Genomic DNA, 57,671 nt, shown 5'->3' on the forward strand with positions numbered 1-57,671 from the left:
GACACCGCGATGGTCACTTCTGCGTTGAAGATGGCATTGTGGCGACGTGACCATGACGGTCACGCTGTGGCCGAAGGGTTGATTCATCACAGCGATGCCGGGTCGCAATATACCTCGATCAGGTTCGCGGAAACCCTTGTCGCCGAAGGGATCGCAGCGTCGATAGGCAGTGTCGGCGATGCGTATGACAACGCGTTGGCGGAGTCGACGATCGGGTTGTTCAAGACCGAAGCCGTCGCCGGTGGCAGTCCGTTTCTCACCGGGCCGTTGCGGTCACTCGACGACGTCGAGTACGCGACGATGGAATGGGTCGACTGGTACAACAACCGGCGGCTACACAGCCTGCTCGGACACATCCCACCCGCCGAGTACGAAGCCGCCTACTACGCTCAACAACAGCCATCCCAGCCGGTGATGACTCAACCATGAAGCCGGCCGGAAACTCGGGACGGTTCATTGTGGGTGGTGGATACTCGCTGCTGTGCGCATAGAGATCTGTGTTGAGTCGGTTGGTGGGGTGCGGGTTGCTGAGGAGGCGGGGGCGGATCGGGTTGAGTTGTGTAGTGGGTTGTCTGATGGGGGGTTGACGCCTAGTTTGGCGTTGATTGAGGATGCGGTGGGGCGGACTGTGAAAACGCAAGTGCACGTGCTGATTCGGCCGCGGTCGGGGGATTTTCGGTACTCGGCTGATGAGGTTTCGGTGATGGTCCGGGATATTCGGGCGGCTCGTGCGGCGGGTGCGGACGGGGTTGTGGTTGGTGCGATCGATGCGGCCGGTGCGCTGGACCCGGTTTGTGCGGCGTTTGTGGATGCGGCTGAAGACCTGGAGGTCACGTTTCATCGGGCGATCGATGTCAGTGCGTCTTCGGAGCGTGCCTTGGATCAGGCGATCGCCTTCGGCTTCACTCGCGTGTTGACATCGGGTAGGCAGCGTTCTGTTCTGGACGGTGCACCTGTAATCAAAGAGCTGGTGCGGCAGGCTGGTACGGCGATCGAGGTGATGGCGTGTGGCGGCGTGCGGCCGTCGAATGCTGTTCAGGCGATCGAAGCGACCGGGGTCTCGGCTCTGCATGCGGCTGTGCGAACCCCAGTGTCCGGGGACGCGGACAGTGCGGCGCTGTTCGCGGGAGTCGGTGTCCCCCAAGGGTTTGATCATTTCGACACCGACCCGGCCGAGGTGGCCGCGCTCTGCGAGCTTGTTCGAAGCCGTTGAGTGCGTTGCGGTCCGGCGGCAATCGCCGGACCGCTGTCGGCTCTAGCGGCTCGCCTCGATCAGGCGCTGCCGCAGCCAGGTGAGCGGTGTCGCGCCGCCGCCGATGGCGTAACCGGGGTAGCTCTGGTGGATGCCGGACTTCAGGAAGTCGTCGACCTGGCGCTTGCGCTCTTCGTAGGCCGAGTTGTTGAGCTGGTCGGCGAGCAGGCCGAGGCCGCCGGCGGCGAGGGCGTCGGCGATGAGCTGGTTCGCCTGCTGCTGGTAGTTGCCGAACAGGGCGGGGTTGGGGTTGGAGATCTGGGCGAAGAGGCCGGCGAAGCGGGCGGCGAAGTCGCCGTCGGGGGTCGCGCAGTAGAGATCGCCTGCGGCGCAGAAGGTGTAGGTCTGCGGGCTGAGCCAGCCGAAGCCACCGATGCGCGGGCCGCCCGCGCCCGCACCTGGGACGGGCGGGCCGATCAGGGTGTCGGTGGGCGAGCGACGCGGATCGGAGATGAGTCCGACGAGCGCGACGCGGTTGGGCGACACCACACCGAGTCCGGTGCCGATCTCGGCGGCCAGGTCACCGGCAGCGTCCGCACCCTGGCTGTAGCCGAGCAGCGCGAATCGGGTGTTGTCGCAGTGCTGCGCCATCGTGGAGATCAGGCCGCGCGCGTGGTCGATTGCTTCGCCCTTGGAACGACCGTAGACGTCGCCCTCCCACGGAAACGCGGTCGCGGGGTACACCACATAGTCGGTGCGGACGTTGCCCGGCAAGTTGTCGGCGACCGCGGCGAGCATCCCCTTGCCCGGCTCGGTGTTCGAGGTCTCCCAGGTACCGGGAACCGCTACGACATACATTTCGGGGCAGTCCTGCGGCGCGGCCTGCGCGGTCGCGGCGACGCCGAAGGGTAGGGCGGCCGTGACCAGCGCTGCCGCACAAGCGGCGGTGTTCTTCCATCGCGATAACATCGTGTACTCCGTGTTCACTGCCGGGCATTGCCCGGTCGGCGAAGGCGCTCGGTGTCCGTTTGAGCGCCGATGACTGTCTTTTCTTCAGGTGGATACTTCAAGTTGTCGTCGGGAACGTCCCCGCAGCTAGGGATCAGTGTCCCCAGAAAGTCCGTCCGGCGCCAGCCTGTTCGACAGTACGTGAGGAGTATTCGCGCTAACGCGCGGATTTCGAGTTGGTGACCGGTCGGCACAGATCGAGGAAAGTCTCACCGAGCCAGTCGACATACGCGTCGTGGGTCCAGCCTGCATCGACGACGAGCCGCGAGTGAACATCTGGCATCTGCGAGTTCCACACCAGGTCCGCGGTTTCCTGGACTGATCGTTTCGGCGCGATGAGTCCACGCTCGATCAGACCTTTGAGGATGTCCGCGGTCTGCCCGCGCATCCGTGCCAGGTGTTCGCGGTGGTAGTCGGCCACGTCGGCGTCGCCGGTCGCGGCTGCGGTGATGATGCGCCAGAGTCCGGCGACCCGAGCGTTGTTGTCGGCGATCCAGCGGGCGAGGCGGCGGATGGCTTCGGCGATGTCCGGGTCACCGAGGATCTGCGCGACGTCGTCGCGCTCGGCGAAGTGCCGCTCGCCGTCCTCGCCCGTATAGATCTGATCGAACGCGGCGATGAGCAGCGCACGTTTGGCGCCGGTCGATTGGACCGTCTCCACCGAGACGCCCGCGCGTTCGGCGATCACCCGCAGTGTCGTCGCCACATACCCGTTCGCGATGAAGCACTCGCCCGCCGCGGCGATCACCCGGGATCGGGTCGCCGCCGCCTGCTCGGACCGGAGCTTCGAACTGTAAGCCGCCATTGACTCCACCTCAATAGTATTCAATACTGCATCGTACAGATGAACTTTCGAAAGGTGGCCATGAGCACCGATTTTCTCTTCGTGACGGTGCCGCAGACCGGGCACACCCTGCCGCTGACGCCGTTCGCCGCAGAGCTCGTCCGCCGCGGCCACCGGGTCCGGTGGTACACCGGTTCGAGCATGGCCGCCGCGGTGCTGGCGACCGGCGCGGAATTCCTGCCGATCGCGGCGGAACTGGACTACGACCAGTCCGACCTCGAGACCGCCTTCCCCGGACGATCCGCGCTGAACGGCCTGCCGCAGGCGCGCTTCGATCTGGAGCACATCTTCCTGCGACCGGCCGGCGCGCACTTCGCGGCGCTGTCGGCGATGCCGCCCGCCGATGTCGTCGTCGGCGACACCTGGGCGGTCGCGGTGCCGTGGCTGCACGAATCGACCGGGGTGCCCACCGCGACGATCGGCGTCAATCCCCTGCTGTTCCCGAGCGTCGACGCACCGCCCGCCGGATTGGGCATGACACCGATCGGCGCTCCGTTCAATCGGGCGCGTAATCGATTCCTCAACACGATCGTCCGCAGAGTCGCGCTGGCACCGTCCGTACGGGTGGCCGACGACGTGCGCCAGCACATCGGCCTGCCCCGCGCGCAACGAAACCCGTTGGCCTACGCCGCGCGAACCCAGCTCTACTTGCAACTGTCGCCTCCCGGATTCGAATACCCGCGCCGCGACCTCCCCGAGCACGTCCACTTCCTCGGCTATCCCATCGCCGAATCGACCGCCTACGACAAGCCCGCGTGGTGGGACCGACTCGAGGGCCGCGTCGTGCTCGTCACCCAGGGCACCGTCGCAGTGGACCCCGCTGCGGTGCTGCGGCCGACCCTGGCGGCGCTCGCCGACCGCGACGTATTCGTGGTAGCTGCAACAGGCGGCGCGCCGATCGAGTCGCTGAATCCGTTGCCCGACAACGCGGTTGCCGAGCGCTTCATCCCCTTCGACGAATTGCTGCCGCACGTAGACGTTTTGGTCACCAACGGCGGATTCGGCGGCGTACAACGAGCCATCGCGCACGGCGTCCCCCTGGTCGTCGCAGGCACCACCGAGGACAAGAAGGACGTCAACGCCCGCGTCGCCCACTCGGGCATCGGTATCGACCTCAGGACCGAGACGCCGACTGCCGAGGCGATCGGCACTGCGGTCGCGACCGTGCTCGCCGACGACAGATACCGCAAAGCGGCAGTGCGCGTGCGCGATTCAGCGCCGAAGGAGAACCCCGTCGGTCGCGGCACCGACCTACTGGAGCAACTCGCGTCGCAACGCACCCACGAACCTGCCGGAGGCCGCTGACCTCAGCGCAACAGGCCCGCGATCAGCGCCATCAGTGCCCGCTGCGCCTCGACCTGCGCGGTGCGCGGATCGGGTTCATGCGCGACGATCAGCCCCGCCTCGGTGACCGCGCTGAGCAGCAACTGCGCCAGCATCGGAATCGGCGCGTCGACGATCAACCCTGCGGCACGGGCGCTTTCGAGTTGCGAGACGATCAGGCCGAGCCCGTGGCGGGTCTCGAATTCCCGCCACGCCTGCCACCCGAGCACCGCGGGCGCGTCCGAGAGCGCGATCTGGACCATCTCAGGCCGCTGGCAGATCTCCAGGAAGACGCCGAGCCCGATCGCCATGGTGGCCAACAGATCATCCGACGCGGGCGCCGCGGCGATCGCCGCCTCGATCTCCTCGGTGTTCTCCACCTCCAGCTGCTCGAGCACGGCCAGGAACAGGCCGCGCTTGTCGCCATAGTGGTAGTTCAACGCGCCCCGGGTGACGCCCGCGGCGATGACGATCTGTTCCGCCGAGACGGCGGTGAAACCGTCCTCGGCGAACAACTTTCGGCCTGCCTGCTCCAGCACAGTCCGGGTACTACGCGAACGTTCTTCTTGACTACGGTGTTGCATGGAGCCGAGTGAACTCCAAAATAAGCTCGGTAAGCAACTCCGGTTGGTCCTCAGGGCTCGCGGTATAGGAATCTTCTATGAAACGCAAGGTGGCGTTCGGCAGCTCCTTGACGAGCCGTTCGGCCAGCGGAATCGGGAACAGCTTGTCGTCCCTGGCCCAGGCGAGCAGCACCGGGATCTCGATCTCCGGATAGTGCTCGGCGGCCTCGAGGGTGTAGCGGCTGCTCACGGCCTTCAGGAAGCGGCGCAGGTCGTGCCGGATGGCGCCGGAGTTGCGGCTCGGCAGCAGGTAGGAGTCGATAACATCATGCGGCACAGGGTGTTTGGCCACCCAGCCGAGCGCGATCGGCAGCGGGTGCAGTGCCCGGATGCGCAGCAGTTCGGTCACCGGGCGAATCGAACCGGGGATCCGCGCGATCGGCGGCAGAATGTTGAACGGTGGCGGCAGGAATCGGTCGTAACAATCCACCGAATTCAGCACCACCCGGCCGATCCGATCGGTGCTCCGGCTCAGCAGCACCTGCACGATCGCACCGCCGGTGTCATTGGCCACCAGGGTGACGTCGGTGAGGTCGAGCGCGGTCAGGAAGTCCGCGATCCGATCGGCCAGCCCGGGCAGCGTGAGGTCGGCGTCGGGCACCGGGATCGAGTGCGCACCGAGCGGCCAGTCGGGGCTGAGGCAGCGATGCCCCGCGGCGGCGATGGCGGGCACCACCTTGCGCCAGAGATTCGCGTTGACGAGCAGTCCGTGCACGAAGACCACCGGCGCGCCGGATCCCGTGTCGTGGTATCGAATTCGGCCGCCGGGCAGATCCACCTCATGTGCCGGGCCGAGCGAAGTACTGTGTCCCATGTTCCCTCCGGTTTGGTAGGCACCCTAAGATTTACATACATACCGCATGTATGTCTACTGCCGATGGGCCGCTCGGCTATCGCGCCGATGCTGGTTTCGAGTGTGGCGCACCGACAGTCACCCCCGCACCGGAATCGTCGGCACCGCCCTTCGACCGCCGCCCGGAGAACCGGCGCATCAGTGGATCGTCCACCCAGTGATAGATCGCCGCGGCGGCAAGCGTCGACAGCACCAGGCTCAGCCCGGCCCAGCCGAGCCAGCCGAACAGCCCGAATTGCTTGCCGCCCACGAAGAATCGGGTCACCAGCACCATCACCGGAAACTGAATCAGGTAGAACGCATAGGAGATGTTGCCGAACCACACCATCCGCGGCGTCGAGTTCAGCCCGCGAATCCCGGCCAGATCGCGCGCCGCCAGGGTGGCGACCACCGCCGTCATCGGTCCGACCAGCAGCGCCGACATCTTGTAGTTCACCGGAACCACCCAGGTGGCGACGTAGGCGATGGCGAGCGCGCACAGCGGCCACCGCACATTGGTCAGCCGCCAGCGCCCCTCCAGCACCAGCCGCCCGGCCAGCACGCCGAGGAAGAACTCCGGCAGCCGCGACGGCGGGAAGTTGTAGCTGAGCCAATACGACGGCGACACCGGGATATCCGGCTGCCGGAACCACGCCTGCGACGCGTGCAACTCGAAGTACGGCGAGTCGTCCCCCGGAACCAGCCGTGGGGCAAAGGTATTCGCGATGCCCTTCGGCCCGTCCACCCAGAGGTAGTACCCCGTGTGGATGGCGAGGATCAGCACGAGCAGCCCGCCCAGCCACCACCACAGCTGACCGCTGGGGATCCGCCGCACCAGCGGCAGCAGCAGCGGAAAGCTGAAGTAGAACAGGATTTCCGAGCACAGCGACCAGGACGGCACGTTCAGCCCGCCCACCGTCGTCCACTTCGGCACCCAGGTGTGCACCAGCAACAGGTTCGGCACCCACAGCACCAGCCGATGCAGCGGCACGCTGGCCAGCACGATGAACGCCAGCGCCGCCACCAGGTGCGTCGGATAGATCTTCAACACCCGCCGCCAATAGAACCGCGGCACCGAACTTCCCGGCTTGAACGACCAGAAGATGATGAACCCGGACAGCACGAAGAAGAACGTCACGCCCGCGGCGCCGAGCTGCATCGGCATCACCTGGTGAATGTGCCGGAACAGCTCGGACTTCTGGAACGGATACACCGGCAGAAACACCAAGGCGTGCAACAGGAATACCGCGAACGCCGCCCACCACCTGGCGCCCGTCAGCGACGGCAGCGCGGGCCGCCGCCGCTCGACCTCCCGCGATACCGCCACCGGCGCGCTCACCATGATCAGCCCGCGATCAGCCGCTGTAGCGCCGCCGCGACGACCCCGTCACCGTGCGAGGACGGATGCACCGGGGTGCCCATCAGCTCGCTGCGCGGGTCGAGGATGCCCGCGAGCCATGGTTGCGGCGAGCACAGCCCGTGCCCGGCGGTGACCGCTTTGGCGTCGAAGAACTCCACCCCGAGGATCTGTGCCGCCTCGCGCTGCGCCACGTCCATCCGGTCCCACAGCTGGATCGCCGAGCCGGCCCTGGTCTGCACGATGGAGCCGACGCCGAGCACGTCGACGCACCAGGTCTGCTGGCCGGGCGCGTTCATCTCCGGGTAGCCGACGAACACGATCCGCGCGTTGGGCGCGTAGTACCGCACGTAATCCACCACCGGCTTGATGCGATTCACGTACTCCTGGGTGTTCACACCGCGAAAGTCGGTGGCACGGCCCTGTTCCGCGGCCTCGGGGCCGCAACCGCGGATCACGTCGAGTACGCAGTTCAGCAGGGTCTGCCGCAGCCGCACCGTGTTCTCGCCCCAGGCATCATTCAGGCCGGTCTGGATGAGCACCGTCTTGGTCCGTGGCCCGAACGAGCCCTGCGCGTCCGCGCCGCGCGCCTCGTGCGCGAGGGTGAATCCGGGGCCGCTCACCAAAGACGCGCCACGGCAGGACATGTCGGCGAAATCGCTGGTGCCCCAGATGCCGAGATCCTGGGCCAGCTGGGTCGGCCAGGAGGTCGGGCCGTGCGAGCAGTCCGGTGCCGCACCGGGCGTCACGTTTTCCAGTGCTGCGGCGATGTCGCCGTTCGCGGTGAACGAGTCGCCGAGCACCACAAGGGATTTCCCGCCGTCGGGCTCGGCGGAGGCGAACGGGGCCGAGGCGAGCAGCAGCGCGGACGCCATGCTCATGGTGGCGGCGGCCAGTGCGCGGTAACGGGTCGAGAGCTTCATGTGCTTCCTTGTCGGGTGCGCGGCAGAGTCAGTAGCCGGGTTTCGGTTCGAATCCGGGATCGGGCAACGTCGGCGGCTGCGGCTTGGGTGGCGCCGGTTGCTGCGGTTGCGGTTGCTGGGGTTGGGGTTTCGGCGCGGGTGCGGGCTGCGGAGCCGGGGCAGGCGCGGGTACCGGGGCAGGCGCGGGAGCCGGAGCGGGCGCAGGGGCCGGTTCCGGCGCGGGGGCGGGCGCGGGCGGCGGCGCGACTTCGGGTGCCGCACTGGATGGTGCGGGCGCGAGCGCCGGCGACGGTGCCACCGAACTGCTCGGCGTCGTCGACTTCGCATCGTCTCCGCAAGCCGAAGCCGCAAAGGTGATGCCGCACAGCGCGACCGCCGCAACGGCGCGCCGCGCTGACCTGCTCCGATTATTGGTCGGTTTCATTAGCAATCTCTCCCAACTCGTTCCAGGCGAATCGGGTGACCCCCTGGTGTGCAACCGTTTCCGACGCCGAACTCACGCGATGAGCTCGTCGAGCGTCGGCATCTTGCCCGAGATCGGATCGCCGGTGAAATCACCGATCCAGCCGTCCGCCTCCTCGAAGAAGCGGATGGCGCAGAATCGAGGCACCGCGCCCATGTCGAACCAGTGCGTGGTCCCGGCGGGCACCGAGATCAGGTCGCCCTCCTCGCAGACCACCGCGAACACCCGGTCGCCGATGTGCAGATAGAAGCAACCCCGGCCCTCGACGAAGAAGCGAACCTCGTTCTCCGCGTGCCGGTGTTCGTCGAGGAACCGTTCCCGCGCGCCTTTGGCCCGCAGCCGCCAGCCCTCGTTCTCCGGGTCGGGCACCATCCGCACCACGTCCACCAGTTGGTAGCCGCCGGAGGCGCACACGGCATCCACTTCTGCGCGGTAGGCGGCGATCACTTCCGCTTCCTCGGCACTGTCGTCGAGTTCCTTGGTCGGCCATTGGGCGATCTCAATGCCGAATGGCTGCAACAGTTTCGCTATCTCGTCGCGGTCGGTGGTGCGCACCAGCACGTCGTCGCGATCGTCTTCGGCCATCACCTGCACGATGGTCATGACTGACCTCCTTCGGTCGTTGTGCTGCGTAGATGTAGTCGGCACAGCATTTCCAGGCACTCCATCCGATTGAGTGCGGTTTCCAGATCGGGGCCCCAGGTGGTCGCGCCGTGCCGGTCGATCAGCAGCGCGGGCGGCGAGTCCGGGATGCACAGTGCGGCGAGCTCGGCCGCGATGCGCGGCACGTCCGCGTGATTGGCCAGCACCGGCACCGCGAAGGGTCCCGCACCGCGCGGCCCGAAGCCCTTGACGATCTCGAAGTCACCGAAGCGCACCGTCCCCGGCCCGGCCTGCGTCGCGACCAGGGTGGCGTGCGGCGGGTGCGCGTGCACGACCGCGCCGCAGTCCGGGAAGGCGCGATAGAGCGCGGCGTGGATGCTGACCTCGGCCGACGGCCGGCCCGACTCCCCCACCGGCGCACCGGTTTCCGCGTCCACCGCGACCAGGTCGGCCGCGCTGAGCTCGCCCTTGCTCCGGCCGCTCGCGGTGATCAGCGCGCGGCCGCCGGGCACCCGCACCGAGAGGTTGCCCGCCGTGCCGTCCAACCAGCCGCGCCGATACAGCCGTGCGGCGGCCGCCGGAATGCCGTGGCCGAGGGCCGGGCGCAGCGTGCGTCGTTCGGTGACCACCGCGGTGACCAGATCGCGGGGTGTCACGTCGAAGGCCGGGTTGTACGCGTCGGTGCCCGCGGGGGCGACCGGCTGACCGGCGAACGAGGTGACCTCCACGGCCGCGCGCTGCTCGATCACGATCGACGCACCGTCCGAAATCGTCTCGTCGACAGTGGATTCCGGCGCGACGACCACGAACGGGATACCGGCCCGCGCTGCGGCCAGGGCCAGCGGATAGCTGCCGATCTTGTTGGCGACGTCGCCCTCGGCGGTGATCCGGTCCGCGCCGATCAGCACGCAGTCGACCAGACCCGCCGCGATGGCCGCGGAGCTCGCCGAGTCCACGCAGATCCGGTGTGGGATACCGGCTTCGGCCAGTTCCCACGCGGTCAGCCTGGCGCCTTGCAGCAGTGGCCTGGTCTCCCCCGCGAGCACCGATTCCAGCCTGCCGCGCTGGGCGAGCTCGCGGATCGTGCCGAGCGCGGTGCCCCAGGCGACGGTCGCCAATCTGCCGGTGTTGCAATGGGTCAGCACCCGCAGCCGATCCCGGCCCGACAACGCCAGCACCTCGTCGGCGGCTCGCGCCGCCATCGTCCGATTGACCTGTTCGTCCTCGGCGAGCAGCGCGAGGGCGGTATCCAGCACCGCCGCAGGCCCATCCGCCACCGACCTGAGCACCCGGCGCACCGCCCAGCCGAGATTCACCGCCGTCGGCCTGGCAGCCGCGATCCGCTCGGCGTCGGCGCGCACCGCGGCATGGTCGTCGCCGTGCTTACGGGCTGCCAGCGCCACCGCGAGGGCCCCTGCCGCGCCGATCGCGGGCGCGCCGCGAATGGTCAGCGTCTTGATGGCCTCGATGACCTCATCGACCGTGCCCAGCGCGACGACCCGGTATTCGCCGGGCAGTGCGCGCTGATCCACGGCGTGGACGGTGCCGTCCACCCAGTCCAGTGAGCGTTCCATGATGCGCTCAGGCCGCGACAGTGAACACTTCGAACTGGTACACGAACGCGTAATCGTCGTGGTAGAGCGCCGCACACAGCTCGTCGTCGCGGTGCAGCAGGTCCAGCAGTTCGGGTGCGGGCGTGTGCCTTGACAGGAAATTGCGATAGACGATCCGCGCGCCCGGCCGCGCGACCCGCACCACCTCCTTCATCAGGGTGCCGAACTGCTCCCGGTCGATGCAGCTGGTCACGTCGGACAGGGAGAACTTGTCGACGGACCGGTCCGGCAGCGAGCGCAGGTGATCCATCAGGTCGGCCCTGACCACGTTCACGGCGGTGTCCGCGGCCCGGATCGCCGCCACGCTGTCGGGTAACAGGTAGTGCGGCAGCACCTCTCGGTTCAGGTACTTGCCGTTGAACATGAAGGTGACCCAGTCATTGTCCTTGGCAAGGTGATTGGTGAGCGTGTGATCCAGCCGCTCCAGCACGTAGTCGCCGCAGGACTGCACGTCGGTGACCACCCGGTAGGAGTCGTCGTTGAGCACCGTCTTGAGCGTGCGTTCGGTGAAACCGTTGCGCACCATGGCCCGCCACAGCTTGCCGTCGATGCGGTTGCGGTAGATCCGGCGCTGGGTCTCCAGATCGGGCGCGCTGAACAGCTCACGCATGCCCGCGCCATAGAGCAACCGCATCGCCGGGGCGACCACCCGCACATACAGCTGCTCGTGCCGGCCCGCCTGGAGCACACCCTTCTCGATCGCCTTGTGGTACTTGGTGAAATAGGAGACCGCGCCCCGCGAGAGCTTCGGCGAGAGCTCCTCGAACAGCTTCCAGCGATGCGCCGACTCGTCGACGCCGAGGAACTCCAGCAGCGTGTCGTACGAAAAGTGCCGGATGGCAGCCAGTTTCAGCTCCAGCAGATACGTCTGACCGGCCGAGCTGTCCACCGAGGTGACGGTGGCCGGATTACCGACCACCAGGCTCAGCGCCCGGCAGCCGCTGCCGGTCACCGCGAGCACGTTGTCGCCCTCGGCGATGTCCAGCGCGCGCAGCTCCGAGCGGGAGTCTTCGTCGCAGGTGCTGTACAGCAGCCAACGTTCGTTGGTTTCAGCACTTTTCATGATGTGTACCTCTCCGAGCAAAGCGTGTTGTCATGCGTTGGCCACGTCGGCCTTGTCGTCGGCGGGTGCGGGCTCCGGCTCCGGCACCGGCACCGGCGGATGGGCGGGCAGCAGCGTGCCCGCCACGACGGCGGCGACCGCGCAGATGCCGGTCACCACCAGGCAGGACACCTGGAAGCCGTGCAGGAAGGCCGATTGCGCGCCATCGGCCAGCGCCTCGGCCACCGCGTTCTGGCCGCGCGCGGCCAGACCCGCCGCGGCCTGCAGTGCGGCACCCACCGAATCCCGGCTGTGCTCCAGCAGTTCCGGTGGCACACCGGGCACGCTGCCGTCGGGCAGCTTGTTGTTGTAGAGCGAGTGGTGCACGCTGCCGACCACGGCGATGCCGAGGGTGCCGCCGAAAAGCCTTGTCGCGTCGTTCATTGCCGACCCGATGCCCGCCTTGGCGGCGGGCACCACGCCCATGATGGCCTCGGTGGCAGGCACCGCGACCGAGCCGATGCCGAGGCCGATCACCACCATCTGCGCCGCGATCAGCCAGTAGCTGGTCTCGATGCCGTCGATCGAGAACCAGGCGTACGCGCTGGCCATCAGCACCAGCCCCGCCGTCACCACGATCCGGGTGCCCAGCTTGATCACCAGCTTGCCGCCGACCACCGAGCCGATGATGATCGCGACCGCCACCGGAATGAGCCGGACACCGGCGCCGAGCGGAGTGTAGGACTTCAGGAACTGGAAGTACTGGGTCACCAGGAAGGTGAAGCCGTTCAGCGTGAAGAAGGTGATGGTGATCGTCGCGCAGGCGGCCGAGAACCGCAGGTTGCGGAACAGCCGCACGTCGATCATCGGATGGGCGGTGTTCAGTTCGCGCCAGACCAGACCGGCGAAAAGCGCTGCCGCGCCGACGAAGCCGAGCAGGCTCACCGCGCTCAGCCAGCCGCGGTTCGGCGCCTCGATGATGCTGTAGACGAGCAGCCCGATCGCCGTCGTCGACAACACCAGGCCCGGGAAGTCCAGGCCCGGCGTCTCCGGGTCCCGCGAATTCGGCACCAGCAGCGCGACAAGCAGGATGCACACGAGCCCGACCGGCACCACCACCACGAACACGCTGCCCCACCAGAAGTGCTCCAGCAGTACGCCGCCCAGGATCGGGCCGAGCACCACGCCGATGCCCGACACCGCGCCCCAGACGCCGATCGCCGCCGCGCGCTCTTTGCGCTCGACGAAGACGTTGGTCAGGATCGACAGCGTCGACGGATAGATCAGCGCCGCACCGAGACCCATCACGGTGCGCGCGGCGATCAGCTGACCGGTGGAGGTGCACAGCGCACCCGCACCGGTCGCCACGGTGAAGACCAGCAGACCCGCCAACAGCGTTGAGCGCCTGCCGAATCGGTCACCGAGGCTGCCGGCCGCGAGCACCAGCGCCGCGAAGGTCAGCGCGTAGGCGTCGATGATCCATTGCAGCCCACTGGTACTCGAACCCAGTTCGCGTACCAGGCTCGGCAGCGCCAGGTTCACGATCATCGCGTCCATGTAGATCGCGATGACGCACAGGCACAGCACTGCGAGCACGAGCGATTTCGTTCGCGAGGTCGTGCTGGTCACGGCCGATGTTGTCATGAAATATGCACCCCTGCTTCGTTCTTCGCGCGCATCGCCGTCGCGGCGAGTGCGGCCTGGAATGACAGTGCGATCACGTCGTTGGTGACGAGCACCGCACCGCGGGTCAGGTCACCGATCACGTGGATGCCGCGCACCGGTGCACCGGCACCGTCGAGCGGCTCGAACGTGCTGACGTCGATGCGCACCCCGCCGAGCGGATGCGCCGTCAGCAGGTTCGCGTCGAGCAGCGCGGCGAGCAACGGTTCGGTGCGCAGCGCGGGCTCGTCGGTGCCCGAGCCGGTCGCGTTGATCACCACGTCCACCTGCTGCACGTGGTCCTCGGTGAACACCTCGAACCCGTCGTCGTCGGCGACCACGTGGTACAGCCCGCCCAGCACCCGCCACCGCCCGGCGTCCATCGCGTCGAGCACCCGCCGCGCGGTCTCCGGCGGGATCGGCGCGCCGTGCACCAGCAGCGGCGTGAGCCACTCGGCGAAGAACTCCACCCGATCGGCCTCGGCGAGTAGTTGCCAGGCGGGCAGCAGCAGCGGGGAGGCGCCGTTGACCACCTGCTGCCAGCCGCGTTCGGTGCCCGCCTCGATCTCGGCCAGTTCGGCGGCGAGCATCTCCCGTGTGGTCGGACCGCAGTCGCGGACCTGCGACCAATCCGGCGGTTCGGCCGAGGCCGCCTCGATGTCGGCCATCAGCGCCCGCCCGAAGTCCACCAGCCGCAGCGTGCCTGCGTCCGCGGCGGCACGCATGCACTGGTCGACGTGCGGCACCGGCGCGGTGGTCTCCGGGCCGCGCAGCCGGGGCAGCCGCCCCGACCGGGAGGCGAACAGCACCGGGCCGGTGTGGCCACGAGCGGCGAGCGTCAATCCGGTGTCGATCGCGGTGAGCCGGGTGCCGAGCACAGCGACGCTGGCGTCGGCGGGCACCGAGGGCAGCCGCCATGGGTCGTCGAAATACCCTGGCTGCCAGGCCAATTCGGGGAAAGGATCGTTCTGCGCCAGCATCCCGACGCAGATCGCCACCCGATCGGCCCGGTAGCTCCCGCCACCGGCGCAGTGCACCAACCAGTTTCCCGGCTCGCCGGTGATCCCGACGGCGTTGTCCTGAATGAGATCGACCACCACACCGGCGGCCGCCGCCTGCTTCACGGCCTGATCGAAGACGTCCCGCAGGTACCGCCCGAACGCCGCACGGGACGGGAACTCCGCGACCGGCTCCCCCGTCACCGCCGCCTGTTCGGTCAGCCAGCGCTGAAGTTCCTCGGGGTCACCGAGATTCAGCGCCGACTTGGCCGCCCTGGTGTTCAACAGGTGCGTCGGCTCCGGTGTGCCGAACGCGAGATGCGGCGCGACCGGGTCACGGTCGATCACCACATAGCGCGAGCCCGCGGGCAGGCCGGGCAGCAGCTGCCTGGCCAGCGCCGTCCCGGTCGGCCCGCGCCCGATCTGCACGACGACCGCCGTGTCCGGGTCTTTCCCCATCAGTCCGACCTCGAATCCTGTTCTCGCGATACAGCTCTCACGTGACGATCAGCGCCTCGCCGGCCAGGAACCGGTCCAGCGGGTCGGCGATGCTCACCCGTGACGGCGGGTGGAAGGCCAGACCGCGACAGGCGGTGTAGAACAGCGCGCTCGAGCCGACCATGAAGCCGACGCCGCCGAGCAGCTCGGTGGCCAGCGCCGAGGTCCGCTCGACGGTGCGCTGCACCGCGAAGCGCACATGCAAAGCGCGCGCGACGGTTTCGGCGTCGGCACGACCGTTCATGATGTCGATGGCGACGGACTCGATCCCGGCCATCCCGGCGTCCAGCTCACTCACCAGCAGCATCCGATCCACGGCACTGCCGCGACGCTGATTCAGCACCTGCTCGGCCAGCCCACTCGCCATGCCGAGATAGCAGGCCGACACCAGCAATTCGAAGGTCAGCCAGCCCGCGGTCAACGCGGCGTTCAAGCTGTCGGTCTTGCCGAAGAACGACACCGACTCCTCGGGGATCTCGACGTCGGTCAGCACGACCTCTTCGGTTTCCGAGCCGGGGAAGACCAGCCCGTTGCCGAGCGGACGCACCTCGATGCCCGGCGAATCCGCCGGAATGATCACCAGGGCAAGCTGTTCCTCGTCCTCGCCGTCCGGCCGCAGCATGACGCTCGCGGTGAGAATGTCCATCGACCGCGACAGGCTGCACGGCTTCTTGCTGCCGGACAGCTTCCAGCCGCCGGGCACCCGCTCGCCGCGCAGCTTGGGCGCGATGACGCTCGCGCTCGGCACGCCTTCGGCGAACGCCGACGCCAGATACAGGCCGCCCTGGGCGACCATGCCGAGCATGGCCTCGGTGGTCGGCCCCGGCGGGATCGCGGCGACCGTGCACGAGTGCATGTTCACCGCGATAGCCAGTGAGGGGGAACGACTTCCGAGCACCCGGTGCACCTGCGCGGCCTCCAGCAGCGAGGCGCCGAGACCGCCCGCCTCCTTGCCGATCAGCAGGCCGGCGCCGCCGGCCGCCCGGAACAGGCTCAGTCCAGGACTATCGGTGGATTCGAGGACGTCAAGCGCAACCTCGCCCAGTTTGGCATCGAGTCCGGGCACGTACCGCTCGGCGGTCTCTCGTTCCCTCGACATGAATCGCATTGCTATCTCCCATGATTGACCCCCCAGTGTTTCGTTGGTGCGGGGTCAGACGACGAACAGTTGATCGGCGAGCATCTCGTCGAGGCTCTTCTCGAACGCATTCGCGATCTGGTCGAGGTCTTCGGTGGTGTGTGCGGCGCTGATCAGGAAGCTGTGCAGCTCAGGCAGATACACCTGGTGCTTGCGCATGTAGTAGGCCAGCGCGATGGTGGCCTTGAAGTTGCTGCCTGCCATCCGTTCTCGGTACAACCCCGCCTCGCGGTGGCTGAAGTTGAGCGAGAAAATCGAGTTACGGGCGTTGATCCGGCAGGCGATATCGCGCTGCTCGGTGGCCGCGCGCAGCATGGTGGCCAGGCGCTGGGTGTTCTCCTCCAGTTCGACGTAGATCTCTTGGTGCTCACGCAGATAGGTCAGGGCGGCCAGGCCGGCCGTGCAGGTCAGTGAGTTGCCGCTGAGCGTGCCACCGGCGAAGACCTTGTTCTCGTAGTCGTAGAACGGATCCTGCGAGCTCTTCGCCAGGTCGACGATCCGCGCGTCGCCGACCACCGCGCCACACGGCAGGCCGCCGCCGATCACCTTGCCGAGGCAGGTGATGTCCGGGTGCACATCGGCCAAGACCTGTACCCCGCCGTAGGCGACGCGGAAGCCGGAGACGACCTCGTCGAAGATCAGCGGGATGTCGAGTTCGGTGCAGAGCTTGCGCAATTCGCGCAGGAACTCCAGCTTCAGCGCCACCACCGAGGTCGGCATCGGCTCCAGGATCACGCAGGCCAGTTCGTCGGCGTGCTCGCGCAGCCGCGCCAGCCCGTTGATGTCGCCGTACTGCATGACCAGCGTGTTGTCCACGGTGCCGGGATCAGAGCCGAGCGAACCGGCCACCGGCTCGGGCCGCTTGCTGTCACCGGAGAACCGGAACCACGAGCTGACCATGCCCTGATCGGAGAAGCCGTGGTAGTGGCCCTCGAACTTGGCCACCATGGTCCGCCGCCGATAGCCGCGGCACATCCGGGTGGCGATCATGATCGCCTCGGTACCCGAGTTACACAGCACTGCCTTGTGCGCGGCGGGGAACGCGTCGACCAGCAGCTCGGCCAGCTCGATCTCGGCCGCGTTGCCGATGCCGTTCACCAGGCCGCGTTCGGTGCCCGCGGTGATCGCGGCATTGATCACCGGATGGGCGTAGCCGAGCAGGTGCGGGCCGTAACCGCCGGACAGGTCGAGGTATTCGTTGCCGTCGAAGTCGCGCACGCTGCCGCCGGAGGCCTCCTTGACGAACACCGGGAACCCGCTCGGAAAGAAGTAGCGGTCGATGTGGGTCGGCGCGACCAGCGTGTCGCGGGCCCGGTCGCGCATGGCCAGCGAGGTCGGCATCTGCGCGGCGAAGCCGGTCTCGAAGCGCTTCTCGATCTCGGCGTTCATGTAGGGCGAGTAGCGATCGGTGAACTTGCGTGCGTTGGCCCAGATGTCGATGTTCGGGTCGATCTGCGAGGCGAAGCCCTCACAAGACAGGAAGACCAGCTCGACCTTGGTGAAGTTGGTGGTGTACTGCGCGTCGTACTTGCGCAGCACGTTGCTCACGTCGTTGAAGTACGACACGGTCGACCACTGATTCGAGCTGATGTCGAAGTGGTAGCGCAGCACCTCGGCCATCTCGGCGTTGTAGGTCTCGCGATCGGCGTCGAGCTTCTTGTTCGTCAGCACGAAGTAGCGGGTGAAGCGGTCGATCGCCACGTCCCACTCCTTGCGGGTGCAGGCGTAGTAGAACGAGGACAGGCCCCACTTCTCGTCCTCGCTCAGCTCTACCGTGACGCCGTAGTCCAGCAGGATCAGCGATCCGTCGGCGGTGAACATGACATTGCCCGGATGCGGGTCGCCGTGGCAGATGCCGTGCATGTACAGCATCGTGTAGATCACGTCCTGCAGCCGCTGCGCCAGCCGCTCGCGCGGGAATCCCACTGTCTCGGAGAGCTTTCCGGGAATGCCGTCCATGAACTGCATCACCAGCATGCGCGAGGTGACCAGTTCGGGCAGCACGGTCGGCACCTGAACATAAGGGTGCGCCTTGAAGTTCGCGCCGATCCGCCGCTGCTGCTCGGCCTCGTGGTTCATGTCGGCCTGCGGCCGCAGCAACCGGGCCACCTCGTCGAATCGCTTGGGCAGGTTCAGTTCCCGCACCCGCGGCGTGGCGCGGTGCACCACCTTCAGTACCGAGCCGATGGCGCTGAGGCTCTCCTCGATCTGTTGCGGCACCGCGTCTTTGACCAGCTTCACCGCGACCTTGCGGCCGTCGAGCAGCTCGGCGATGTGCACCTGCGCGACCGACGCGCTGGCCACCGGATCCAAATCGAGGGAACGGAAGGTGTTTTCGATCGGCCCGCCGAGCTCGCGTTCGATCGCCCGGCGCGACGCCTCCTTCGACATGTGCGGCGTCTGATCCTGCAGCACGCGCAGGGTGTCCACCCAGGACGGCGGTAGCAGATCCGAACGGGTGGCGGCGATTTGGCCCATCTTGATGTAGATCGGGCCCATCCGGAGCAGGAACTCCAGGATGGCGTCCGCGCGCCGCTGTTCGGTGCCTTTGACGTCGCGCTGCCGGATCGTCGCGATCGAATACTCCGCGGCGCCGAGCGCCGAGAAGGTGGCCGCCTTGGCCAGATGCTTGAGCATGGTTAACCAGTTCCGATCAGGCTCAGAAGACGAAGGAGAACGCGCCGAAGGACATGCCTGCGCTGCCGACCCAGCCGACCGCCCGGTCGCCGGGGCGTAATCGCCCGGCCGCGACCGCGGAGGCGATGGCGGCGGGCACCGACGCGGACACCACGTTGCCGGTGGTGTCGTAGACGTGATGGATCACGTCGCCCAGGCCGACCTTGTCGGCCATGCTCTGCCAGTAGCGCTTGCTCGACGCGTGGGTGAACAGCGCGGCCACCTCGTCGGTCGGCACGTCGAGCCGCTCGAAGACCGCGTGCGCGTCGGCTGCGCCCGCCTCGTGCATCTCGAAGCCGTAGGAGGTGAAGAAGCCGACGCCGTTCGCGGCCAGCTTGTCCGACGGCTCGCAGTAGCCCTCGTAGCCGTCGAGCGTCACATTGCACAGCGGGGCCAGGTCCGGGCGCGAGGCGAAGTGGAATTCCCACGGCTCGTTGTCCTCGGCGGTGAGCACGGTCGCGGTGGCCGCCTCGCCGAGGGTGTAGGCCGGGAAGGTCGATTCCAGCGCCTCGAGTTGCCGCATCCGGAACAGGTGCGGGAACACCGCACCACCCCAGCGCAGGTTGAACTCCGCGTTGACGATCATCGCCCTGCGGAATTGCCCTGTCCGGAACAGGGATTCGGCGACCTGCACGGCCCTGGTCCAGCTCATGCAGGCATCGAGGATGTCGAAGCAGTGCGCGTTGGTCAGCCCGATCGCGGCGGCCGAGTGATACGCGCCGCCCGGCTCGATGAAGCCGCGGCCGATGCCGGTGTAGATCAGCAGGTCGATGTCGTCCGGCCGCAGGTCTGCCTGTGCCAGTGCGGAATTGGCCGCGTCGCGGAGCAGTTCGATGGGTCGTTCCCCGGCGTCGAGCCACTGCCGCGATTCCGAACCCGCGTAACGCAGGTAGTAGTCGACCTTGCGCAGCGCGGCGTCGAGGTCACCCTCGAAGTAGTCCGCGCTGTGCTCGGCGATCAGGTCGGTGATGTCGGTATTGGTCACGGTGCGGGCGGGTAAGCCCGCGGCCACCGAACGGATCTTCATCGCTACTGAGCTCCTACGCCGGTGGGATCGGTGACCGGCGTTTCGAGCGGCGCCGCAGTGGGATTGGGGACGAGATGGTCGGCGATGCGGCCGGTCATGTCGTCGATGGTTTCGGCGTCCCACATCAGCTCCGGCGGGAACCGCTTGCCCGACCAGGTCTCCAGGTGGTCGTGCAGGTTCATCTGATCGACCGAGCCGAGCCCGTGCTCGACCAGCGAGCGGCTGGTATCCACGTGCGCCACATCGGAACCCATGTGCTGGGCGATCCACTCGTGCACCTGGGTCAGCAGGCCCTGCTGCACCAGTTCGCGCATCGACGGCATGCCCGGCGAGCCCGAATTTTCGTGCGCGGTTGATGTTTCGGTGATGGTCACCAGACCCTCCCAGCGGTGGACCTCGCTCAGACGGCCCGCGAGGAAATCGGCCTTGCATTGCTGGCGGCGCATTTTGCCGCTGGTGGTGCGTGGAATGGTGCCCTGGCTGATGAACACGATCACCGACGGCGCGAGCGCGTGCTTGCGCGCGACCGCGTCGTGCACCACGGTGACCAGCTGCGCCGGACTGGTGTCGGCGCGATGTTCGGCGACCAGCACCAGGTTTTCCTGACCGTCCCGGTCCACCGCGAAGGCGATGACCGCGCCGGCGCGCAGCGAATCGTCGCTGACGACGACCGTGGCCTCGATGTCCTCGAGGTAGTAGTTCACCCCGTTGACGATCATCAGATTCTTGACCCGGCCGCAGATGAAAAGCTCTTCGTCGCGCAGGAATCCGAGGTCCCCGGTGCGCAGGTAGGTCTTGCCGTCGTCGGCGCCGGCGATCGTCGCGCGGAAGGTCTGTTCGCTCTCCTCCGGCCGTCCCCAATACCCCGGAGACACGATCGGCCCGCTCACCCAGATCTCGCCGACCGTGTCGGCGGGCAGGCGTTCGCCGGATTCCGGTGCGACGATGGCGATTTCGGTGTCCATCACGGCCCAGCCGCAGCCGACCAGCTTGGTGCTCGCCGGTCCGGTCGCCGGCTCGACCCGACGCAGGCCGAGCGCGGTCTCGTCGAAATGGGCGGAGGTGAACGCGACGCCGGACGAGCCGGACGTCACCTTGAGGGTGGCCTCGGCGAGTCCGTAGCCGGGGGTGAGTGCCGTGCGCGGCAGGCCGTGCGGGGTGAAGGTGGTCCGGAACCGGTCCAGGGTGGCCTTGCGGACCGGCTCGGCGCCGTTGGACACCAGCCGCCAGCTGCTCAGGTCGAGCCCCGCGCGCTGCTCGGGCGTGGTCTTGTCCACGCAGAGGTCGAACGCGAAGTTCGGCGAGCCACTATGTGTGCCTCGGTATTCCGAGACGGCGGCCAGCCAGCGGATCGGGCTCTTCACGAAGGTGGCGGGCGCCATCAGCACCGCTTTGGTGCCGGTGAACACCGGCATCAGCACGCTGCTCACCTGGCCGAAGTCGTGGAAGTGCGGCAACCAGGAGACCACGACGCTGGTGCTGTCGACTCCCCAGCCGTAGACCAGTTCCGCGCACTGATGCAGCGCCATCGTGTGGTCGATGATCACGCCTTTCGGCGTCGACGTCGATCCGGAGGTGTATTGCAGATAGGCGATATCGGTAACCGACAATTCCGGGTACGTGGTCTGTTTTGCGTCGTCGGTGACCTCATCGCCAGTTTCTACCGCGGCAGATTCGACAATTCGCGGCAAACCCTTGATGAACAGGTCGTCGGATAGCGAATCCATTCCGGCAGCCACATTCGCACTGGTCACGACCACACTTGCCGCACAGTCCCGCGCCACTACGTCCACGTGCTCGGCCCTATTTCGCTCCGGCGGGAACAAGGGAACTGCGATCACTCCGGCATACAGGCAGCCATAGAATGCGACCACATACTCGAGGCCGGGCGGATGGAGCAGCAGCGCCCGGTCGCCAGCGCTGACTTCGCTGGTCAGACGGTGCGCGAAGGCCCTGGCGCGCTGATGCAGAGCACGATAGGTGAGCGTATCCGACTGCTGTCCTTCTTCGTCGAGAAAGACAAACGCAGTGCAATCCGCAAGTTCATTGGCACGTAGGTCTAGCAGGTCCATCCAATTACTTAAAGGCGCATGCGGATAGTCCGATGAATTGCTCATGAAAACCCCAACATCGATCGCGGCTCCGCACGATGGTTATCGAATCATTCCCCCGCAAAGGATATTGCCTCGACTTTGAGGCCTGCGACCCCGGAGAACTGGGATCGAGTTGCGGAACCGCGAATCAGATTAACGGGGCTAACTGGATTCGGTCAACCAGTAGCCAATGAAATACACGTTTATGACATCCATGTAAATTAGCCGCTAATCTGCCTGCTTCTTTCCGAGTCTCTCGATCTGCAAGACTCAGTACGCATGCATCAGCGATACTCGCAGGTCAGCGCGAGACGGTCGGAGACGGCGACAGGCTCGACAGACCGTCCATCCCCCCAGTTGGGGGGAGCATATCCGGGTCTATGGACCGCCCGCTCCGATGACCAGATCACATGCAATCCTCGATTTGAAAGACTCACTCTGTAGGCGCCAACACATTTGGCGATCAACGCTTTCCGCGCTACATGAGACGTCTACGACATCTGCAAGCACGTTTTCATCCCGACCCCAGCTATCGAACCGGCCATTCGTCCTATCAATCCTCATCATTAAAAGATCATCGGATAGTCATCGCCCGGCACAGACAAGCCAGGCCCCGCACGTCGAAACGTGCGGGGCCTGGGATTATCGATCAGTTATGTCTGTTGTTATGCCTCAGTCGGATTCACAGAACCGACCGGCCGGGTCGCTTGGCCGACGGTATGTAGATGCCGCAGCGCCTGGGAATAGGAGTCGAACAGGCCGGTCTCGCAATAAGGCACCCCGATCTCGCCGCAGAACTGCGCCACTATCGGCTGCGCCCGGCGCAGATTGGCGCGTGGCATGGACGGGAAGAGGTGATGCTCGATCTGGTAGTTGAGGCCGCCCAGCGCGGTATCGACGACGAAGCTGCCGCGGACATTCCGGGAGGTGAGCACTTGGCGGCGCAGGAAGTCGGTCGCGTCGTCTTCGGCAAGCACCGCCATGCCCTTGTGGTTCGGCGCGAAGGTGCAGCCCATGTAGAACCCGAACAGGCCCTGCTGCACCACGATGAACGCCACCGCCTTGGCCGGCGAGAGAATAAGGAACACCGCGGCGAGGTAACCCGCGGCGTGTGCGGCGAGCAGGACGCCCTCCCAGACACGGTTCGGAATCGACCAGCGCAGCACCGCCCGCACGCTCGAGAAGTGCAGGCTGCCCGCCTCGAGCAACAGCATCGGGAAGAACAGCCAGCCTTGGTGACGGAAGATGAAGCGCCGGAAGCCTTTACCGGTCTTCGCCCGATCGCTGGAGTGGGCCAGGACGCCCATGATGTCGGGATCGGCGCCCTCGGTGTTCGGGTGCGCGTGATGCCGGTTGTGATTGCTGGTCCACCAGCCGATACTCAGCCCGATGCCGAGGTTGCCCGCGATCACCCCGTACAGATAGTTGGCCCGCCGGGTGCCGAAGATCTGCCGGTGCCCGGCGTCGTGGCCGAGGAACGCGATCTGGGCGAACACCGCCGCCAGGAACACCGCGGGGATCAGCGTCCACCACGAGTCACCGAGCAAGAAGAACGCGGCCCATCCGGCCACGAACGCGCCGCCGATGACCGCGGTCTTGCCGATGTAGTACCGCAGCTGCCGGTCGAGCAGTCCCGCGTCGCGCACTCGACGCAACAGCACCGCGTACTCACTGCCACGCTTGGGCGGACGGGTCTGCACCGTCGACGCGGCGTCGTCGCCGCCGGGATCCATGTAGTCCAACACGTCCGCGACCGTACTCGTGGTCGCGGCGGATCTCGGTGCCGCCGAGCCGGTAGTTCGTCCTGTTACCACGGGGCGCCTACGCATCCTGTTAGCAGTGGGTGTTCTCTTGGCTCTAACTGTCGCCTGCCGAGCCGCGGCCGACTACATCGGGTATCGGAAGTCGGCACCCTGCGGCTTGCCTGCCTCTATACAGGATGGAGCGACGAGACCACCATCAGATGAACGTATGTCCGGATCGGTGACACATCTGCGTGACAACTCCGCCCGGCCGATCGGCGTCCTGCGATCCGGCGCTTCGAGCGTCGCTTGAACAAGATGAGCGGCAGGGTCAGGCCACGAGGCTGCGACCACCGTCGACCAGGATGCGCTGACCGGTCACGAAACCTGAACTGTCGGAGGCGAAGAAGCTGACGGCGTTGGCCACGTCGTCGACAGCACCCAGTCGACCAACCGGCACGGACGCGAGATACGCGTCGGTGTCCATCGCCGCGACTTCTTCCTGTCGCTCATCATGTCGCTCGAACGGAATGTAGCCCGGCGCAACGGTATTGACGGTGATGCCGAAGGGAGCGAGCTCACGTGCCCAACTCTCGGCCACACCGATCTGGGCATTCTTCGCGACAGCGTAGGCGGAGCTTCCTGGCGGCGGGCGATGGGCAACCTCGGAATCGATCGTGATGATGCGGCCGTATCGCCGCTCCTGCATGCCGGGAATCACGGTGCGCCCGAACAGAACTGGGCTCTTCACGAAGAACTTCAACTGCGCCAGATGATCGTCCCACACGGTGTCGGTGATAGCGGCGGCCGGTTGCGGGCCGGTCGCGTTCAACACCAGCACATCGATCGGACCGAGCCGCGCACCGACAGACTCGACCAACCCCGCGACCTGATCCTCATCGGTTACATCCGCAGCAAACAGGTCGGCCTCGCCGCCCGCGTCCCGAATCGCCTGCACGACCTCCCGCGCCGCCGAACTCTCACGTAATCCGTTGACCGCCACAGACATTCCGTCCCGCGCCAGCCGCAGCGCGATCGCCCGCCCCAGCCCACGCGAACTTCCGGTCACCAACGCCACTCGCCGCACACCCGCATCCATCCGCCGATCATCCCATCAATCAGCAGCTGCGGCTCATATCGGCCTGCCGGGTCGAGGCATGCCGCGCGTGCGCCGCCGCCCGGACCGCGACGGACACGGCGAAGGCGGTCTGCCGGATCTGCCTGCTGGCCCGCTCCACGTCGAGACTCGACGTCGCGTCGCCGATGGCCACCGCCGCGATCGGCTGATGCCGCTGCCGGTCAAGCACCGGACTGGCGACACACCGGACGCCGCGCACGAATTCCCCGTCGTTGACGGCGATTCCGATGCTGCGGGCCGCATCCAACTGCGCGGTCAGCTCATCGATATCGGTGATCGACCGCGGCGTCACCGCGACGAGCGCGCCCGGTTGGGTCAGCTCGATGGCGCGGTCGTGGGTGTAGGCCAGCAGGATCTTGCCGATCGCGGTGCAGTGCGCCGGCGCGAAGGTGCGGCCGTAGGACGGCGTGCGCGCCGCCATATGCCCGTAAATCCGTTCCAGATAGCGCACTTCCGAACCGACCAGCACGCCGAGGGAAACCATCGCCCCGGTGCGCACGTGCAGATCGACGAGGAACGGCACGGCCGATGCCCGGAGCAGTTCGTGGTCTTCGGGCAGCGCCGCGATATGGACCAGCCGCGGCCCGACGACGTAGCCGTCGTCCTGCCGCTCGACCAGACCGTTGGCGCCGAGGATCTTGAGCAGCCGCCACACGGTGGTCTTCGGGATACCGGCCCCGCGGGCGATGTGCGAGAGCGCCACTGGCGTCGCCTGGTCCCCCAGCAGGTCCAGCACTCGGGCCGCCCGGCTCACCAGGTCGTCGGCGTCCGACGACTCACGCATGGCACTGCGGCTCGACCCGGCGAGCTGCGGCGCTCGACGACAGAACGGGACAATTACACGTGCCGACGAGCGGGCCTCGTAAACGCAAAGCAATCAACATTTCCACTCCCTTATGAAGCCCTCTTCCCGAGCCCGCGAATACGCACTTTACGACAGCGCCGACGGAAAGCGGCACTCCCGCTGCGACGTTTGCACGTACACCGTGCAAAGAACCTCCGCCGCAGCTACCGGCCCACATTCATGATCGAATAGCCGGTCTCGCACGACCACTGTGTGCCGTAAGTTCACCTATTCGGAATGAATACCGAACGTCGCCGTTTATCGGCCGGGCACAGACTATTCCACAGCAATAACCACACCGAGGAGTACGCAACGCCCTATTGGATCGATGTTCCACAGCACGGAACACTGGCTTCGTAGCGTCCGTGCGCGGGCCTAGCGTCCTGAAGTAGTCGGGATCCCCCGGCCTTCTCGGCAGACAGCAAGACAGGTGATCACGGTGTCACAGATGATCGATATCGTCCTGGTCGGTGGACCATCCGCGGAACCCCAGCTCTGGCACATCGATGCGGCCGAGGTGTCCGCGCCGGTCAAGGTGCCGAGGCTGAGCGGCTACGAACACTTCGATCCGACCGGCTTCGACGTCGAACTAGACGGCCGCCACCTTCCGGTCTACCTCTGGTCGTTCCGAACCAGAGCCGCCGAGTGAATCGGATACGAGCCCACTGCGTACAGGGAGCGCGCGATTCCCTGCGAATGTCGGTTAGCGTGTCGGTCATGCCAGTACTACCGGTACCCGATCCGCCACTCACCGATGACGTTGTCGCGCTACGCGTTTGGCAGGCAGGCGATATCGAGCAGCGGCTCGCGGGCTACGCCGATCCGGAGTTCCAGCGCTTTTCGTTGTCGACCAGCGAGCCGGTCACCGCGGCGCGCGTACGGGAGCAGGCCGATCAGGAGAAGCGGGAGTGGGAGCGCGGCGAGAAAGTCAGCCTCGCCATCGTCGACGCCGCCGATCCGAGCAAGGTGTGGGGCGGTTGCTCGGTGTACGACATCGATCTCGAACAGCAACGCGCGGGCGTCGGCTACTGGCTCGTACCGCAGGCCCGAGGACGCGGCGCGGCGAGCAGAACCGTTCGCCTGCTGGCACATTGGGCGTTCGACGTGCTCGACATCGCCCGCCTGGAGCTCACCTGCGCCCCCGACAACATCGCCTCGCAGCGCGTCGCGGTGCGTTCCGGGTTCTTCCTCGAGGGAATCATGCGCTCCTACATGCGCTTTCAAGGCGGACGGCGCGACACCATGTTGTTCAGCCTGCTGCCCGAGGATCTCCGCGAAGCCGACGAACCCCGAACAGACTGAAGGTTCCGCCTGCTGGGCAGGCGGAACCTTCCTGTCGACGAGGTCAGCGATAGAGCCAGACGCCACCGCCGCCGAGCGCGATGACCTGGTCCAGCTGATGAGCCACGCCGTTGTCGTCGTTCTGGGTGCAGTCGTACGGGAACAGCGAGTAGTGCCCGTCACCGCCGCTGCACATGATCGGCCGGCTGGTGCCGTAGGGGCTGATCACGATCCGCGACGACAAGCGCAGGTTGTCCTGCGACATGAACTCACCGGACCAGTCGTGCCGGTTGGCAAGCCTGGCGTCGGCGTCGGGGTCAGCGGAGGCGATCGGAGCAGCGAACATCAGAGCGGCGGCACCAATACCTACGCATGCGAGTATTCGTTTCATGCCCTGACTATCGGTCATACCGTCCGACTATTACAGCTTTTCGGTATCGGCCGCCCACATCCGGCCGTGCCGGTGCCGATCAAGCCGTCTTGGCGGCCGCGGTCTCGATGATGTCGACGACCGCCTGCGGCTGCGACAGGGCGATCGCATGGCTGCCCGCGTGCTCGACGACCGTGGCCTTGATCCGGGCCGCCATCTCGCGCTGTCCGGCCGGCGGGATCATCTTGTCGTCCTTGGCGACGAGGGTCCAGCTCGGCAGCGTCTTCCAGGCCGGTTCGGCGGATTGTTCGGTGAACGAGGCCACCGCGATGGGACGTTGTCCGGCCGCCAGCACCGCCTGGTCGGCGGCGGGCAGGTCCTGCGCGAAGAACTCGCCGAACTTGTCCGGCGCGATGGCCAGCTCGGGCGCGTTGCCCTTGCCGTCCGGCAGCGGGTACTCCCGCGGCACCGAGATCTTGCTGGCCGGGCCACCGAAACGCCCGTCGAGCTCGCCGAGGCTCTCGCCCTTGTCGGGTGCGAACGCGGCGATGTAGACCAGTCCGGCCGCCTTCGCCGATCCGGTCGCAGCATTGGTGATGACCGCGCCGCCGTAGGAGTGGCCGACGACGATGGTCTTGCCCGGCATCCCGTCCAGCACCCCGCGGATGTAGGCCGCGTCGTAGGTCAGCCCGCGCAGGGGGACGGCCGCCGTGGTAACCCGGTAGCCGTCACGCTGCAGCTTCTCGGCCACCTTGCTCCAGCTCGAGCCGTCCGCGAACGCGCCGTGCACGAGCAGTACCGACGGCTTGTCGAACGATGGCTCGGCCGCCGGGGCGTTGTCGGCCTTGGCTGAACACGCGGACGCGGCCATGCTCAATGCGACGGCCATCCCGATGAGCATGGTCCGTCCGAGCCGAGTGCGCTTGGTCTTCATTGTTGATCTGCCCTTCTTGGTGAATGTGGTGTTCAGATGATCTGGGCCGCGCCTCGAGGTCCACTGAACGGCTTCCGAACGCGCAGGTCAACGCCGGTGTCGACGGCTGCGTCGAGGTCAGAGCGCGGCGAGCGCCGCGGCCAGGTCGACGACGTTGCCGAAGGCGCCGAACTCGGGCAGGTCGCCGAAGACAGTTGACAGGTGTTGCGGCAGTTCAGATCTGGCGAGCGATGTGTTCGGCGGCGGCGATGACCGTCAGGTTGGTCGCCGCGGACGGGACGTCCGGGAAGATCGAGGCGTCGACGACGCGCAGGCCGGGCACGCCGCGCACCGCGCCGAGCCGGTCGGTCACGGCCGTCGGGTCGTCGTCCGCGCCCATCGGCGCGGTGGACGTCGGATGGTGGTAGGTGTCCAGGGTGGCGAGCATCGAGGCCTCGAGGTCGGCGGCACTCACCGCCTGCGGGCCCGGATTCAGCTCACGCACCACGAGTTCGGCCAGCGGCAGCGTGCCGCCGAGGCGGCGGGCCAGTTCGATGCCCTCGATCAGGCGGCGGCGATCGTCGGGCTCGGCCAGGAAGTTGAGCTCGATCCGGGGCGCGTCCGCCGGGTCCCGGCTGACCAGGGTCAACGTGCCCTGCGACTGCGGCCGCACCAACGCCACCGCGAGGACGAAACCGACGCCGGTGGGACTGGTGCTGTGGTCGAACAGGTGCGTGGCGGTGATGTGCAGATCCAGCTCACCCTCCTCCGCTTCCGAACTCCCGGTCCACACCTTCGCCCCGATCACCGGAGTCTGCGCACCGATACGTTCGGGGTCGGCGGCGTAGGCGTTGTAGTAGAAGGGGTGATCCTGCAGTCGCAACCCGACGGGCAGGTCCGCGAGCACCGGAATGCCAAGGGCGGCAAGGTCGGCGGCGGGGCCGATGCCCGAACGCAGCAGGATCGCGGCGCTGCCGTAGGTGCCCGCGCTGAGGATCACCTCGTCGGCCCGGGCCTCGCTGCCGTCGGCGAGCACGACGCCCGCCGCTCGCCCGTCCTCGACGAGCACGCGGTCGACGAGCAGACCGGCGCTGATGGTGAGATTGGGTCTGGCGCGCACTTCTTCGGTCAGATAGGCCATGCCGGTGTTGACGCGGATACCATCGCGCACGTTCATCGGGTACGGTCCGACGCCATCGGGATCGGCGCCGTTGAAGTCATCGACCGCGGAAATGCCCTGTGCGAGAGCCGCATCCACGAACGCCCGCTGCATCGGACTGAGGTCGTCCCTGGTCAGTTGCTCGATCGGCAGTGGGCCGGTACGGCCGTGCAGTGCGTCCGCACCCGCGCTGGTCGACTCCAGCGCCCGGTAAGCGGGCAGCAGGTCCTCGTACGACCAACCTTGCAGGCCGCCCTTCGACCAGCGGTCGAAATCAGCGGGCAGCGCGCGAACGGCAACGGACCCGTTGACGGCCGAGCTGCCGCCGAGCACCTTGCCGCGGTAGGCCGCGACCGGGTGGCCGAGGTAACCGGGCTCGGAGTGGTAACCCCAGTCGTGGCCCGTGTACCCGCCGAGCACGCTACTGTCGGCGACCTCATCGGGATATCCGTCCGGGGCGTAGGCCGGGCCCGCCTCCAGCAGGAGTACGTGGCGATCGGGATCCTCGCTGAGCCGGGCGGCGAGGACGGCCCCGGCCGAACCGCCACCGACGATGACGGTGAGCCGAGAAGGGTTGTCGTCGTTCATGACAACGACGCTATGAGGTTGCCGCCGGACGGAAATCGGTCATCGAATAGGTCGGTGACCGAGGTCACCTACCTAGGTCACCGGCGAACTGTCGGCGTTCAGGTCCACCAGCCGCAACCCGTTCTCGAAATCCACCCTGGCCAGTTCGCCTCGTGCGACGATCCCGAGCTTCGGGAAGACGCTGGACAGATGGTGGCCCACGGTGCGCGGGCTGATCAGGAGCTGAGCGGCGATCTCGCGGTTGGTGAGGCCGTCCGCGGCGAGTTTGGCCACGCGCAGTTCCTGCGGGGTGAGGGGCGCTTCGATGCTGCCTCTTGGCGATTCGGTGCGGCGCAGTTGCTGGCCGGTCAGTTCCTGCTCGTTCAGGCTGCGTTCGAGCATCGGCGCGGCACCGAGGCGCCGGAAGACCTCTGCGGCCTCGGCCAGTTGCACCCGGGCGTCGGTGCGCCGGCGCGCTCGGCGCAGCCATTCGCCGTAGAGCAGTCGGGTGCGCGCATGGCAGAAGGGACGCTCGGCCGCACCGGGCACTCGAAGTGCCTGCAGGAAAAGCTCTTCCGCGTCGTCGGTCGCGAGCAGCGCCGCGCTTCGATACGCCGCGGCCACGGCCCAAGCGGCTCCGGTGCGGTCCGCCCATTCCCGCAGCGGTCGCAACGCGGCGGCGCCCTGTTCGGCCCGACCCGCCCGACACGCCGCTTCCACGGTGTCTTCGGCGGCGAGCAGGGCGAAGGTCGAATGTTCCGCGTGATGTCCTGGTTCGGTCAACCTGAGCAGATGTTCCAGGCTCTCCCCCGGCCGGCCCGCGAACAACGCGGACTGGCCGCGATACCAATACGCGGCGGCCGTCAGCGCGTGCACGCCACGGGGAACCGACAATTCCAAGGTCCGAGCGGTGAGTTCGGTGACCGCCTGCTGGTCGCCGCGCAGGGAAGCGAGCCACGCCAAGGAATTTCGGCACTGCGAGGCGCCGTGTTCGGCACCGATCTCCTCGGCCAGGCGCAGCGTCTCCGTCGCGTTCGCGGTCGCCTCCGTCCATCGCCCGCAGACGATGTCGAGGGTCACGGTCTGCGAAGTCGTCAGCATCAGCCCGATGATCGCGTTCGTCCGGCGTAACTCGTCGACCTTGTGCCGGTACACGTCTCGCAGCCGAAGCTCCAGACCCCACGCCACACCCAGCGGTGCGGGTGGCATCAGCCGCCAGGAGACCGCGTCGAGCTGGGCAACGGTCTCGTCCGTCCAAGGCACCGGCTGCGGGCCGGAGCCACTGCTCCACCACTGCTCGACCGTGGCCAGCAGGGTGACCTCCGGGAAGTCGGCCTCGACCGCCAGTTCCGCCAGCCGGGCCAGCGCGTCACCCTGTCCCGAGGCGGATCCGGCCGACCAGCCCGCGCGGATCGCCAGGCACGCGAGCTCAACGGCCTCCGCCGAGTGGGCCACCGCGTGCGTGTCGCGCAGCAGCAACCGATTCGCCCGTTCCTGATCACCGCACGCGAATTCGATGATGCCGCGCAACCCGCCGCTGGCCAGCGCCACGGCATCCGCGGTCGCCAGCCGGTCCGCCCGATCGAGCAACTCCCGTGCCGTGTCGACCTGGCCTGCTTCCCAACCGGATCGGGCCCCGAGTGCGAGCCGCCTGCCCGCGTCCGCGGGCATCGGCGACAGCACCGCCGCCCGGCGCATCGCGCGCGCGGCAGTGGCGTAGCCGCCGCGGCGCCAGCAGTCTCGTGCGTGGTTCTCGAGGAGTGCGGCGATTTCCTCGTCGGCCGCGTCGGCGGCCGCGGCCAAGTGCCACGCGCGCAGCCCTTCGTCGTCCTGGCCGCGCATCGTCTGCGCCAGTGCACGGTGTGCCGATTGGCGTTCGGTAAAGGGCGCTTCCTCGTACACGACAGCGGAGATCAGCGGGGTACGGAACCGCGTCCGGCCGTCGGCGGCGACGAGCAGTCCCGAGCGCTGCGCCTCGTCCCAGGCGGCCGGGCCCGCACCGAGGGTGGCCGCCGCCTCGCGGATCGCGCGCGCGTCGCCCCGATTCTCGGCCGCCGCGACCAGTAGCAAAGTCCGTGCGGCCGAGGACAGTCGAGTGGTGCGGGCACTGAAGGCGCGGCGAAGGAGGGGGCCAACCGGCGCGCGCTCTCCGTCGTCGTCGGTGATGCCGGGTAGTTCGCGCAAGGCCAGGGGGTTTCCCGCGGCCATCCGTACCGTGCGGCGGACGGTGTCCGCGTCGGCCCCGGCCACCTCGTGGCGCACGAACTCACCGGCATCGGTGTCGGACAGCGGGGCGACTTCGACGCCGGGAATCTGTTCCCACGGTCCGCCTTGCGCGGGGTCGTCATGTCCGGCGAGCAGCATCGCGATCGGTTCGGTGCGCAGTCGCCGGGCGATGAAGGCCAGGCATTCGGCGGTCGGCTCGTCGAGCAGGTCCGCGTCGTCGACGGTGATCAGCAGCGGCCGCTCGGCGGCGAAATCGGACAGCAGGGTGAGGGTCGCCGCGCCGATCAGGAAGCGATTCGCCGCCTCGCCGCTGCGCCCGAGCGCCCCGTGCAGGGCGGCCGCTTGCGGTGCGGGCAGCGCATCGATCCGATCCATCACCGGCCACAGCAACTCGTGCAGTGCGGCGAAGGCGAGGCCGGACTCCATCCGGGTGCCACGGCAACTCAGCACCGTGAAGTCGGCTGCGGCCGAGGTGGCGTACTCCAGCAACACCGTTTTACCGATGCCCGGGTCACCCCAGAACATCAGTGCCGACCCCGTGCCGCGGCGCGTGCCGTCGAGGACCCGCTCGAGCTCCGTCTTTTCTTGGCGCCGTCCGAACAGTTTCATTTCGAAGGGATCGTACGGGAAATCGCGCGGCCGACCATCAGCGCGTTATGCGCGTTACGCGCGACCGATACGGTGACGGATGCGCTCGAGGCTCCACAGACCGTACGGTCAGCAGAGTGAACAGCAACCTTGATGACGGCGGCGCACGCCTCGCCGAACAGGTGGCGGCGGCGACCGGAGCAAATCTCCGGCAGCGACTGCTGCACGCGCGTGGCGGTTGGGCCGCCGGGGAATTCATCCCGGACCCGCTGGCCGCGCAGCTGAGCACAGCGACCGTCTTCGCCACGCCCCGAACGCCGGTGACGGCTCGCTTCTCCAGCACGCTGGGCGACCTCGACGGGCACGACGGCAACCCCGGCGACCATGGCCTCGCGACCCGCGTCGGCGGTCTCGACCTGATCATGTTCACCCTGCCGGTCTTCTTCGTACGCAACGGCCCGGACATGATCGCCTTTCTGCGGGCCACGAATTCTGACGATCCGGCCGCTGTTCCCCAATTCCTGCGCGATCATCCCGAGGCGGCGACCGCACTTGGCCTGGCCGAACAGTCATCGCCCATCACGAGCTTCACCGGCGTGACGTATCACTCGGTGCACGCCTTCGGCCTCGTGGACGCGACGGGCAGCACTCGATGGGCACGATTGAGTTGGCGGCCATTGCGTCCATTGCCCGCTCTCGACCCGGTATCCGCGCAGGCCATGCCGCGCGACTATCTCGTGGCAGACCTGAGTAATCGCCTCCCGGCCCGATTCGAGCTGACAGCGCACCTACCGGACCGCACCGACGAAGTGCACGACCCGACCCAGCTGTGGCAAGGCAAGGAAACGGTCCCGCTCGGCACGCTCACCCTGACCGGAAGCGAATCCCCCTCGGCAGAGCCGGATTTCGACACGCTCCGGTTGCCGGAGGGCATCACCGCGCCGCAGGACCAGCTTTCCGAGGACCGCAGCAGGATCTACGACGCAGCACGCGGATATCGCACCGGTCGCCTCGAAATACCTTCCCCGGCAATCAGATAGATCCATCACCCGGTTCGGAATCCGGTGTCGCGGCGGGCTGATCGGTGGCGAGGTCGACCAGTTCCGCGACCAGTTCGTCGAGCGCAGCGGATTCCTGGACAAGCGTTGTCAGCACACGAGTTTCCTCGTCGGAGTCGAGTCGAGTGCTTTGCAGGAGTTCGGCACTGCCGCGGATCGAAGCCAGCGGGGTGCGCAGTTCCTGGCTGGCGTCCTGGACGAGTCGGTGCTGCTGGTCGCGGGAGCGGCGCAGCGCGGTGAGCATGGTGTCGAAACTGCCGGTGAGGCGGCCGATTTCGTCGCGGCCCGCCGACGGTAGCGGGGTGGATAGGTCCTGCGTGGAGCTGATGTGTTCGGTCGCGGTGAGCAGGCGGCGAACGGGTCGCAGGATGCGTCCGATCGCCAGCCAGCTCAGCAGCGCTGCTACCAGCACCGCGATCATGGTGATCCCGACGGTGCGCCAGAAGAATTCGCGGGCGATCCGTTCGGGTTCTCGGTAGCGCTGGGCGACCATCACCGCGCCGCCGCCGAGGCGGGGCCTGGTGAGCATGCCATACGATTGGCCGTCGAAATCCAGGTCGGATTCGACTGTGCCGCTGCCGGTTCGGGCAATAACCCGATCCGCGTCGGAGACCGGCAGTGGATGATCGCCCGAACCGAGCAGGCGCACGGTGCCGTCGGGCGACAGGATCTGCTCGACGGTATCGGATCGCGGCGACAGCGGGGCACCGGTGCCGAGCACGGCCAGGACGGTATCCGCGCGATCGTTCAAACTGCGGTCGAGGTGATCGGCGACAACCTCGCTGGTTCCGCGATAGAACGAGCCGACGATGACAACGATGGCGACCGCGGTGGCCGCGACCGCGACGGCGGTGATCCTGGCCCGCAGCATCACGCGACCCGAGCCGAGGAGCCGACGCCTCGGTACCGCCCACAGTGCGCAGCGGTACCGAGGCGCGGATCGACGGCGGCAGTGATCATCCGACTATTGTCGCTGGTCTGCGGCGCGGTCATCGGCACAGGCGGTCAGTTCGTGACCGCGGTCACCGCGATCGGCGGCAGGCGATCCAGGCAGGCCAGGTCGCCGGGCGCGGTGGTGCGGATGAATCGGGTGATGATGCCCATGATGCATCCGCTCGGTTCCAGTCCGGGCACATGGCCGGTGTTCGGGACCGACACGAACGTGGCCCGCGGGAACTGTGCCGCGGCGACCCTGCCGTTCGCGTCCGGGGTGTTGGCATCCAGGTCACCGGAAAGCACCAATACCGGGACGTCCGGCATGCCGTTCGAATGCGGTTGCGCGGCAGCAGAACTCGGCCACCGCAGGCAAAGGTCGCCACCATCGCTCAGGCCCTCGTCGAAACCGGCCGCGCTGAAGGCACCGAATTCGCCGGGTGCCGTCGCGGCCAGAGCTTGCTGATACCGCGACTCTCGTTGCGCCGGCGGCAGATCCGGCGACCACGCCTTGGCGTAGTCGTTGCAGACCACCGCCATCCCCAAGGCCGCTTCTTTCTCACCCGACGGCGCGGTGGCCTTGACGAACTCGCCCAGCGCCGCGTCGTCACCGTGCACCGACTTGTGCAGCGCGTCGGGCAGCGTGCCCAGCGGCATCAGCGCCGCCGGATCCCAGCCGAGACCGCCACTGGCGGATTCGAACACCAGACTGCTGAACTTGCCCTCGGTCAGTGACATCCCGTCGAGGGTGATCGGCTGAGTCCGCAATCGAGCCGCCGTCGCCGCGAGATCGGCGACGGCGGTGTCACCGTCGCATAACCCACCGCGGTCGCAAATACGGTGCAGCGTAAGCGAAACCGCCTGGGCGCTCGGGCGCGACAGCGGATCGAAATCGATCGGATACGCGCCCGAGAGCACCATCGACTGCACTCGGTCCGGATGCCGCTGCGCGTAGATCGGCATCAGATAGGTGCCGTAGGAAAGACCGTAGAGCACCAGCTTCGGGATGCCGAGCCCGTCACGGACCGCGTCGAAGTCATCAGCTGTCGCCGCAGACGTGTAACCCGCCGCGCGCGCACCCAACCGCTCCCCGCATTCGCCTACCACCTGACGTTGCCGAGCACGCGTGGCGAGCGGGACCGGCTCCGTGCCGAGGCCGCAGTCCAAATGGCTGGAGTGCCCCGTCCCGCGCGGGTCGATCAGCAGCAGGTCGTGATCATCCAAGAGCGGTTCGGACAACTTCACCCCCGATGCCGCCTGATCGATCATAGATCCGCCTGGCCCACCAGGATTCGGCACGATCGTGCCCGCGGCGGGTGCGTCCCGGCGGCTGTGCCGGACCAGCGCGTAACCGACCTCGAGCTCGCCGAGTTCCGGCCGATCCGCCACGACCGGGCGGGCGAGCATGCCGCAGGACACCTCGTGCCCCAGCACCGTCGGACACCATCCCGGACTCGCCGACCCGCTACCCCCACACGCCGTGATCAGGCCCGCCGTCACCGCCAGCGCGGTGGCAAAACCCATCCCGGCCAACAACTTGCTGCTCATCTCGTGCAGCTCCCTTTCTCGTCTGTCACCAAGTCGAAGTCATCAGCCACGGTTCACGGATTGTTGGTCCGGACCTCGGGGAAGGCGGCGGCAAGAGCGTCCACGGACGGCTGCCCGATGCCGCGCAGCTGCTGATCGAAGAACGTCGCGACGTAGATACGAGAGAGGTCGACTACCCGATTACCGGGCAGCGCGGCCTTGCCCGGCGCACCGGCCTGCTCGGCCAGCAGGCCGACATCGGCGAACGACTCGTGCTCCGCGCCCACGACAGTCAACCACCGCTTCCACCCGTGCAATCGAGTCCACGCCTCATCCCACGACGCCTCCCCGGCACCCGGGCTGGACTGGCCATCGACGCCGAGCATCAGGAAAGGTCGCTCGCCGAGTCCAGCGGAAGGCACGACACCTTGGAACGATCCGTCCATATTCACCCCGGCCCGCACTCTGGGATCGAGCGCCATCGCCGCCGCCGCACTCGCCCCACCGATCGAGTGGCCTGCCATGCCGATCCGCGTGGCATCGATCAGGCGAGCATGCGGCCAGATCGGGGCGGGGCCGGTGAGCCGGTCGAGCACGAAGGCAGTGTCGCGCGCCCTGTTCTGGGCCATCAGCGTGAGCGCACCGGGATCACCGAATCGCCCGCACGCAACGCACGTGGACATCCGACCACCGGGAAACTCGATCCCGAACGACTCACCGGCATGGTCGAGCGCGGCCACCACATAACCGCGACTGGCGAGCTCCTCGCTCACCGCGGTGAGGGTGAATCGGGACCCGGTGAAGCCGGGCGACAGCACCACCAGCGGATAGGAGCCGTCGACCGGCGCGGCATCCACCACGGCGTTCGTCCCGGCCTTGCTCAGCGCCTGCACGGGAACACCCGCCAGCTCCGCGCCTTCGATCAGCAGCCGGCTCTCCTCGTCGGTCGCGTACGGCGCGCGGACCCCGTCGGACTGGTGCGCCGGGTAGTACATGCTGACCATCAGCTCACGGGGTTGCGTCGGCGTCCACGGGTCCTTCCTGGCGCCGTCGACGAGGTGCAGCACGTTGCGGCCGACGGCGAACGATCCGGTGGGCGTTGGCAATTGGGTGACCGGCTGCGCTACCGACGACTTCGGCGGCGGCGCCGTCGTTTCGTTGTCGAGCGCCCAGGCGACTCCCGCCGCCGGCACTATCAGGGCGAGCATGATCGCGGCTACTACGCGCATCTTCCGAACTCCTCTTTCGTCAGCACCTCCGACGGCATCCGCCACCGGGTATTCGCCATGGATCCTGCGCGACCGTCGGCAAAGCAATGCGAGACCAATGACAAAGACAGGTAAGAAAGCGGGGCGTGCACAGAAATCATCCCCGGGAGGTATACGCAGATCAGCCTGTGGCACGATTCGCGATCGGGGCCGACTGCCTAGCGTCTGTCGGCATGAATCAGCCGATTTCCCCACCGACACAGCGCATTACGGCACTCGATGCGCTGCGCGGTTTCGCACTCGGCGGCATCTTTGTCGTCAATATCATGGTGATGTCCAAGCCCGGCGGCTTTACCGACGGGCCAGCCCATTCTCTCGTGAACGCATTCTTTTACGACAAGTTCTATGTGCTGTTCTCGTTCCTCTTCGGCTATTCGCTGACCATGCAATTCCGTTCGGCCGAACGGGCCAAGGCGAGCCCGACGGCGCGCACGGTGCGCCGGTGTCTGATGCTGATGGCAATCGGCTTGCTACACATAGCCTTTCTCTTCACCGGTGACGTCCTGTTCGGCTACGGCGTGGCCGGGCTCGCGCTGCTCGCAATGAGCCGACTGCGGCCGAAAGTGGCGCTGATCGTGGCGGCCGTGCCATTCGCCGTGTCCCTGATATCGATCACCGCACTCAACATGCTGCACGTCGACCTGAATATGGGTGCGTCCGAGCGGGCATCAGCGTTGGCGGCGATGCGATCCGGGTGGCTGGACGCGGCGAGCTACCGCTGGGACGGCTTCGCCGGGAACGCCCACTTCTTCCTGATGTTCGGGCTGCTCAACGCGCTGCCCATGTTCGTGGTCGGGATGGTCGCCGGAAAGGCCAGGCTGCTCGAACAACCGGAGCGTTACCTGCCGCTGCTCCCCCGCGTCCAGTGGATCGGCTTCACGATCGCCACTCCGATCTGTGTGCTTGCCGCCGTCACCGATTGGCCGCTGGCCGGTCCCGCCCATCTGGTCGCACCGCTGCTTTCAGCCGCGTATGCGGCGACGCTTTTGCGTCTCCTACACCAGTATTCGGCGGTGCAGGAGGTGTTCGCACCGGCAGGCAAGATCGCGGCCACCAACTACATCGGCCAATCTCTCATCGCGGCAATACTTTTCACCGGCTACGGTTTCGCGCTGGCAGGAGAGCTTTCGGATTGGACGGTGCTCGGCCTCGCCGTCACCATTTACGCAGCGCAACTGGCCGCCAGCGCCTGGTACGTGCGCAGGCACCGCTACGGCCCGATCGAATGGGTATTGCGTGCCGCCACTTACGGCACGCTACGTCCCACTGAAACTGTGCGAACTCAGCCCGGGTAGACGTAGTGGACGGGGCCGTAATGTCCGGTTTGGACGGAACCGGCCCACGGTACGTCCAGTGGGGCCTTGTTGAGCTTGTGCGGGTTGCCGTCGTTGTCGGCCTGCCAGCAGTCCTGTTGAACGCCATGGAAGCTGGTGCACACGATGCGGGTGCTGATGCCGAACGGTGAGCTCAGCCGGTTGCGGTCGGAGAACGGATTCCAGTAGTCCGGATCGCTCGGCACGGCGAAGTTCTTCGTCTCGTACACCGACAGCGCGCCGCCGCCGTCCGACGGCCAATCGTCGGCCGCGGCGGTGCCCGGACCGACCACCAGTGCCGCGCCGGCCACCGCCGCGAGCACGGCACAGCGCGCAAGACGTTCGGAGTTGATGGTTTTCGACATCCTTACCCCTTCCGTAGTCGCCGGAGGCATTCCGGCCGGTCTCGACTCTAGAGATGTTCGCCGATGCGCATTGCCGTTTGGCTCGGGCTGAAATCTTGCACGCGGTGAAATGTTGCGGGGCATGATGTTTCGAGTCGGTCTGGCTCAGTTGCCCGGCTGCACGATCGGCTTGATCGAGCCGGGGTCGACGCGGGCACTCGTCAATGCCGCCGCCACCTGATCCAGGCCGAACTTGCCGGTGACCAAGCTGTCGAGGTCGACTCGGCCGCTGGCCGCGAGGTCGATCGCGGTCGGCCAGGTGTTGGCGTAGCGGAAGGTCCCGGTCAGCTCCAGCTCCCGTTCCTGCAGGTAGGGCAGCGGCAACGGCACATCGTCGCCGCCCATGCCGACGAGCACGACCCGACCGGCCCTGGCCACGGTGCGTATCGCGGCACCGATCGCGGGCGGATACCCGGAGCATTCCACGAGGACATTCGGCTCGAACCCGATGGCAGCGAGCTCGGTGACACCGACGTCCACCGCTCGCGTGCAACCCAGTTCGGTGGCCAGCGCCAGCCGCCGCGGGTTCACATCGGTGATCACCACCTCCGCTGCGCCGAAGGCCAACGCGGTCTGCGCGCACACGAGCCCGATCGGTCCCGCACCGTTCACCAGCACGCGATCGCCCGGGCCCACGCGTCCCTTTCGGCAGGCCCAGACACCGACCGACAGTGGCTCGAGTAGCGCGGCCGCCTCGTCGGTCATCGAATCCGGCACCGGATGCGCGAATTGCTCGTGCAGCACCACGTATTCGCAGAACGCGCCATCGATCGGCGGCGTGCCGAAGAACCGCATGTCCGGGCACAGGTTGTAGCGGCCCGCCCGGCATTGCACGCAGGTGAAGTCCGGCACGCCCGGCTCGAGCGAAACCCGTTGTCCGACAGCATGACGTCGCGCATTGGCACCGAGCCCGACCACCACGCCGGATGCTTCATGGCCGAGCACCAGCGGTTGTTCGACGACATGCCCGCCGATCCGGCCGTGCTCGTAGTAGTGCACGTCGGAACCGCACACCCCGACCGCACTGACCTTGATCAGCACCTCGGCCGGTCCCGGTTCGGGTATCGGGCGTTCCTCGATCACGATCTCGCCGACCGTCGCCAAAACCGCTGCGCGCATGTCGTCACTGCCTTTCGGAGTTCAGCACCTCCGCGCGCCGCACCGTCGATTCGGCACCGCGGGCGTTATTCGATCAGAACACCGAATAACGTCGGTGCGCAGCGGAATGCGCCGGTTCAGCACCTGTGCCGTGCGGTCAGCGTCGAAACAAACGACGTAGGCGCGCAAGGATGCCACGGCCCGCGCGCGGGTCCGGAGCTGCGGTTTCGATGGCCTCCTGCGCCGAAGTCGCCTGGGCGAACCGCACATGCAACTGTTCGCGGACCTGATCCGGGGTGTACGCGCGACGGCGGCGCTCAGCGCGCACGACCACCACACCGGTGGCGACCACACCGGCCGCACCCGCCAATCCCACTGCCTTCCACCACCTCATACCGCATAGGCTACTGCTCATGGCGGGTACGACCATCACTCTCGACCGGGCGCTCGAGCTCACGAGGACCGGCGACATCTGGCTGTTCCGTGGGCATTCGACGGCTGACCGGGCGATCAGGATGACGACGAACAGTCCGGTGAACCATGTCGGGATGTCGGTCGTGCTCGACGACATGCCCGCGCTGATCTGGCACGCGGAGCTCGGTCATTCGCTGACCGACATGTGGTCCGGAACTGAACACCGCGGCGTCCAGTTGCACAATCTCCGTGATGCCGTGCTGGTGTGGGCGCACCGCTACGGTCAGCAGGCTTGGCTGCGCCAGTTGAACCTGCCTGCCACCCGCGAGATGGAAAACAGCCTGCTGCGCACCATCGCCCGCCTCGACGGCACGCCCTTTCCCTCCACCGCCGGTCTGGCCGGACGCTGGCTGCGCGGCCGGGTGAGCCTCCCGCGCCCCAAGTCACGCAAAGCGGCTGCCCGCGAACTGGAGAACGCGTACTGCGCGGAGATCGTGGCCGCGACCTACCAGTCCATGGGCCTGCTGCCGGACACCCGCAGCCCCAATTGGTATGACCCGGGCCGCTTTTGGAGTGGCGACGGACTGCGCCTTTCCGGCGGCTACGAGCTGGGTGACGAAATCGCCGTCCAGACACCGGCAAAGCCGGACTGATCAGCTGTTGCCCGGCACCACGATGCCGGTTTCGTAAGCGAGAACGACCAATTGGGCGCGGTCGCGGGCGTCGAGTTTGGTGAGCAGGCGACCGACGTGGGTTTTGACGGTCGCAACACTCACGTAGAGCGTTTCCGCGATTTCGGCGTTGGATCGTCCGGCGGCGATGTGCTCGAAGACTTCTCGCTCACGGTCGGTGAGCGCGGCCAATGCGCCGGGCAACGCTGACGGTGCCGCGGGTTGGCGAGCGAACGCGCTGATCATGCGACGGGTGATGCTCGGCGTCAGCAGTGCGTCACCGTTGGCGACGACCCGGATCGCGCGCAGCAGCTCCTCGGGCGGTGAGTCTTTGAGGATGAAACCGCTTGCGCCGCTGCGCAATGCCTGGAAGACGTGCTCGTCCTGATCGAAGGTCGTCACGATCAGCACATGCGGGCCATCGGTGCCGCCCGCTGCGATGTGCCGCATCGCCTCCAAGCCATCCATGATCGGCATCCGGATGTCCATCAGCACGACATCGGGGCGCAGCTGGCGGGTGAGCCGGACCGCTTCGCCGCCGTTGCCCGCCTCGCCGAGGACGGTGAGATCCGGTGCGGAATCGACCAGGACGCGGAACCCGGCTCGTACGAGTGCCTCGTCATCGGCGATCAGTACCCGGATCGGGGCGGCGGAAGTCTCAGCTGACATCGTGATCCTCATCGATCGGGAAGTACGCGGCGACGGCGAATCCGCCCTCGGGTCGCGGACCTGCTTCGAAACGGCCGCCGAACAACGACACTCGTTCGCGCATGCCGAGCAAGCCGAGACCCGACCCACTGCCGTCGGGTTGCCCGGCCTCGGTCACCGGTCCGTCATCGGTGATGGACACGGCCAATTCGTCTGGCGCGCGCCAGATCTCGATCCGCGCGCGGGCGGTGTGCGCGTGCTTGACGACGTTGGTGAGCGCCTCCTGCACAATGCGATAGACCGTGGTCTGCAGCAATGCCGGGTAGCCGATCGGTTCGCCTGCGACGTGATACTCCACGACCAGACCGTCGTGGCGCAGCCGGTCGACGAGTTCGGCGATCTCGGCGAGTCCGGGTTCGTCCGACGTCGGTTCGAGCCCCGGTTCGCGGATCTGCGCCAGCACACGCCGCAGTTCGTTCAGCGCGGAACGGCTGGCCGTCTCGATCGCGCCGAGTGCCGCACGTGCCTCACCAGGCTGCTCGTCGAGCAGCAGCCGAGCGACTCCGGAACGCACCGCAACCATGCTCAAAGTGTGCGAGATCAAGTCGTGCACGTCGCGCGACACTCGCAACCGTTCCTCGGCCCGAATCCGGCGTTCCGCCTCCGCCGCCTGATGACGTTGCTGCGCGGCGATGCTGGTCCGATAGTCACGCCGGGTGCGGATCATGTCGCCTGCCAGCCAGGCGGGGATGGCGATCAGTAGTTGCACGAAGTCCTGTTCCTGATCGGGATGCAGAAGCGTACCGAGCAACGCGGCGACGCAGATCGCTACCAGCGCGGCACCGGTGGCGAGTAATGAATCGCGACGCGATCGCAGGTCAGCGAGTGTGAGGACCGCGACGCCGAAGGCGGGACCGGTATTGCTCACCCACGGCGTGAATCGAACGCCGAGTAGCGAGGCGAGGCACAGCACCGCCGTCACCACGATGAGCACCGCGAGCGGCCAGCGCCGCCGGACCAGCAGCGGTGCGGCCACCGCGGCGCCGAGCGTCGCGATGGCAGGCATCGAACCGATCCCGCTGACCATGCCCACCAGCAGCGGCAGGGTGAATACCGCGAAACAGCCGACGGCGATCGCGATATCGATCGCGTCCGGCCCGGCATTGCCCGGTCGGTGCCGGAACAGCGTGAGCCGCTGATGCCACGGCCGCGCGGTCTGTTCCGGCGGCAAGGAAGTAATCGCCATAGCGCAGACGGTAATCGGCCGGGCAGTGCCGACACATCGTCCCGAGGTCCAGCGCGCGAATCATCCGCAAGTTGGACGGGTCACGCGGCCTCCGCCCATCGAAGATGCCAATCTCGCGGCCACGGGATGACGACAACGCCCAGGTCAGCGGGCCAAAGTTGAGGCATGAACACCTACGGCACCGAGTCCAGGGCACCCAGCGTTCGCGCCGACAGCACTCTGTCGCGCCCGCTGCTCGTCATCGCCGCCACGTCCCTCGCGGCGGGCATCGTGGCCGGTGGCGCGAGCTATCTCAACCGGTCCCCCGAACACGAGACGCACGTCGAAGGTACGGCCGCATTGTGGCCACATCTCCTGCTGCTCGCGCTCACTGCTGCCCTCATCGTCGTCCTACGTCGACGCGGCCATCACCCGTTCCGTCTGCTGCTTGCGCCCGTCAGCACCATTGCCGCACAACGACTCGGGCGCACGCTGCGTTCGATCCTGACCCACCCGACCGCGTTATTGCGTCTGCTCCTCAGCATCCTGCCGATCGCCTTGCTCGTGTACAGCCCGTTCCGGATCGGCGTGCAGATCCTCGGCGGCCTCGACCCGAACTTCACCGTGAATGCCTGGGGTGGGCCGAGCTATCTCGGCGCGATGGTCTTCCACTACTTCGACGGCACACTCCTCATGGCCGCGGCGGCCGCCTTGCTGAATCTGCTGCTGTTGCCCAGCAAGCAGGCGGCCCACGCTCGCCGGTGACGACCGGCCCCGCTGACGTCCGGCGAGGCCTGGTCGCGCCGGCCGACTACTTGTCGGCAATGAACTTTCCGCCGACCGCGTATCCGTCGGCCGGGTACTCCTCGATCCAGACGTGCACCGATTCGGCGGGCGACTTGTACGCGTCGACGAACGCGTCGGTGATCCGCCGCACCAGCTCGCGCTTGGCTTCATCGGTCTTGGGCAGCTGCTGGACGATGACGTTCGGCATCGCGGTTCCTTTCTCGGTGCCCGCTCCGGTCGAGCGGGCCTACCGACAAATCTGCTGCAGATCGACCGCCTGTCCAAGAGCCAGTTCGCGCACGCAGCGATCACCGATCGTGATCGTCGAATTCACAGGCGGCGAGCAGGATCTCCAGGGCCGGCGGTGGCGCTTCGCTGCGCACGAGGAGCGCGGTGTCCAGCGAAAGTCCCGGCGCGGCAAGCGAACTGAACACCACCCTGGTACTGCGCAGCTGCCGCGCGTGTGCGGCGTAGACGACGGTCCAGCTGGTGTCCGAGCCGATCATCGCCAGGGTGTCGGACAGTGCGGAGCTGACCGGTCCCGGCACCGGCTCGAACCCGGCCTCGTGACAGGCGTCGATGACCAGGTCGACCAGCGGCGCGTTGGCGCGACGTTCGGTGAGCCGCAGCGGATAAGGAGCAAGGTCGGCCAGCGTGAGTTCCGGTGCGCCGGCCAGCGGATGCCGCGCCGAGATCGCGACGAGCAACGGGTCATCCCACACCGGAATGCGACGCAGACCCGAATGGTCGACCGGACCCCGAACGAACGCGGCATCGAGTCGCCCGTCCAGCACCTGCTCGACACGGACGCGGGTGGACGCCGACACGGTCTCGACCCGCACCTGCGGCACCAGACGTTCCATGATGCGATCCAAATGATCACCCAGACCGGTGCTGGTCCCCAGCCGCAAGGTGCTACCCGCGACGAACCCGGTGATCGAGGCCTTCGCCCGCGCGGCCGCCGCCAGCGCATCCCGCGCACCCGGCAGGAACTGCGCGCCCGCTTCCGTCAGCACGACCCGCCGCGGCGACCGATCGAACAGTTCGACACCCAACTCACGTTCCAGCTGACGAACCTGCTGACTCACCGCGGACTGCACGATATGCAGCCGCTCGGCCGCCCGCCCGAAGTGCAGCTCCTCGGCGACGGTCACGAAATACCGGAGTTGACGCAGTTCCACCGGCCCGACCCTACGGGCAGGTGATGTCGCTAGAATCCGGCGGCGGTGAGTTGGTAGTCGGCCTCTAGCAGCATCCAGCCACTCAATTGGACCGATAGATCGCGAGCGGGGTTTGCCGAGGCGGCCGTTCTGCCGTTCGACAGATGCAGCGGGGTTTCCGGTTGGTCGGGCACTCGCGCCTGCTCGGACCAGTCCGCGCTGAACAGCGGGAGACCGTTCACGTCGACGCGATGCGCCCAGGCCGACTGAGCGGAGGCATGCACGATGCGCGCAGCGGTGTTGTCGCGCAACGTGATTGCGGCCAGCGCGAGGTAGCGAGCGAGGATGCCCATGAAGAGCCCGCCGTCGCCACCTCCGGCGCCGACTATGACGCCATTCTTGGTCATTCGGCTACCGGTCGCGGCGATCAGCGCGGCCGCCCGGCGGCGATACTCGGGAGCATCTGTGCGCGTTGCCAATTCGGCTTCCAGCCCGATCGTCACGCCCTGGTTATAGCTATAGACGGCAGACTCGACACTGGCCCCCGGTTCATGGACACCATCGACGATCAGACCAGAGTCGTTGGCACGCAACCGAGTATCGAGGAAGTCAGCGATCCGGGTGGCCCGCGAGACATCCCCGAGCCGAGCCAGCGCGATACCACTCGACCCATTGGTGCACGAGTTGTAATAGTCGGACCCGACCCGCCACCGCATCGCGCCGACCTCCGGATCCCAGCCCTCATCCAGCGCCGCCCGCAGATCCGGGATTCCGTCGGCGAACTTGACACCGAGCAACCGATCGGCCCGTTCCAGCGCCAACACCAGCCAGGCCATGTCGTCGTAGTACTGATTCGTCCAGCCGGTCAGATTGCGCGCGCGAATACCACGAATGATCGCGGCAACCCGGTCGGTTCGCTCAGCCGCCGGAGCGCGCAGTGCGGCATCGACCGCACAGTCCACGAGGTGGGCCTGAAACCAGTAATTCCACTCCTCGAAGGCCTCTTCCAACGGCGAAGGCGGCCAAGCGGTCACACCGAGCAACGTCCCCGGCAAACCCCAGACCGGCCGCAGATGCCGTGCCGAAATCGCCTGCTCCGCAAGCCCCGCTCGCTGTGCGCTCTCTGCCGCCTGCGCTGACGCAACCGCTGGTGCGGCGACTACTCCGATTCCCACCCCAACCGCCGCCCACAGCAGCGCCCGCCTACTGACCCCGCCTCGATCTGAATACACCGACCCGACCTCCTTCGCCCCGGCGACTCTATCCGCTATTCCCACGCCAAATTGGAACGCTCCCTGTCAACTCGACCGGAAGACAATGCCCAACTACGTTTCGCCGGGGACTGTCTCGCTAACGGTGATTCCGGGAGTGTGGAGGTTGTTGCGCACCCCGACGGTGAGTTGATGATCCGTGCCGAGCACCCGCTCGCAGTCGGTGCGAGTGGCCTCGAAAAGTGAGCGAGCCCTGTCGGATTGCTCTGCCAATTGATAGATGCTAGCGAGGTTGTTGCGAGAACTGAGCGTGTCGGGGTGATCCGTGCCGAGGACCCGCTCACGGTCGGTCAGCGTTGTCTCGAAAAGCGAGATGGCTCTGTCGAGTCGCCCCGATGATCCATAGACGGCGGCGAGGTTGTTGCGGGAGCTGAGGGTGTCGGGATGGTCTGGACCGAGCACCCGCTCACGCGCGGCAAGGGTGGCTTCGAAAAGAAAAGTCGCTTTGTCGAGCTGCCCCGCTGATTCATAGACGCCCGCAAGGTTGTTGCGGGAAATGAGCGTGTCGGGATGGTCCGGACCGAGCACCCGCTCACGCGCGGCCAGGGTCGCCGCGAAAAGCGGCTTGGCCCTGTCGAATTGACCTGCCGCCTGATACGCACTAGCGAGATTACCGCGGGAAAGAAGCGTGTCGGGGTGATCCGGACCGAGCACCCGCTCACGCGCGGCCAGGGTCGCCGCGAAAAGCGGCTTGGCCCTGTCGAATTGACCTGCCGCCTGATACGCACTAGCGAGATTACCGCAGGAAAGAAGCGTGTCGGGGTGATCCGCGCCGAGCTCCCTTTCCCGGGCGGCCAGCGTGGCATCGAGCAGAGGAATCGCCTTGTCGAGTTGCCTCGCCGATAGATAGGCGGCGGCCAGGTCGTTGCGACAGGTCAACGTGGCGGAGTGGTTCGGGCCGACCACTCGCTCGCACTCGACAAGGTTGGTTTCGAGCAGCGGTATTACCTTGTCGAGTCGCCCCGCCGATCTGTAGGCGCACGCGAGGTTGTTGCGAGAGGTGAGAATGTGGGGGTAGTCGGGGCCAAAGATCCTCTCGTAGTCGGTGAGAGTGGTCTCGTGCAAGGGAATCGCCTTGGCGGGTTGCTCCGCCGATGTGTAGGCGCAAGCAAGGTTGTTGCGGGACATGAGGGTGGCGAGGTGGTCTGTGCCGAAGACTCTCTCGCAGTCTGCGAGGGCGGATTCGTACAGAGGGATGGCCTCGCCGAGTCGGCCCGCCGACTCATGGACGTGAGCGAGGCTGTCGCGAGAGACGAGGGTGGCCGGATGAAGCGGGCCAAGGAGACGTTCACAGTCGTTGAGGAAGTCCTGCCCGAGGGCCGATGCTCGGGCGATATCCGCCGCTTCGGTTAATTGGACGACGGCCCATTTCCGCGTCATGAATACCCGCTGAAGTAGATCGCCGCCCGTCGCCTCGGGCAGACCGGTGTTCCAGATCGCATCGATCTGGTCCACAACATGGAAACCTCGCTCACGGTGAGCCCATGCCTGACTTCGATCGACCAGCCAGGGCCCGACTACCTTGAGCGCGGCAGTGACGAGATCGCCTGACACACCGTCGGATTGAGCGCGCTCCCGCAGCACCCGGGCGACCAGTCGATGCATGATCACCGTGTCACCCGACGTCGACCACGACAGCAGCGACCCGGTCACACACCGCTCCAACCCTTCATCGAGACGGCCGCCCAGATCGGGCAGGATCGAACGCCGCACGCCCGCGGGGGAGAGCATCGACATCACGGCCAGCAGCCAACATGTCACCGCGTTCCGGTCGGGATCCTCGATACAGGTCTCGACGATGTCCACCGAAAGCAGAATTGCCTGCACTACCGACAGCGGGTAGTCGTGACCGGCCTTGCGCTCCAAAATATTCGGCAGCGACCGCTCCGCCAGCAGCTCTTGGTAGCGGGCGTAGTCGATACGCCGACCGACGATGGTCGCGGCAGCAACCGACAGCGCCAATGGCAGGTCGCCGAGTGCGGCTGCGACCAGATCGGCGGCGGCTACGTCGGTCCGCCCCGTGGCCTCGGCGAGGAAGCGCACCGATTCCTGTCGGGTGTAAGTGCTGAGGTCGACGGGCTCACCTAGCGCGGCGAAATCACGGTTGGTACTGGTGATCAACAGACGAGTGCCGCCGCCGGTCGGCAGCAGCGACCGGATCACATCGGGATCAACCGCGTTGTCGAACACCAGTAACCCCGAGTCACGGCGGCCCGCAAGACAATCCCGCAATCGTCGCGCCGACACCGCCGAATCACCTTCCGGGTCCGCAACTCCCAACCGTTCGGCGATCTCGGCCAGCCCCGCACACGCGGTCTCCATCGACTCCCCGTCGATCCACCCCACCAGCGCTGTCCCGGTGTCGATTCCGTCCCGGGCCAGCGCGGCGGCGAGCTGGGTCTTACCGACCCCGCGCATCCCGGTCACGGCCACCGGCACCCGCGACCGGTGCAGCACGGCGCGTAGCTCGGTGAGCTCTGCGCGGTGCACGAAACAGCGAGGCAGCTGCGGGATCTGCCCCACCACCACCTGGCCGGCCGGCTGCGCCGCTACGACCTGATTAATCGTGGTGGCAACCGTGATATTGCTTGCCTGGACGTGCGCGAACAACGCCGAGATGTTGCCGGAAGTCGGCGCGGCAGATTCGGTGGCTACCGCGCCTATCGAGGGTGGGGCGACTCGCCCTGCCCCGCGCGCACATTCGAGATATCGATGTCCCCGGCCAACTGAGCGTCGCGCACTCGCACACCGTCTCCAGAGGAGACGACATCGGTAATCCGGAGCGCTCCGCCCTCGAACTGCGCCAGATCCACACCGACCACCGCTACGGCCTCGGCTGCCGTCGCCCGAGCCAGGCCGATCAACTCCTCGGCGGCGGCAAGCAACTCGGCATCCGCACCAGCACCACGCGCTTCGAGCTCGCCGGCCAACGCTTCACGTGCATCGATCGACTCCGGCGCGTCTTCGACCGCACCGACATCGACACCGCGAAAACGGCTGCCGAGCAGCTTCTTCAACGCCGCATACGCATCGGCCACCGACTGCTTGGCCGTATCTGTCACCCCCGCAGCAGCACCCACCGCCACTGCCGTCGCAACTATCGTCACCGGATCCATAAAGAACCGACCTCCCTAACGATCCCAACCGATCTCGCGGACAAGATTGCCACACGACAACACCCGCCGTGACATCAATGCAGCCCTCGACTGCCCAGACCATCGGCGGTTTCTGCACTTTCGCAGATCACACCTGCGCATTTCCCCCTTGTCTGCGCGCAGACGAACACCAATACTGACCAACCGAACCCGTGTGCGGTGCGTCACACGCGTGCGGGCAGCGTTGGGAAAGTAGAGGAACAACTCCATGACGTCCACGATTGAAGAAGCCCCTGCCGAAACGGGACTCGCGCGGATCGCGCAGTCGCTCGCACGGTGGACGGAGAAATGGTTTCCCGACGCGTATGTCTTCGCATTAGCGGGCGTATTCATTGTGGCCTTGGCGGCGTTCGCCAACGGCTCGTCACCGAAATCGGTGGCCACCGCGTTCGGCGACGGCTTCTGGGACCTGACCGCGTTCACCCTGCAGATGACGATGGTGGTGCTCACCGGCTATGTCGTCGCCACCTCCCCGCCGGTCGCCCGGCTGATCGACCGGCTCGCCGTCATACCGAAGTCCGCGGCGGGCGCGGTGGGTTTCGTTGCGCTGCTTTCCATGTCGATTTCGTTCCTGAACTGGGGCCTGAGTTTGGTGTTCGGCGGCCTGCTCTGCCGGGCGATCGCGCGCCGCACCGACCTGCGGGTGGACTATCGCGCACTCGGCGCGGCGGCCTTCATGGGGCTGGGCGGCGTATGGGCTCTTGGCCTTTCGTCCTCGGCCGCGCAGCTACAGGCCACCGCGGGCTCGCTGCCGCCCGCCCTGCTGAAGATCACCGGCGTGCTCGACTTCGGGCGCACCATCTTCACCTGGCAGTCCCTGCTCATGTGCCTCATCCTCATGGCGCTGACCGTGGTGATCGCGTATTTCTCGGCCCCCAAGGGCGAGGCCATCAAGACCGCCGAGATTCTGGAGGTCGACCTGGACGACCAGCCCGAGGAGGTGACGCCGCGCTCCCGGCCCGGTGAATGGCTCGAATACAGCCACATCCTGCCGATCCTGGCAGGCCTGATGACGTTGGCCTGGTTGGTCTTTCAGCTGCTCGACAAGCCGGTACTCACCGTGGTCAGCAGCCTGAACAACTATCTGCTCGTCTTCCTGATCCTCGGCCTGGTCCTGCAGGGATCGCCGCGCAAGTTCCTGCAGGCGGTCACCCTCGCCGTGCCCGCCACGGCGGGCATTCTGGTCCAGTTCCCGCTGTACGCCGCCATGGCCGCGATCCTCACCAAGTCGAAAGGCCGTGGCGGATTGACGGTTTCGCACCATCTCGCGGAATTCTTCACCAGCATCGGCGGCGGCGGCAGTTTCGCGATCGTGATCGCCGTCTACACCGTGGTGCTCGGCATCTTCGTCCCGTCCGGCGGCGGAAAGTGGCTGGTCGAAGCGCCTTACGTGATGCAGTCGGCGACCGACGTGCACATGAACCTCGGCTGGACGGTGCAGATCTACAACGTGGCGGAGGCGCTGCCCACCCTGATTAATCCGTTCTTCATGCTGCCGCTGCTCGCGGTGCTCAAGCTACGGGCGCGCGATCTCGTCGGATTCACGTTCCTGCAGTTCATCTTCCACCTGCCGGTGATCCTGCTGCTCGTGTGGTTGCTCGGCTTGACGTTCGACTACGTCCCGCCGATCATTCCCGCAACGCCATGAGCTGAACCGCCGCTAATGTGGTACTGCGGGAACGTATCCGGTGCGGACAGCGCTTCCCGCGGCACGATGCGACGGGTGTGCGCGTAGACGGCCGCGTGCACCCGATCGCGAACGCCCAACTTGGCCAGCACATTCGAAACATGTGTCTTCACGGTCTGTTCGCCGACGCCGAGCGCCTCGGCGATCTCGGGGTTCGTATACGCCCTCGCGATGAGCATCAGCACCTGATGCTCACGCACGGTGAGGGTCTCGGCCTCCGGCGCGGCGGGGAACGGCTCGATCCCGGTGGCCAGGCGGGTGACCAGGCGGCGGGTCAGGCTGGGATCGATCAGTGCGTCGCCGCGCGCCGCCATCCGGACCGCGGAGATCAAGCCCGTGGACGGCAGTGTCTTCACGAGAAACCCGGATGCGCCGAGACATAGTGCGCGGTAGAGGTTTTCGTCGGTACCCGAGCTGGTGAGGGTGAGGATGCGGGTGGCGCCACCGAGTGCCGCGAACGCGTCGATGGTGGCCGGACCGTCGAGACCGGGCAGATCGAGGTCGAGCAGCGCGACATCCGGTCGGAGTCGTTCGATTTCCCGGATCGCGGCGACGCCGTGGTCGACCTCAGCGACGCATTCGATATCCGGCTGGGTGCCGATCGCCGCCCGCAGGCCCGAACGGAATACCGCGTGATTGTCGGCCAGCAATACCGAAATCGTCGAACGTGATGTGGACTCGGTGTCGGTCTGCGACCGATCGAAATTCCGGTCGCAATCGATCGGCTGATGTGTATCGACCGCACTGCTCGCCGAGGCGCTGGGCACTCCGGTCACCGACAGCGTCGCCGCGGTGATAGCGAGGACGAATGACGAAGCGACCTTGCGCAACGGGTGATTCGCCGCCGAGTCCGATCGTGGATTCATCGTCAGCGCAGGAACCCTTCGTAGTTTTTGTTCATCACTTGGCTCTCGAGCTGTTTGATCGTATCCAGTCCGACGCTCACCACGATAAGCGCGGAGGTGCCGCCGAACGCAAGACTCGGCGTCGTACCGGAGGATCCGATACCGAGCAGCAGGTTCGGCAGTACTGCCACGGCACCGAGATAGGCGGCGCCGGGCAGGGTGATCCGGCTGAGCACGTGATTCAGGTAGTCCGCCGTCGGCTTGCCCGGCCGGAAGCCGGGCAGGAACCCGCCGAACTTCCGCATCTCGTCGGCGCGTTCTTGCGGGTTGAAGGTGACCGCCACGTAGAAGTAGGTGAAGAACACGATCATCGTGAAATAGATCGCGACGTACACCGGGCTGCCCGGATTGACCAGGTACTTCTGAATCAGCTCCTGCCACTTGGATTGTGGGCCCGAACTATGTTGGGTGAGCTGCGCGAGCAACTGCGGCAGATACAGCAGCGAGGACGCGAAGATCACCGGAATGACTCCGGCCTGATTGACCTTCAACGGCAGATACGTCGACGAACCGCCATACATCTTCCGGCCGACGACCCGCTTGGCGTACTGCACCGGTATCCGGCGCTGCCCCTGCTCGACAAAAATCACGGCGATGATCAGCAGAAACACCGCGACGCACACGGCAGCGAAGATCAACGCGCCCTTGCTGTCCAGAATCGACCTACCCTGACTCGGGATCTGCGCCGCGATACCGGTGAAGATCAGCAGCGACATCCCGTTCCCGATGCCGCGCTCGGTGATCAACTCGCCGAACCACATGACCAGCGCCGCGCCCGCGGTCAGCACCAGCACGATGATGATCATGCCGAACAGCGAGGTGTCGGACAGGATGTGCTCGGGACACCCGCGCAGAAGCTGCCCCCGCGCGGCCAGCGCCACCAGCGTCGAGGCCTGCAACACCGCGAGCGCCAGCGAAAGATAGCGGGTGTACTGCGTGATCTTCGCCTGGCCGGTCTGGCCCTCCTTGCGCAGTTCCTCGAACCGCGGAATCACCACGGTCAGCAGCTGAATGATGATGCCAGCGGTGATGTACGGCGTGATCCCGATCGCGAATACCGAAAGATGCAGCATCGCGCCGCCGGAGAACAGGTTGATCAGCTGGTAGATACCCGCGGATTCACCACCGGACGCAATCGCGATGCACGCGCGAACAGACCGGAAATCGACACCGGGTGACGGCAGTGTCGCACCGAGCCGATACAGCGTGAGCAAGCCCAAGGTGCAGAGAATCTTCCGCCGTAAGTCCGGAGCCCGAAAAGCCGACACGACGGCGGAAAACACACAATCCTCCTGGCGAACGACGCTGGCGGACAGGGCGAATCCGCTCGGATCGCGGACAATCGAACCTGCCAAGGGCCTTCGACGGTACGGAGTATCCGTAGCCGTCCACGTCGCCCGAGAGTCGGACTTATGCCTCCCCCGATCGGGGGAAAGTCACCTGGACCTGGCGATTTAGGTGCGCACCACCAGGACGGCACCGGCGGCGAGCACCGCGAGCACGATCGCGGCGAGGCCGTAAACCAGACGGTGCGAGCGCAATACGGGCACGAAGCGATCGACGGCGTAGCGTCCGGGCCCGGTCAGGGTGATCGCGGCGGCGGCCGCGGTGAGGATCAGTTCGTACTCGATGCCCTTGGGCGCGAAGAACGCTCCCGTGCCCTTGACCGCGAGTGCGTTGAGCAGCGTGCCGACCACCGCGGCACCCGCCAGCGGGGTGAGCAGGCCGATCGCGAGCGCGAGCCCGCCGAAGGTTTCGGTCACACCGGCAACGAAGGCCATCGCCTCACCGGCCGGATATCCCTTGCTGGTGAAGAACTTCGCGGTCCCGTCCAGGCCGCCGCCACCGAACGAGCCGAACAGCTTCTGGGCGCCGTGCGCGGCCATGGTCAGCCCGACCGCGATGCGCAGCAGCAGGAGTCCGGCGTCGTAGGCATGCGGAGTAGCGGCATGCCCTGTCGTCTCGATCGGAGCATCGGTGGTATCGGTGCGCGAAGTTGTTGCGGTGTAACTCATCTGGTGTTCCTTTCGGTGGGTGCGGTCGAACGGATTCAACCAAATTGGATGGAGCGTTTGGCCAGGCCGAGCCAGAAGCCGTCGATCACGCTGCGTTGCGTGGCCAGGTCGGTGCCGGCGGCGCCGAGTGAAACGAACAGCGGCGCGAAGTGTTCGGTCCGCGGATGCGCCAATTGCGCTGCGGGAGCTTTGTGTTCGAAGTCGAGCAGGGCGTCGACATCGCCGGCGTCCAGCGCGCGGTGGCCCCACTCGTCGAACTCGGCCATCACCGGGTGCACCGAGCCGTCATCGTTCATTGCCCGCAGGTTGTGCGTGAAAAAGCCACTGCCGACGATCAGCACACCCTGGTCGCGCAACGGTGCGAGTTTGCGGCCGATCTCCAGCAGACCGGTCGGGTCCAGGGTCGGCATCGACATCTGCAGCACCGGCACGTCGGCGTTCGGATACATCTCGACCAGGGGCACGTACGCGCCGTGGTCGAGTCCCCGATCGGGCGCGTCGTGCACCGACATCCCAGGTCCGCGCAGTAATCCACGCACATCCTCGGCCAGTTCCGGCGCACCCGGCGCGGCATAGGTCACCCCGTAGTAGTGCTGCGGGAAGCCCCAGAAGTCGTAGATCAGCGGAACCGTGGTGGTCGCACCGATGGTCAGCGGCGCGTCCTCCCAGTGCGCCGAAATCATCAGCACCGCTTCGGGTTTCGGCAGCTCCGCGGACCATGCGGCCAACTGGCCCGGCCAGACCGCGTCATCGGCCAGCGGCGGAGCGCCGTGCGACAGGTAGACAACGGGCATTCGCATCGCTCTCAACCCTTCCGTGTAGTTCAAATTTGAACATCTATCTCCGATGGTAGGTTATTGTTCGAATTTGAACAACCATGAGAGGTGAGCGGATGGCCGAGCCACGCTGGCTGGACGACGAAGAAATGCGCGCCTGGGAAGCTTTCCTCGCCGCGACCGCACTGCTGAACCGTCGCATCGAACAGCAGCTCAAGGACGAAGCCCACCTGTCGCACGCCCAGTACGAGGTCCTGGTCCGACTGGCCAGGGCCCCGGGCAACGAACTCCGGATGACCGAACTCTCCGCAGCCCTCTTCGCCTCCAAGAGCGGCCTCACCTACCAGATCGACCAACTCGCCAAGGCCGGCTTCGTCCGCCGCAGCCCCGCCCCCGGCGACCCCCGCGGCATCATCGCCACCCTCACCCCCACCGGCCTCCGCAAACTCGAAGCCGCAGCCCCCGGCCACGTCGCAGTAGTCCGCGAACTACTGATCGACGTACTGACCCCCGACCAGCGCAAGGCCATCGCCGACGGCCTCGGCGAGGTAGCAAGCAGACTCAACGCCACATAGTTGCCGGATGGCGAATTAACGCCCACTTTTGGCATGTCGTAAACATGACTGTGCAGGTCCGACCTAGAATCCGAGCGGTAGGTCGAGGATTCGCTCGCGCGGTGCTGGCCGGTGTTGGCTGGGTTGTTTGCCGCGGTTGACAGCAGGGAGACCGCTCATGACCTTGCGTGCACACTCCGGCGTGACAGCGCGGCGACTACCGGGTTGGCGGCGGTTGGTTGCGCTGGTTGCTACGGCGTTGGCGCTGTCGGGGGTGCCGATCGCGACGGCCGAGCCTGGTGATGTGCCGCTTGGGCTGCCTGCGCTCGGGCTTGGTACGTCGATGACATTTCCTGGGGCCGAGCATCAGGTTTCGGTGAATATCCCGCTGCTGCCCGGTCTGGTGCCGACCGCGCTGGTGGGCACGATTCAACTGCCGCCGCATGTGGCGCGGGGGTCGCTGGAAGTGCATTCGGGTGAGCGGCTGATCGATCGGGTCGAGCTGCCGTTGGTGCCGCGGGCACCGATCCGGTTGTCGCTGGGCGGGGCCGAGGTTATCGATAACGCGATCTCGGTGACGGTCACCTCCTCGCTGATCTCCGAGGCGGGTGCGTGTGTCACCGACTGGCTGGGGCGGCCGTTGACGATGGTCGAGGCCGGCGTCATCTACAGCGGTGAGGAGCAGCAGCCCGCGACGGTGGCGGACTTCCTGCCGCCGGTGCTGCAGAAGCTGACGGTGTATTTGCCCGCCGAGCCGAAGAAGGTGGAGAGCGCCGCGGCGATGTCGCTGACCACCGCGGTGATCGCCCGGTACGGGAATCAGCAAGTGGCGGTGGATGTCCGGCCGGTGCAGCCGGGCGCGGCGGTGCCCGATCATCCGCCGGGCTTTCTGGAGCGGCAAGTGGTGATCGGCGAATCGGCGGACTTCGGCCTGCGTTTGGCGGGCGGGCCGACGCCGGTGCTCACCATCAACGGCAACGAGAAGACCCTGCCGGACCAGATGCGGCTGCTGGTCAGCGATCTGGCCAAGGTGGCGATCTCCTCGGCCGCGACCGCGGTGGCACTGCCGCCCGCGCCGCAACTCGCGCCGGACAGTACGACTCTCGGCGCGCTCGGTCAGACCCAGCTCAGCTCGACGGCGATCGGCCCGGTGCGCGTGGATGTGGGCATCGACCAGTCGCGGCTCGGGCGGCCCGCCAAGGACGTGCGAGTTCGGTTGCGTGGCAGCTACACCCCGCTCCCGGACACCTTGAACGGTCAGCTCACGGTGAGCGCGGGTACGACCTATATCGACAGTTGGCCGGTGGACGGCTCGGGCCGGATCGACCGGTGGATCTCCATCCCGAACGCCACCCTCGGTCGCTTCACCACCTTGTCGGTCACGTACCAGCAGGCAGGGCTCACTCACGGCTGCGGCCTGGAAGCGCCGCTGACGCTGACGATCGATCCGAGCAGCGAGGTGACCAGCGCCACCGCGACACCGCCGATCCCCGGCGGCTTCGGCGCGCTGCCGCAGGCCCTGCTGCCGGACGTGCAAATCGGCTTACGGACACCGGGTTTCGCGGACACCGTGCGTGCGGTGACCGTCCTGACCGGACTGCAGCGACTGACCACCATCCCACTGCGCCCGGAGCTGGTGACCTTCGATCAGGCCGTCGCCGGCAAGTCACCGGCGGTGCTGATCGCGGCGAACGGCGATGTACCGGAGGCGATTTCGCTGCCGCTCCGACAGACCGACGCGGGCCTGGCCTTGACCGGCGAGGACGGGAAGACGATCACCAGGATCACCACCGATCCGAAGACGCCGTTCGCGTCGTTGCAAAGCACCTGGTCCGGTGGGCGGACCGTCGTCGTCGGTTCATCGAGTGACACCCCCGAGCATCTGGACCGGGTACTCGGCTGGCTGAACGCCGATCTGAACCGCTGGTCCCGCCTGCACGGCGCGGTCTTGTTCCAGGCCGGAGACCGGCAGCCGGAGTTCCTCGACCCCGCCACCGCCGCGCCGACGACCACCGACAGCTCCGAAATGACCTCCCTGGCAAAGATTCTCACCGGAGCTG

General features: G+C 66.8%; 52 protein-coding genes (1 of these 52 running past the window's edge). 12 read left to right on the top strand and 40 right to left on the bottom strand.

The annotated features are described in order from the left end of the window. Together ACIBK2_RS21110 and ACIBK2_RS21115 are read left to right on the top strand one after the other, a co-directional pair. A partial coding sequence (locus ACIBK2_RS21110; RefSeq protein ID WP_396969238.1) for a transposase occupies window positions 1–429 on the top strand: 429 nt, incomplete at its 5' end. 52 nt (window positions 430–481) lie between these two features. After that, the gene (locus ACIBK2_RS21115; protein ID WP_396969239.1) at window positions 482–1,213 is read left to right on the top strand and encodes a copper homeostasis protein CutC; all 732 of its coding nucleotides are present in this window, start codon (window positions 482–484) and stop codon (window positions 1,211–1,213) included. 42 nt (window positions 1,214–1,255) lie between these two features. On the opposite strand, the gene ACIBK2_RS21120 is transcribed toward ACIBK2_RS21115, so the two are convergent. After that, the gene (locus ACIBK2_RS21120) at window positions 1,256–2,161 is read right to left on the bottom strand and encodes a cutinase family protein (protein WP_396969240.1); all 906 of its coding nucleotides are present in this window, start codon (window positions 2,159–2,161) and stop codon (window positions 1,256–1,258) included. A 196-nt stretch (window positions 2,162–2,357) separates the two neighbouring features. Then, complete coding sequence (locus ACIBK2_RS21125) at window positions 2,358–3,005, bottom strand: TetR/AcrR family transcriptional regulator (protein WP_396969241.1); 648 nt, start codon at window positions 3,003–3,005, stop codon at window positions 2,358–2,360. Window positions 3,006–3,065: 60 nt separating this feature from the next. Here ACIBK2_RS21125 and ACIBK2_RS21130 point away from each other — a divergent pair, with 60 nt between their 5' ends. After that, complete coding sequence (locus tag ACIBK2_RS21130) at window positions 3,066–4,349, top strand: glycosyltransferase (RefSeq protein ID WP_396969242.1); 1,284 nt, start codon at window positions 3,066–3,068, stop codon at window positions 4,347–4,349. 2 nt (window positions 4,350–4,351) lie between these two features. Here ACIBK2_RS21130 and ACIBK2_RS21135 read toward each other — a convergent pair whose 3' ends face one another. The 17 genes from ACIBK2_RS21135 to ACIBK2_RS21215 form a co-directional block, all read right to left on the bottom strand. Then, window positions 4,352–4,906 (bottom strand): TetR/AcrR family transcriptional regulator, encoded by a 555-nt coding sequence (locus ACIBK2_RS21135; protein ID WP_396969243.1) that lies wholly within the window; start codon window positions 4,904–4,906, stop codon window positions 4,352–4,354. Between the two features lie 31 nt (window positions 4,907–4,937). Beyond that, window positions 4,938–5,804, bottom strand: a complete 867-nt coding sequence (locus ACIBK2_RS21140; RefSeq protein WP_396969244.1) for an alpha/beta fold hydrolase — start codon at window positions 5,802–5,804, stop codon at window positions 4,938–4,940. A 76-nt stretch (window positions 5,805–5,880) separates the two neighbouring features. After that, the gene (locus tag ACIBK2_RS21145; RefSeq protein ID WP_396969245.1) at window positions 5,881–7,149 is read right to left on the bottom strand and encodes an acyltransferase family protein; all 1,269 of its coding nucleotides are present in this window, start codon (window positions 7,147–7,149) and stop codon (window positions 5,881–5,883) included. A 17-nt stretch (window positions 7,150–7,166) separates the two neighbouring features. Next, a complete protein-coding gene (locus ACIBK2_RS21150) occupies window positions 7,167–8,102 on the bottom strand; it encodes an SGNH/GDSL hydrolase family protein (RefSeq protein WP_396969246.1) in 936 nt (311 codons plus the stop codon). A gap of 28 nt (window positions 8,103–8,130) precedes the next feature. After that, entirely contained in the window at window positions 8,131–8,400 is a 270-nt protein-coding gene (locus ACIBK2_RS21155) for a hypothetical protein (RefSeq protein ID WP_396969247.1), read from the bottom strand. A gap of 198 nt (window positions 8,401–8,598) precedes the next feature. Beyond that, a complete protein-coding gene (locus ACIBK2_RS21160; protein ID WP_396969248.1) occupies window positions 8,599–9,168 on the bottom strand; it encodes a 1,2-dihydroxy-3-keto-5-methylthiopentene dioxygenase in 570 nt (189 codons plus the stop codon). Further along, the gene (mtnA, locus tag ACIBK2_RS21165) at window positions 9,165–10,742 is read right to left on the bottom strand and encodes an S-methyl-5-thioribose-1-phosphate isomerase (RefSeq protein ID WP_396969249.1); all 1,578 of its coding nucleotides are present in this window, start codon (window positions 10,740–10,742) and stop codon (window positions 9,165–9,167) included. The genes ACIBK2_RS21160 and mtnA overlap by 4 nt, the downstream gene beginning before the upstream one ends. 7 nt (window positions 10,743–10,749) lie before the next feature. Further along, entirely contained in the window at window positions 10,750–11,844 is a 1,095-nt protein-coding gene (locus ACIBK2_RS21170; protein WP_396969250.1) for a DUF3419 family protein, read from the bottom strand. Between the two features lie 30 nt (window positions 11,845–11,874). Further along, window positions 11,875–13,467, bottom strand: coding sequence for a DHA2 family efflux MFS transporter permease subunit (locus tag ACIBK2_RS21175; RefSeq protein WP_396969251.1), 1,593 nt, complete (start codon window positions 13,465–13,467; stop codon window positions 11,875–11,877). Continuing rightward, window positions 13,464–14,942 carry an FAD/NAD(P)-binding protein gene (locus tag ACIBK2_RS21180; protein ID WP_396969252.1) on the bottom strand — a complete coding sequence of 493 codons (1,479 nt, stop codon included), beginning with the start codon at window positions 14,940–14,942 and terminating at the stop codon, window positions 13,464–13,466. Before ACIBK2_RS21180 ends, ACIBK2_RS21175 begins: the two co-directional genes overlap by 4 nt. Before the next feature lie 37 nt (window positions 14,943–14,979). Continuing rightward, window positions 14,980–16,080 (bottom strand): acyl-CoA dehydrogenase, encoded by a 1,101-nt coding sequence (locus tag ACIBK2_RS21185; RefSeq protein WP_396969253.1) that lies wholly within the window; start codon window positions 16,078–16,080, stop codon window positions 14,980–14,982. A 54-nt stretch (window positions 16,081–16,134) separates the two neighbouring features. Then, window positions 16,135–18,756, bottom strand: coding sequence for an aminotransferase class III-fold pyridoxal phosphate-dependent enzyme (locus ACIBK2_RS21190; RefSeq protein WP_396969254.1), 2,622 nt, complete (start codon window positions 18,754–18,756; stop codon window positions 16,135–16,137). A gap of 22 nt (window positions 18,757–18,778) precedes the next feature. Then, window positions 18,779–19,822: a 3-oxoacyl-[acyl-carrier-protein] synthase III C-terminal domain-containing protein gene (locus ACIBK2_RS21195; RefSeq protein WP_396969255.1), complete on the bottom strand. Its 1,044-nt coding sequence runs from the start codon at window positions 19,820–19,822 to the stop codon at window positions 18,779–18,781. Window positions 19,823–19,824: 2 nt separating this feature from the next. Continuing rightward, window positions 19,825–21,939 carry an AMP-binding protein gene (locus tag ACIBK2_RS21200; RefSeq protein ID WP_396969256.1) on the bottom strand — a complete coding sequence of 705 codons (2,115 nt, stop codon included), beginning with the start codon at window positions 21,937–21,939 and terminating at the stop codon, window positions 19,825–19,827. 641 nt (window positions 21,940–22,580) lie between these two features. Continuing rightward, window positions 22,581–23,660 carry a fatty acid desaturase family protein gene (locus ACIBK2_RS21205; protein WP_396969257.1) on the bottom strand — a complete coding sequence of 360 codons (1,080 nt, stop codon included), beginning with the start codon at window positions 23,658–23,660 and terminating at the stop codon, window positions 22,581–22,583. Between the two features lie 328 nt (window positions 23,661–23,988). After that, window positions 23,989–24,756: an SDR family NAD(P)-dependent oxidoreductase gene (locus ACIBK2_RS21210; RefSeq protein ID WP_396969258.1), complete on the bottom strand. Its 768-nt coding sequence runs from the start codon at window positions 24,754–24,756 to the stop codon at window positions 23,989–23,991. A 19-nt stretch (window positions 24,757–24,775) separates the two neighbouring features. Then, entirely contained in the window at window positions 24,776–25,579 is an 804-nt protein-coding gene (locus ACIBK2_RS21215) for an IclR family transcriptional regulator (protein ID WP_396969259.1), read from the bottom strand. 508 nt (window positions 25,580–26,087) lie between these two features. On the opposite strand from ACIBK2_RS21215, the gene ACIBK2_RS21220 reads away from it, so the two are divergent. Beyond that, window positions 26,088–26,288, top strand: a complete 201-nt coding sequence (locus tag ACIBK2_RS21220; protein WP_396969260.1) for a DUF5988 family protein — start codon at window positions 26,088–26,090, stop codon at window positions 26,286–26,288. Window positions 26,289–26,356: 68 nt separating this feature from the next. Then, window positions 26,357–26,941, top strand: a complete 585-nt coding sequence (locus ACIBK2_RS21225) for a GNAT family N-acetyltransferase (RefSeq protein WP_396969261.1) — start codon at window positions 26,357–26,359, stop codon at window positions 26,939–26,941. A gap of 43 nt (window positions 26,942–26,984) precedes the next feature. Here the strand turns inward: ACIBK2_RS21225 and ACIBK2_RS21230 are convergent, their stop codons facing one another. From ACIBK2_RS21230 to ACIBK2_RS21245, 4 genes are all read right to left on the bottom strand, one after another. Then, a complete protein-coding gene (locus ACIBK2_RS21230) occupies window positions 26,985–27,311 on the bottom strand; it encodes a hypothetical protein (protein WP_396969262.1) in 327 nt (108 codons plus the stop codon). Between the two features lie 79 nt (window positions 27,312–27,390). Then, the gene (locus tag ACIBK2_RS21235; RefSeq protein ID WP_396969263.1) at window positions 27,391–28,224 is read right to left on the bottom strand and encodes an alpha/beta fold hydrolase; all 834 of its coding nucleotides are present in this window, start codon (window positions 28,222–28,224) and stop codon (window positions 27,391–27,393) included. 214 nt (window positions 28,225–28,438) lie between these two features. After that, a complete protein-coding gene (locus ACIBK2_RS21240; RefSeq protein WP_396969264.1) occupies window positions 28,439–29,950 on the bottom strand; it encodes a GMC family oxidoreductase in 1,512 nt (503 codons plus the stop codon). Window positions 29,951–30,022: 72 nt separating this feature from the next. Continuing rightward, a complete protein-coding gene (locus tag ACIBK2_RS21245; protein WP_396969265.1) occupies window positions 30,023–32,764 on the bottom strand; it encodes an AAA family ATPase in 2,742 nt (913 codons plus the stop codon). 116 nt (window positions 32,765–32,880) lie between these two features. Here ACIBK2_RS21245 and ACIBK2_RS21250 point away from each other — a divergent pair, with 116 nt between their 5' ends. Beyond that, window positions 32,881–33,783, top strand: coding sequence for a catalase (locus tag ACIBK2_RS21250; RefSeq protein WP_396969266.1), 903 nt, complete (start codon window positions 32,881–32,883; stop codon window positions 33,781–33,783). Here the strand turns inward: ACIBK2_RS21250 and ACIBK2_RS21255 are convergent. The 3 genes from ACIBK2_RS21255 to ACIBK2_RS21265 form a co-directional block, all read right to left on the bottom strand. Next, window positions 33,776–34,672, bottom strand: a complete 897-nt coding sequence (locus tag ACIBK2_RS21255; protein ID WP_396969267.1) for a HAMP domain-containing protein — start codon at window positions 34,670–34,672, stop codon at window positions 33,776–33,778. The two genes, ACIBK2_RS21250 and ACIBK2_RS21255, sit on opposite strands and share 8 nt — an antisense overlap. A 134-nt stretch (window positions 34,673–34,806) precedes the next feature. After that, entirely contained in the window at window positions 34,807–36,282 is a 1,476-nt protein-coding gene (locus ACIBK2_RS21260) for an alpha/beta fold hydrolase (protein WP_396969268.1), read from the bottom strand. A 53-nt stretch (window positions 36,283–36,335) separates the two neighbouring features. Next, the gene (locus ACIBK2_RS21265) at window positions 36,336–37,490 is read right to left on the bottom strand and encodes an alpha/beta hydrolase family protein (protein ID WP_396969269.1); all 1,155 of its coding nucleotides are present in this window, start codon (window positions 37,488–37,490) and stop codon (window positions 36,336–36,338) included. 212 nt (window positions 37,491–37,702) lie between these two features. Between ACIBK2_RS21265 and ACIBK2_RS21270 the strand changes: the two genes are divergently transcribed. Next, entirely contained in the window at window positions 37,703–38,824 is a 1,122-nt protein-coding gene (locus ACIBK2_RS21270) for a DUF418 domain-containing protein (RefSeq protein ID WP_396969270.1), read from the top strand. Here ACIBK2_RS21270 and ACIBK2_RS21275 read toward each other — a convergent pair. From ACIBK2_RS21275 to ACIBK2_RS21285, 3 genes are all read right to left on the bottom strand, one after another. Beyond that, window positions 38,812–39,207, bottom strand: coding sequence for a hypothetical protein (locus ACIBK2_RS21275; protein ID WP_396969271.1), 396 nt, complete (start codon window positions 39,205–39,207; stop codon window positions 38,812–38,814). The two genes, ACIBK2_RS21270 and ACIBK2_RS21275, sit on opposite strands and share 13 nt — an antisense overlap. 144 nt (window positions 39,208–39,351) lie before the next feature. Continuing rightward, window positions 39,352–40,365, bottom strand: a complete 1,014-nt coding sequence (locus ACIBK2_RS21280; RefSeq protein WP_396969272.1) for an NAD(P)-dependent alcohol dehydrogenase — start codon at window positions 40,363–40,365, stop codon at window positions 39,352–39,354. Window positions 40,366–40,501: 136 nt separating this feature from the next. Next, a complete protein-coding gene (locus tag ACIBK2_RS21285) occupies window positions 40,502–40,738 on the bottom strand; it encodes a hypothetical protein (protein ID WP_396969273.1) in 237 nt (78 codons plus the stop codon). Between the two features lie 19 nt (window positions 40,739–40,757). Between ACIBK2_RS21285 and ACIBK2_RS21290 the strand changes: the two genes are divergently transcribed. Then, entirely contained in the window at window positions 40,758–41,411 is a 654-nt protein-coding gene (locus ACIBK2_RS21290; protein WP_396969274.1) for a hypothetical protein, read from the top strand. On the opposite strand, the gene ACIBK2_RS21295 is transcribed toward ACIBK2_RS21290, so the two are convergent. Both ACIBK2_RS21295 and ACIBK2_RS21300 read right to left on the bottom strand, forming a co-directional pair. Next, a complete protein-coding gene (locus ACIBK2_RS21295) occupies window positions 41,412–42,098 on the bottom strand; it encodes a response regulator (protein ID WP_396969275.1) in 687 nt (228 codons plus the stop codon). It lies immediately after the preceding gene. Then, on the bottom strand, window positions 42,088–43,323 hold the full coding sequence (locus tag ACIBK2_RS21300) for a histidine kinase (RefSeq protein WP_396969276.1): 1,236 nt from the start codon (window positions 43,321–43,323) through the stop codon (window positions 42,088–42,090). Before ACIBK2_RS21300 ends, ACIBK2_RS21295 begins: the two co-directional genes overlap by 11 nt. A gap of 165 nt (window positions 43,324–43,488) precedes the next feature. Here ACIBK2_RS21300 and ACIBK2_RS21305 point away from each other — a divergent pair, with 165 nt between their 5' ends. Continuing rightward, on the top strand, window positions 43,489–44,067 hold the full coding sequence (locus ACIBK2_RS21305) for a hypothetical protein (protein WP_396969277.1): 579 nt from the start codon (window positions 43,489–43,491) through the stop codon (window positions 44,065–44,067). A 46-nt stretch (window positions 44,068–44,113) separates the two neighbouring features. Here the strand turns inward: ACIBK2_RS21305 and ACIBK2_RS21310 are convergent, their stop codons facing one another. The 5 genes from ACIBK2_RS21310 to ACIBK2_RS21330 all read right to left on the bottom strand — a co-directional run bounded on the left by ACIBK2_RS21310 (window position 44,114) and on the right by ACIBK2_RS21330 (window position 49,626). After that, window positions 44,114–44,296, bottom strand: a complete 183-nt coding sequence (locus ACIBK2_RS21310) for a 2-hydroxymuconate tautomerase family protein (RefSeq protein WP_040738949.1) — start codon at window positions 44,294–44,296, stop codon at window positions 44,114–44,116. Between the two features lie 100 nt (window positions 44,297–44,396). Then, on the bottom strand, window positions 44,397–45,269 hold the full coding sequence (locus tag ACIBK2_RS21315) for a LysR substrate-binding domain-containing protein (RefSeq protein WP_396969278.1): 873 nt from the start codon (window positions 45,267–45,269) through the stop codon (window positions 44,397–44,399). A 29-nt stretch (window positions 45,270–45,298) separates the two neighbouring features. Beyond that, entirely contained in the window at window positions 45,299–46,480 is a 1,182-nt protein-coding gene (locus ACIBK2_RS21320; RefSeq protein WP_396969279.1) for a glycoside hydrolase family 76 protein, read from the bottom strand. 93 nt (window positions 46,481–46,573) lie between these two features. Then, on the bottom strand, window positions 46,574–48,709 hold the full coding sequence (locus tag ACIBK2_RS21325; protein WP_396969280.1) for a tetratricopeptide repeat protein: 2,136 nt from the start codon (window positions 48,707–48,709) through the stop codon (window positions 46,574–46,576). Between the two features lie 470 nt (window positions 48,710–49,179). Further along, window positions 49,180–49,626, bottom strand: coding sequence for a hypothetical protein (locus ACIBK2_RS21330; protein ID WP_396969281.1), 447 nt, complete (start codon window positions 49,624–49,626; stop codon window positions 49,180–49,182). A 256-nt stretch (window positions 49,627–49,882) separates the two neighbouring features. Here ACIBK2_RS21330 and ACIBK2_RS21335 point away from each other — a divergent pair, with 256 nt between their 5' ends. Then, window positions 49,883–51,322 carry a short-chain fatty acid transporter gene (locus tag ACIBK2_RS21335; RefSeq protein ID WP_396969282.1) on the top strand — a complete coding sequence of 480 codons (1,440 nt, stop codon included), beginning with the start codon at window positions 49,883–49,885 and terminating at the stop codon, window positions 51,320–51,322. On the opposite strand, the gene ACIBK2_RS21340 is transcribed toward ACIBK2_RS21335, so the two are convergent. The 4 genes from ACIBK2_RS21340 to ACIBK2_RS21355 form a co-directional block, all read right to left on the bottom strand. Further along, window positions 51,289–52,227, bottom strand: coding sequence for a response regulator (locus ACIBK2_RS21340; RefSeq protein WP_396969283.1), 939 nt, complete (start codon window positions 52,225–52,227; stop codon window positions 51,289–51,291). The genes ACIBK2_RS21335 and ACIBK2_RS21340 overlap by 34 nt on opposite strands. A 2-nt stretch (window positions 52,228–52,229) precedes the next feature. Continuing rightward, complete coding sequence (gene secY, locus ACIBK2_RS21345; protein WP_396969284.1) at window positions 52,230–53,549, bottom strand: preprotein translocase subunit SecY; 1,320 nt, start codon at window positions 53,547–53,549, stop codon at window positions 52,230–52,232. A gap of 171 nt (window positions 53,550–53,720) precedes the next feature. Further along, window positions 53,721–54,281, bottom strand: a complete 561-nt coding sequence (locus ACIBK2_RS21350) for a DoxX family protein (RefSeq protein ID WP_396969285.1) — start codon at window positions 54,279–54,281, stop codon at window positions 53,721–53,723. A 35-nt stretch (window positions 54,282–54,316) separates the two neighbouring features. Next, on the bottom strand, window positions 54,317–55,075 hold the full coding sequence (locus tag ACIBK2_RS21355) for a dioxygenase (protein ID WP_396969923.1): 759 nt from the start codon (window positions 55,073–55,075) through the stop codon (window positions 54,317–54,319). A 98-nt stretch (window positions 55,076–55,173) separates the two neighbouring features. Here ACIBK2_RS21355 and ACIBK2_RS21360 point away from each other — a divergent pair, with 98 nt between their 5' ends. Continuing rightward, window positions 55,174–55,632, top strand: a complete 459-nt coding sequence (locus tag ACIBK2_RS21360) for a MarR family winged helix-turn-helix transcriptional regulator (RefSeq protein ID WP_396969286.1) — start codon at window positions 55,174–55,176, stop codon at window positions 55,630–55,632. A gap of 157 nt (window positions 55,633–55,789) precedes the next feature. Then, window positions 55,790–57,671: the 5' portion of a hypothetical protein gene (locus tag ACIBK2_RS21365; protein WP_396969287.1), read on the top strand. The gene runs 68 nt beyond the window's last position; 1,882 of the gene's 1,950 nt are visible here — the first part of the coding sequence; its start codon is at window positions 55,790–55,792; the stop codon falls past the right edge of the window.

The sequence above is a fragment of the Nocardia sp. NPDC050175 genome (assembly GCF_044459885.1).
In the GTDB taxonomy this organism is placed as follows: domain Bacteria; phylum Actinomycetota; class Actinomycetes; order Mycobacteriales; family Mycobacteriaceae; genus Nocardia.

Coding starts and splice junctions, on each gene's coding strand:
- ACIBK2_RS21120 (WP_396969240.1), bottom strand. CDS start 2,161: ATGTTATCGCGATGGAAGAACACCGCCGCTTGTGCGGCAGCGCTGGTC.
- ACIBK2_RS21125 (WP_396969241.1), bottom strand. CDS start 3,005: ATGGCGGCTTACAGTTCGAAGCTCCGGTCCGAGCAGGCGGCGGCGACC.
- ACIBK2_RS21130 (WP_396969242.1), top strand. CDS start 3,066: ATGAGCACCGATTTTCTCTTCGTGACGGTGCCGCAGACCGGGCACACC.
- ACIBK2_RS21140 (WP_396969244.1), bottom strand. CDS start 5,804: ATGGGACACAGTACTTCGCTCGGCCCGGCACATGAGGTGGATCTGCCC.
- ACIBK2_RS21150 (WP_396969246.1), bottom strand. CDS start 8,102: ATGAAGCTCTCGACCCGTTACCGCGCACTGGCCGCCGCCACCATGAGC.
- ACIBK2_RS21160 (WP_396969248.1), bottom strand. CDS start 9,168: ATGACCATCGTGCAGGTGATGGCCGAAGACGATCGCGACGACGTGCTG.
- mtnA (WP_396969249.1), bottom strand. CDS start 10,742: ATGGAACGCTCACTGGACTGGGTGGACGGCACCGTCCACGCCGTGGAT.
- ACIBK2_RS21170 (WP_396969250.1), bottom strand. CDS start 11,844: ATGAAAAGTGCTGAAACCAACGAACGTTGGCTGCTGTACAGCACCTGC.
- ACIBK2_RS21175 (WP_396969251.1), bottom strand. CDS start 13,467: ATGACAACATCGGCCGTGACCAGCACGACCTCGCGAACGAAATCGCTC.
- ACIBK2_RS21180 (WP_396969252.1), bottom strand. CDS start 14,942: ATGGGGAAAGACCCGGACACGGCGGTCGTCGTGCAGATCGGGCGCGGG.
- ACIBK2_RS21185 (WP_396969253.1), bottom strand. CDS start 16,080: ATGTCGAGGGAACGAGAGACCGCCGAGCGGTACGTGCCCGGACTCGAT.
- ACIBK2_RS21190 (WP_396969254.1), bottom strand. CDS start 18,756: ATGCTCAAGCATCTGGCCAAGGCGGCCACCTTCTCGGCGCTCGGCGCC.
- ACIBK2_RS21195 (WP_396969255.1), bottom strand. CDS start 19,822: ATGAAGATCCGTTCGGTGGCCGCGGGCTTACCCGCCCGCACCGTGACC.
- ACIBK2_RS21200 (WP_396969256.1), bottom strand. CDS start 21,939: ATGAGCAATTCATCGGACTATCCGCATGCGCCTTTAAGTAATTGGATG.
- ACIBK2_RS21210 (WP_396969258.1), bottom strand. CDS start 24,756: ATGGATGCGGGTGTGCGGCGAGTGGCGTTGGTGACCGGAAGTTCGCGT.
- ACIBK2_RS21215 (WP_396969259.1), bottom strand. CDS start 25,579: ATGCGTGAGTCGTCGGACGCCGACGACCTGGTGAGCCGGGCGGCCCGA.
- ACIBK2_RS21220 (WP_396969260.1), top strand. CDS start 26,088: ATGATCGATATCGTCCTGGTCGGTGGACCATCCGCGGAACCCCAGCTC.
- ACIBK2_RS21225 (WP_396969261.1), top strand. CDS start 26,357: ATGCCAGTACTACCGGTACCCGATCCGCCACTCACCGATGACGTTGTC.
- ACIBK2_RS21230 (WP_396969262.1), bottom strand. CDS start 27,311: ATGAAACGAATACTCGCATGCGTAGGTATTGGTGCCGCCGCTCTGATG.
- ACIBK2_RS21235 (WP_396969263.1), bottom strand. CDS start 28,224: ATGAAGACCAAGCGCACTCGGCTCGGACGGACCATGCTCATCGGGATG.
- ACIBK2_RS21240 (WP_396969264.1), bottom strand. CDS start 29,950: ATGAACGACGACAACCCTTCTCGGCTCACCGTCATCGTCGGTGGCGGT.
- ACIBK2_RS21245 (WP_396969265.1), bottom strand. CDS start 32,764: ATGAAACTGTTCGGACGGCGCCAAGAAAAGACGGAGCTCGAGCGGGTC.
- ACIBK2_RS21255 (WP_396969267.1), bottom strand. CDS start 34,672: ATGCTGCGGGCCAGGATCACCGCCGTCGCGGTCGCGGCCACCGCGGTC.
- ACIBK2_RS21260 (WP_396969268.1), bottom strand. CDS start 36,282: ATGAGCAGCAAGTTGTTGGCCGGGATGGGTTTTGCCACCGCGCTGGCG.
- ACIBK2_RS21265 (WP_396969269.1), bottom strand. CDS start 37,490: ATGCGCGTAGTAGCCGCGATCATGCTCGCCCTGATAGTGCCGGCGGCG.
- ACIBK2_RS21270 (WP_396969270.1), top strand. CDS start 37,703: ATGAATCAGCCGATTTCCCCACCGACACAGCGCATTACGGCACTCGAT.
- ACIBK2_RS21275 (WP_396969271.1), bottom strand. CDS start 39,207: ATGTCGAAAACCATCAACTCCGAACGTCTTGCGCGCTGTGCCGTGCTC.
- ACIBK2_RS21280 (WP_396969272.1), bottom strand. CDS start 40,365: ATGCGCGCAGCGGTTTTGGCGACGGTCGGCGAGATCGTGATCGAGGAA.
- ACIBK2_RS21285 (WP_396969273.1), bottom strand. CDS start 40,738: ATGAGGTGGTGGAAGGCAGTGGGATTGGCGGGTGCGGCCGGTGTGGTC.
- ACIBK2_RS21290 (WP_396969274.1), top strand. CDS start 40,758: ATGGCGGGTACGACCATCACTCTCGACCGGGCGCTCGAGCTCACGAGG.
- ACIBK2_RS21295 (WP_396969275.1), bottom strand. CDS start 42,098: ATGTCAGCTGAGACTTCCGCCGCCCCGATCCGGGTACTGATCGCCGAT.
- ACIBK2_RS21300 (WP_396969276.1), bottom strand. CDS start 43,323: ATGGCGATTACTTCCTTGCCGCCGGAACAGACCGCGCGGCCGTGGCAT.
- ACIBK2_RS21305 (WP_396969277.1), top strand. CDS start 43,489: ATGAACACCTACGGCACCGAGTCCAGGGCACCCAGCGTTCGCGCCGAC.
- ACIBK2_RS21310 (WP_040738949.1), bottom strand. CDS start 44,296: ATGCCGAACGTCATCGTCCAGCAGCTGCCCAAGACCGATGAAGCCAAG.
- ACIBK2_RS21335 (WP_396969282.1), top strand. CDS start 49,883: ATGACGTCCACGATTGAAGAAGCCCCTGCCGAAACGGGACTCGCGCGG.
- ACIBK2_RS21340 (WP_396969283.1), bottom strand. CDS start 52,227: ATGAATCCACGATCGGACTCGGCGGCGAATCACCCGTTGCGCAAGGTC.
- ACIBK2_RS21350 (WP_396969285.1), bottom strand. CDS start 54,281: ATGAGTTACACCGCAACAACTTCGCGCACCGATACCACCGATGCTCCG.
- ACIBK2_RS21355 (WP_396969923.1), bottom strand. CDS start 55,075: ATGCCCGTTGTCTACCTGTCGCACGGCGCTCCGCCGCTGGCCGATGAC.
- ACIBK2_RS21360 (WP_396969286.1), top strand. CDS start 55,174: ATGGCCGAGCCACGCTGGCTGGACGACGAAGAAATGCGCGCCTGGGAA.